47 protein-coding genes and 1 pseudogene (1 of these 48 cut by a window edge) are annotated in these 57,671 nt (G+C 73.0%); 33 read left to right on the top strand and 15 right to left on the bottom strand.

Features of this window, described 5'->3' with window-relative positions:
• From ACFYXS_RS01780 to ACFYXS_RS01755, 6 genes and pseudogenes are all read left to right on the top strand, one after another.
• A protein-coding gene (locus ACFYXS_RS01780) for a protease pro-enzyme activation domain-containing protein (RefSeq protein WP_389242682.1) crosses the window boundary here: on the top strand, positions 1-1,567 show its 3' portion. 398 nt of this gene lie to the left of the window's left edge; 1,567 of the gene's 1,965 nt are visible here — the last part of the coding sequence; its start codon lies beyond the left edge, outside the window; it ends in the stop codon at positions 1,565-1,567.
• Between the two features lie 263 nt (positions 1,568-1,830).
• Positions 1,831-4,686, top strand: a complete 2,856-nt coding sequence (leuS, locus tag ACFYXS_RS01775) for a leucine--tRNA ligase (RefSeq protein WP_389242680.1) — start codon at positions 1,831-1,833, stop codon at positions 4,684-4,686.
• 170 nt (positions 4,687-4,856) lie between these two features.
• Positions 4,857-5,465: a hypothetical protein gene (locus ACFYXS_RS01770; protein ID WP_389242678.1), complete on the top strand. Its 609-nt coding sequence runs from the start codon at positions 4,857-4,859 to the stop codon at positions 5,463-5,465.
• A gap of 105 nt (positions 5,466-5,570) precedes the next feature.
• On the top strand, positions 5,571-6,416 hold the full coding sequence (locus ACFYXS_RS01765; RefSeq protein WP_389242676.1) for a DegV family protein: 846 nt from the start codon (positions 5,571-5,573) through the stop codon (positions 6,414-6,416).
• Positions 6,417-6,526: 110 nt separating this feature from the next.
• Entirely contained in the window at positions 6,527-7,459 is a 933-nt protein-coding gene (locus ACFYXS_RS01760) for a helix-hairpin-helix domain-containing protein (RefSeq protein WP_389242674.1), read from the top strand.
• 101 nt (positions 7,460-7,560) lie between these two features.
• Positions 7,561-9,947: pseudogene (locus ACFYXS_RS01755) on the top strand (ComEC/Rec2 family competence protein).
• A gap of 44 nt (positions 9,948-9,991) precedes the next feature.
• Here the strand turns inward: ACFYXS_RS01755 and ACFYXS_RS01750 are convergent.
• Complete coding sequence (locus ACFYXS_RS01750; RefSeq protein WP_389242672.1) at positions 9,992-11,413, bottom strand: APC family permease; 1,422 nt, start codon at positions 11,411-11,413, stop codon at positions 9,992-9,994.
• Positions 11,414-11,720: 307 nt separating this feature from the next.
• Here ACFYXS_RS01750 and ACFYXS_RS01745 point away from each other — a divergent pair, with 307 nt between their 5' ends.
• Positions 11,721-12,533, top strand: coding sequence for an arylamine N-acetyltransferase (locus ACFYXS_RS01745; protein WP_389242670.1), 813 nt, complete (start codon positions 11,721-11,723; stop codon positions 12,531-12,533).
• Here ACFYXS_RS01745 and ACFYXS_RS01740 read toward each other — a convergent pair.
• Both ACFYXS_RS01740 and ACFYXS_RS01735 read right to left on the bottom strand, forming a co-directional pair.
• On the bottom strand, positions 12,508-12,906 hold the full coding sequence (locus ACFYXS_RS01740; RefSeq protein WP_389242668.1) for a RidA family protein: 399 nt from the start codon (positions 12,904-12,906) through the stop codon (positions 12,508-12,510). The two genes, ACFYXS_RS01745 and ACFYXS_RS01740, sit on opposite strands and share 26 nt — an antisense overlap.
• Before the next feature lie 32 nt (positions 12,907-12,938).
• A complete protein-coding gene (locus ACFYXS_RS01735; RefSeq protein WP_389243489.1) occupies positions 12,939-13,589 on the bottom strand; it encodes a DUF2293 domain-containing protein in 651 nt (216 codons plus the stop codon).
• A 151-nt stretch (positions 13,590-13,740) separates the two neighbouring features.
• Here ACFYXS_RS01735 and ACFYXS_RS01730 point away from each other — a divergent pair, with 151 nt between their 5' ends.
• A complete protein-coding gene (locus ACFYXS_RS01730) occupies positions 13,741-14,004 on the top strand; it encodes a GlsB/YeaQ/YmgE family stress response membrane protein (protein WP_389242666.1) in 264 nt (87 codons plus the stop codon).
• A gap of 28 nt (positions 14,005-14,032) precedes the next feature.
• Here the strand turns inward: ACFYXS_RS01730 and ACFYXS_RS01725 are convergent, their stop codons facing one another.
• A complete protein-coding gene (locus ACFYXS_RS01725; protein WP_389242664.1) occupies positions 14,033-14,281 on the bottom strand; it encodes a hypothetical protein in 249 nt (82 codons plus the stop codon).
• A 40-nt stretch (positions 14,282-14,321) separates the two neighbouring features.
• Here ACFYXS_RS01725 and holA point away from each other — a divergent pair, with 40 nt between their 5' ends.
• Positions 14,322-15,305, top strand: coding sequence for a DNA polymerase III subunit delta (gene holA / locus ACFYXS_RS01720; RefSeq protein ID WP_389242662.1), 984 nt, complete (start codon positions 14,322-14,324; stop codon positions 15,303-15,305).
• Between the two features lie 209 nt (positions 15,306-15,514).
• On the opposite strand, the gene rpsT is transcribed toward holA, so the two are convergent.
• The gene (rpsT, locus tag ACFYXS_RS01715; RefSeq protein WP_389242660.1) at positions 15,515-15,781 is read right to left on the bottom strand and encodes a 30S ribosomal protein S20; all 267 of its coding nucleotides are present in this window, start codon (positions 15,779-15,781) and stop codon (positions 15,515-15,517) included.
• 247 nt (positions 15,782-16,028) lie between these two features.
• On the opposite strand from rpsT, the gene lepA reads away from it, so the two are divergent.
• The 3 genes from lepA (at position 16,029) to ACFYXS_RS01700 (ending at position 20,529) form a co-directional block, all read left to right on the top strand.
• On the top strand, positions 16,029-17,894 hold the full coding sequence (gene lepA / locus ACFYXS_RS01710; RefSeq protein ID WP_389242658.1) for a translation elongation factor 4: 1,866 nt from the start codon (positions 16,029-16,031) through the stop codon (positions 17,892-17,894).
• Positions 17,895-18,106: 212 nt separating this feature from the next.
• Positions 18,107-18,367, top strand: a complete 261-nt coding sequence (locus tag ACFYXS_RS01705; RefSeq protein WP_389242656.1) for a hypothetical protein — start codon at positions 18,107-18,109, stop codon at positions 18,365-18,367.
• Positions 18,368-18,648: 281 nt separating this feature from the next.
• On the top strand, positions 18,649-20,529 hold the full coding sequence (locus ACFYXS_RS01700; RefSeq protein ID WP_389242654.1) for an AMP-dependent synthetase/ligase: 1,881 nt from the start codon (positions 18,649-18,651) through the stop codon (positions 20,527-20,529).
• 22 nt (positions 20,530-20,551) lie between these two features.
• On the opposite strand, the gene ACFYXS_RS01695 is transcribed toward ACFYXS_RS01700, so the two are convergent.
• Both ACFYXS_RS01695 and ACFYXS_RS01690 read right to left on the bottom strand, forming a co-directional pair.
• On the bottom strand, positions 20,552-21,091 hold the full coding sequence (locus ACFYXS_RS01695; RefSeq protein WP_389243487.1) for a two-component system response regulator: 540 nt from the start codon (positions 21,089-21,091) through the stop codon (positions 20,552-20,554).
• A gap of 62 nt (positions 21,092-21,153) precedes the next feature.
• The gene (locus ACFYXS_RS01690; RefSeq protein WP_389242651.1) at positions 21,154-25,290 is read right to left on the bottom strand and encodes a HAMP domain-containing protein; all 4,137 of its coding nucleotides are present in this window, start codon (positions 25,288-25,290) and stop codon (positions 21,154-21,156) included.
• A gap of 239 nt (positions 25,291-25,529) precedes the next feature.
• On the opposite strand from ACFYXS_RS01690, the gene ACFYXS_RS01685 reads away from it, so the two are divergent.
• Together ACFYXS_RS01685 and hemW are read left to right on the top strand one after the other, a co-directional pair.
• A complete protein-coding gene (locus ACFYXS_RS01685) occupies positions 25,530-27,308 on the top strand; it encodes a SpoIIE family protein phosphatase (protein WP_389242649.1) in 1,779 nt (592 codons plus the stop codon).
• A gap of 711 nt (positions 27,309-28,019) precedes the next feature.
• Positions 28,020-29,252 (top strand): radical SAM family heme chaperone HemW, encoded by a 1,233-nt coding sequence (gene hemW / locus ACFYXS_RS01680; RefSeq protein ID WP_389242647.1) that lies wholly within the window; start codon positions 28,020-28,022, stop codon positions 29,250-29,252.
• Here the strand turns inward: hemW and ACFYXS_RS01675 are convergent, their stop codons facing one another.
• Both ACFYXS_RS01675 and ACFYXS_RS01670 read right to left on the bottom strand, forming a co-directional pair.
• Positions 29,253-30,083, bottom strand: coding sequence for a DUF3097 domain-containing protein (locus ACFYXS_RS01675; RefSeq protein ID WP_389242645.1), 831 nt, complete (start codon positions 30,081-30,083; stop codon positions 29,253-29,255). It lies immediately after the preceding gene.
• A 30-nt stretch (positions 30,084-30,113) separates the two neighbouring features.
• Positions 30,114-30,848, bottom strand: coding sequence for an MBL fold metallo-hydrolase (locus ACFYXS_RS01670; protein ID WP_389242643.1), 735 nt, complete (start codon positions 30,846-30,848; stop codon positions 30,114-30,116).
• Positions 30,849-31,051: 203 nt separating this feature from the next.
• On the opposite strand from ACFYXS_RS01670, the gene hrcA reads away from it, so the two are divergent.
• The 9 genes from hrcA to ACFYXS_RS01625 all read left to right on the top strand — a co-directional run bounded on the left by hrcA (position 31,052) and on the right by ACFYXS_RS01625 (position 41,596).
• On the top strand, positions 31,052-32,068 hold the full coding sequence (gene hrcA / locus ACFYXS_RS01665) for a heat-inducible transcriptional repressor HrcA (protein ID WP_389242641.1): 1,017 nt from the start codon (positions 31,052-31,054) through the stop codon (positions 32,066-32,068).
• The gene (dnaJ, locus tag ACFYXS_RS01660; RefSeq protein ID WP_389242639.1) at positions 32,068-33,207 is read left to right on the top strand and encodes a molecular chaperone DnaJ; all 1,140 of its coding nucleotides are present in this window, start codon (positions 32,068-32,070) and stop codon (positions 33,205-33,207) included. The genes hrcA and dnaJ overlap by 1 nt, the downstream gene beginning before the upstream one ends.
• A gap of 84 nt (positions 33,208-33,291) precedes the next feature.
• The gene (locus ACFYXS_RS01655) at positions 33,292-34,365 is read left to right on the top strand and encodes a nitronate monooxygenase (RefSeq protein ID WP_389242637.1); all 1,074 of its coding nucleotides are present in this window, start codon (positions 33,292-33,294) and stop codon (positions 34,363-34,365) included.
• Positions 34,362-35,099 (top strand): 16S rRNA (uracil(1498)-N(3))-methyltransferase, encoded by a 738-nt coding sequence (locus ACFYXS_RS01650; protein ID WP_389242635.1) that lies wholly within the window; start codon positions 34,362-34,364, stop codon positions 35,097-35,099. The genes ACFYXS_RS01655 and ACFYXS_RS01650 overlap by 4 nt, the downstream gene beginning before the upstream one ends.
• A 231-nt stretch (positions 35,100-35,330) precedes the next feature.
• Positions 35,331-38,606, top strand: coding sequence for a S41 family peptidase (locus tag ACFYXS_RS01645; RefSeq protein WP_389242633.1), 3,276 nt, complete (start codon positions 35,331-35,333; stop codon positions 38,604-38,606).
• Between the two features lie 87 nt (positions 38,607-38,693).
• Positions 38,694-39,053, top strand: coding sequence for a histidine triad nucleotide-binding protein (locus tag ACFYXS_RS01640; protein ID WP_389242631.1), 360 nt, complete (start codon positions 38,694-38,696; stop codon positions 39,051-39,053).
• A 6-nt stretch (positions 39,054-39,059) separates the two neighbouring features.
• Entirely contained in the window at positions 39,060-39,965 is a 906-nt protein-coding gene (locus ACFYXS_RS01635; RefSeq protein WP_389242629.1) for a ribonuclease Z, read from the top strand.
• Positions 39,966-40,011: 46 nt separating this feature from the next.
• Positions 40,012-41,001 (top strand): adenosine deaminase, encoded by a 990-nt coding sequence (locus ACFYXS_RS01630; protein ID WP_389242627.1) that lies wholly within the window; start codon positions 40,012-40,014, stop codon positions 40,999-41,001.
• A gap of 79 nt (positions 41,002-41,080) precedes the next feature.
• On the top strand, positions 41,081-41,596 hold the full coding sequence (locus ACFYXS_RS01625) for a hypothetical protein (RefSeq protein ID WP_389242625.1): 516 nt from the start codon (positions 41,081-41,083) through the stop codon (positions 41,594-41,596).
• A 28-nt stretch (positions 41,597-41,624) separates the two neighbouring features.
• On the opposite strand, the gene ACFYXS_RS01620 is transcribed toward ACFYXS_RS01625, so the two are convergent.
• The gene (locus ACFYXS_RS01620) at positions 41,625-42,551 is read right to left on the bottom strand and encodes an FHA domain-containing protein (protein WP_389242623.1); all 927 of its coding nucleotides are present in this window, start codon (positions 42,549-42,551) and stop codon (positions 41,625-41,627) included.
• Positions 42,552-42,679: 128 nt separating this feature from the next.
• On the opposite strand from ACFYXS_RS01620, the gene ACFYXS_RS01615 reads away from it, so the two are divergent.
• Positions 42,680-43,771, top strand: a complete 1,092-nt coding sequence (locus ACFYXS_RS01615) for a carbohydrate kinase family protein (RefSeq protein WP_389242621.1) — start codon at positions 42,680-42,682, stop codon at positions 43,769-43,771.
• A gap of 337 nt (positions 43,772-44,108) precedes the next feature.
• Here ACFYXS_RS01615 and ACFYXS_RS01610 read toward each other — a convergent pair whose 3' ends face one another.
• Both ACFYXS_RS01610 and ACFYXS_RS01605 read right to left on the bottom strand, forming a co-directional pair.
• Positions 44,109-44,336 (bottom strand): hypothetical protein, encoded by a 228-nt coding sequence (locus ACFYXS_RS01610; RefSeq protein ID WP_389242619.1) that lies wholly within the window; start codon positions 44,334-44,336, stop codon positions 44,109-44,111.
• Positions 44,337-44,369: 33 nt separating this feature from the next.
• Positions 44,370-44,885 (bottom strand): GNAT family N-acetyltransferase, encoded by a 516-nt coding sequence (locus tag ACFYXS_RS01605; protein WP_389242617.1) that lies wholly within the window; start codon positions 44,883-44,885, stop codon positions 44,370-44,372.
• A 136-nt stretch (positions 44,886-45,021) separates the two neighbouring features.
• On the opposite strand from ACFYXS_RS01605, the gene ACFYXS_RS01600 reads away from it, so the two are divergent.
• The 5 genes from ACFYXS_RS01600 to era all read left to right on the top strand — a co-directional run bounded on the left by ACFYXS_RS01600 (position 45,022) and on the right by era (position 49,355).
• Positions 45,022-46,047 carry a PhoH family protein gene (locus ACFYXS_RS01600; RefSeq protein ID WP_389242615.1) on the top strand — a complete coding sequence of 342 codons (1,026 nt, stop codon included), beginning with the start codon at positions 45,022-45,024 and terminating at the stop codon, positions 46,045-46,047.
• Between the two features lie 13 nt (positions 46,048-46,060).
• A complete protein-coding gene (gene ybeY / locus ACFYXS_RS01595; protein ID WP_389242613.1) occupies positions 46,061-46,558 on the top strand; it encodes an rRNA maturation RNase YbeY in 498 nt (165 codons plus the stop codon).
• A gap of 5 nt (positions 46,559-46,563) precedes the next feature.
• Positions 46,564-47,895, top strand: coding sequence for a hemolysin family protein (locus ACFYXS_RS01590; RefSeq protein WP_389242611.1), 1,332 nt, complete (start codon positions 46,564-46,566; stop codon positions 47,893-47,895).
• Positions 47,896-47,962: 67 nt separating this feature from the next.
• On the top strand, positions 47,963-48,319 hold the full coding sequence (locus ACFYXS_RS01585) for a cytidine deaminase (protein ID WP_389242609.1): 357 nt from the start codon (positions 47,963-47,965) through the stop codon (positions 48,317-48,319).
• A gap of 85 nt (positions 48,320-48,404) precedes the next feature.
• The gene (gene era, locus ACFYXS_RS01580) at positions 48,405-49,355 is read left to right on the top strand and encodes a GTPase Era (protein WP_389242607.1); all 951 of its coding nucleotides are present in this window, start codon (positions 48,405-48,407) and stop codon (positions 49,353-49,355) included.
• A 25-nt stretch (positions 49,356-49,380) separates the two neighbouring features.
• On the opposite strand, the gene ACFYXS_RS01575 is transcribed toward era, so the two are convergent.
• Both ACFYXS_RS01575 and ACFYXS_RS01570 read right to left on the bottom strand, forming a co-directional pair.
• Positions 49,381-49,647, bottom strand: a complete 267-nt coding sequence (locus ACFYXS_RS01575) for a protealysin inhibitor emfourin (RefSeq protein ID WP_389242605.1) — start codon at positions 49,645-49,647, stop codon at positions 49,381-49,383.
• Positions 49,648-49,656: 9 nt separating this feature from the next.
• Positions 49,657-50,778, bottom strand: a complete 1,122-nt coding sequence (locus tag ACFYXS_RS01570) for a M4 family metallopeptidase (RefSeq protein ID WP_389242603.1) — start codon at positions 50,776-50,778, stop codon at positions 49,657-49,659.
• 326 nt (positions 50,779-51,104) lie between these two features.
• Between ACFYXS_RS01570 and leuA the strand changes: the two genes are divergently transcribed.
• The 4 genes from leuA to ACFYXS_RS01550 all read left to right on the top strand — a co-directional run bounded on the left by leuA (position 51,105) and on the right by ACFYXS_RS01550 (position 57,371).
• A complete protein-coding gene (gene leuA, locus ACFYXS_RS01565; RefSeq protein WP_389242601.1) occupies positions 51,105-52,874 on the top strand; it encodes a 2-isopropylmalate synthase in 1,770 nt (589 codons plus the stop codon).
• A gap of 204 nt (positions 52,875-53,078) precedes the next feature.
• Positions 53,079-53,795 carry a TerB family tellurite resistance protein gene (locus ACFYXS_RS01560; RefSeq protein WP_389242599.1) on the top strand — a complete coding sequence of 239 codons (717 nt, stop codon included), beginning with the start codon at positions 53,079-53,081 and terminating at the stop codon, positions 53,793-53,795.
• Between the two features lie 140 nt (positions 53,796-53,935).
• Entirely contained in the window at positions 53,936-56,035 is a 2,100-nt protein-coding gene (locus tag ACFYXS_RS01555; protein ID WP_389243485.1) for an MMPL family transporter, read from the top strand.
• A gap of 55 nt (positions 56,036-56,090) precedes the next feature.
• Positions 56,091-57,371, top strand: a complete 1,281-nt coding sequence (locus ACFYXS_RS01550) for a sensor histidine kinase (RefSeq protein WP_389242597.1) — start codon at positions 56,091-56,093, stop codon at positions 57,369-57,371.
• Between the two features lie 80 nt (positions 57,372-57,451).
• On the opposite strand, the gene ACFYXS_RS01545 is transcribed toward ACFYXS_RS01550, so the two are convergent.
• On the bottom strand, positions 57,452-57,671 hold a 220-nt coding region (locus ACFYXS_RS01545), incomplete at its 5' end, for a hypothetical protein (RefSeq protein ID WP_389242595.1).

Raw genomic sequence — 57,671 nt, 5'->3', positions numbered from 1 at the left:
TGAGCACTATCTGACGGTCACCGGCGACGTCTCCGCCGCCGAGAAGGCCTTCGGCACCCAGCTGCACAACTACACCAAGGGCTCGAAGACCTACCGCGCCCCGGTCGGCACCGCCTCGGTCCCCGCCGCCCTCAGCGGCGCGGTCCTCACGGTCACCGGTCTCGACAACTCCCCGCGGCGCGCCCAGCACCAGGACACGCTCCCGCCGCCCGGAGCCGTCTTCAAGAACGCTGGCCCCTTCTCCACGTACTACGGGTCGAACACCGACAAGCACCTGCCGGTCGCCTACGGCACGCACGCCCCCTACGCCATCAAGGGCTACACGGGCAAGCAGCTGCGCGCCGCCTACGGAGCGGGCTCGTACAACGGCAAGGGCGTCACCGTCGCCATCACCGACGCGTTCGCCTCGCCGACGATCGCCGCCGACGCCAAGAAGTACGCGGCGCGCAACGGCGACGCGTCCTACAAGGGCGGCCAGTTCTCCCAGGTCCTGCCGGCCGACTACCGCTTCACCGGCCCGGACGAGTGCGACGCGTCCGGCTGGTACGGCGAGGAGACCCTGGACGTCGAGGCGGTGCACGCGGTCGCCCCGGCGGCCGACATCACCTACGTCGGTGCCTCCTCCTGCACGGACGACGACCTGCTCGACGCGCTCGGCAAGATCGTCGACCACCGGCTCGCCGACATCGTCTCCAACTCGTGGGGCGACATCGAGACCAACGAGACCCCGGACATCGCCGCCGCGTACGACCAGATCTTCCAGATCGGCGCGGTCGAGGGCATCGGCTTCTACTTCTCCTCCGGCGACGCGGGCGACAACGTCGCGGCGCACGGCGCGAAGCAGGTCGACACCCCGTCCAACTCCCCCTGGGTCACCTCCGTCGGCGGCACCGCGCTCGCCGTCGGCAAGGGCGACAAGTACCAGTGGGAGACCGGCTGGGGCACGCTGAAGGCGACGCTGGCCGCCGACGGCTCCAGCTGGAACGCCTTCCCCGGCGCCTACACCTCCGGTGCGGGCGGCGGCACGAGCAAGCTCTACGCGCAGCCCTTCTACCAGCGCGGCGTCGTTCCCAACTCGCTCGCCCTGGCCAACGGCGGCACGGTCAAGCAGCGCGTCGAGCCGGACATCTCGGCCGTCGCCGACCCGAACACCGGCTTCCTGGTCGGCCAGACCCAGGCGTTCCCCGACGGGTCCCTCCAGTACAGCGAGTACCGGATCGGCGGCACCTCGCTCGCCGCGCCGGTGATCGCGGGCGTCCAGGCGCTGGCGCAGCAGGCCCGGCACGGTGTGCCGATCGGCTTCGCCAACCCGCTGATCTACGACCGCTACGGCACCGGGGCGTACCACGACGTCACCGACCACCCGCTGGGCCGCGGCCAGGACCTCGCGGTGGTCCGCGTGGACTTCGCCAACGGCGTCGACGCGGCGGACGGCCTGCTCACCTCGCTCCGCAGCCTCGGCAAGGACAGCTCGCTGTCCGCGGTCGTCGGCTACGACGACGTGACCGGCGTCGGCACCCCGGCGCGCGGCTACGTCGACTCGTACAAGCCGGGCCACCGCCGCTGAGCGGTCCCGCACCGCACGGCCGGGCACAGCACGGCGCAGCACGGCAGGGCCCGCACCGGGGGGAACCTCGGTGCGGGCCCTTCCGCCTCTGCGGTAACCTGACCTCATGCATGCCGTACGCCTTCTGCTTAGCAAGCCGCGCTGACCAGGAACGATGTCAGTGCGGCGCCCCTCCTGTGCGAGGGGCTTTTTCGTTTCCGCAGGCAGAGACCCCGTACGGCCGGGCCGCAGGCCGTCATGACAGCGATGGAGTACGAAGGACGATGAGCGAGACCACCCCTGCCGCAGAGGCCGCCGCGCCCCACCGCTACACGGCCGCGCTGGCCGCCGACATCGAGAGCCGCTGGCAGGACTTCTGGGACGAGAACCAGACCTTCGCCGCGCCCAACCCCACCGGTGACCTGGCCGGGAACGGCGAGCTGGCCAAGCCCAAGAAGTTCATCATGGACATGTTCCCGTACCCCTCGGGCGCGGGACTGCACGTGGGCCACCCGCTGGGCTACATCGCCACCGACGTCTTCGCCCGCTTCCAGCGCATGACCGGCCACAACGTCCTGCACACCCTGGGCTTCGACGCCTTCGGCCTGCCCGCCGAGCAGCACGCCGTGGCGACCGGCGAGCACCCCCGGGTGACCACCGAGGCCGCGATGAACAACATGCGGTCGCAGCTGCGCCGGCTGGGTCTGGGCCACGACAAGCGCCGGTCGTTCGCGACGATCGACCCGGACTACTACCGCTGGACCCAGTGGATCTTCCTGCAGATCTTCAACTCCTGGTACGACGAGGAGGCCGACCGCGCCCGCCCGATCGCCGAGCTGATCGAGCAGTTCGAGAAGGGCGACCGTGCCACGCCCGATCGGCGCGACTGGGCCGAGCTGAGCCCCGCCGAGCGCGACGCCGTCCTGGGCGAGTACCGCCTGGCCTACGCGTCGGAGTCGCCGGTCAACTGGTGCCCCGGCCTGGGCACCGTGCTGGCCAACGAGGAGGTCACCTCCGACGGCCGCTCCGAGCGCGGCAACTTCCCCGTCTTCAAGGCCAAGCTGCGCCAGTGGATGATGCGCATCACCGCGTACGCGGACCGCCTGCTGGCCGACCTAGACGCGCTGGACTGGCCCGAGGCGATCAAGCTGCAGCAGCGCAACTGGATCGGCCGCTCCGAGGGCGCCAAGGTCGACTTCGCCGTCGAGGGCCACGCGACCACCCCGATCACCGTCTTCACCACCCGGCCCGACACCCTGTTCGGCGCCACCTACATGGTGCTGGCCCCCGAGCACCCGCTGGTCGACACCCTGGTGCCGGCCGCGTGGCCGGAGGGCACCAAGGACGCCTGGACCGGCGGCGCGGACACCCCGGCGAAGGCCGTCGCGGAGTACCGCAGGCAGGCCCAGTCCAAGTCGGACGTGGAGCGGCAGACCGAGGGCAAGAACAAGACGGGCGTCTTCAGCGGCGCCTACGCGGTGAACCCGCTGACCGGCGCCCGCATCCCGGTCTTCGTCGCCGACTACGTCCTGATGGGCTACGGCACCGGCGCGATCATGGCCGTCCCCGGCCAGGACGAGCGCGACTGGGAGTTCGCCACCGTCTTCGACCTGCCCATCGTCCGCACCGTCCGGCCCCCGGAGGGCTGGGAGGGCGAGGCGTTCACCGGCCAGGGCCCGGCGATCAACTCCGCCAACGCGGAGATCGACCTGAACGGCCTGGAGGTCACCGAGGCCAAGCGCACGGTCATCGACCACCTGGAGCAGCGCGGCATCGGCCAGGGCACCGTCAACTACCGCCTGCGCGACTGGCTGTTCAGCCGTCAGCGCTACTGGGGCGAGCCCTTCCCGATCGTCTACGACGAGGACGGCGTCGCCCACGCCCTGCCCGACTCGATGCTGCCGCTGGAACTGCCCGAGGTCGAGGACTACTCCCCGCGCACCTTCGAGCCGGACGACGCCGACACCGTGCCGGAGACCCCGCTGTCCCGCAACCAGGAATGGGTCGACGTCGACCTGGACCTGGGCGACGGCCGGGGCGTGCGCCGCTACCGCCGCGAGACCAACACCATGCCCAACTGGGCGGGTTCCTGCTGGTACGAGCTGCGCTACCTGGACCCGCACAACGACCGGCAACTGGTCGATCCCGAGATCGAGCAGTACTGGATGGGTCCGCGGGAGGGGCAGCCGCACGGCGGCGTCGACCTGTACGTCGGCGGCGCCGAGCACGCGGTGCTGCACCTGCTGTACGCGCGCTTCTGGTCCAAGGTGCTGTTCGACCTGGGCCACGTCTCGTCCGTGGAGCCGTTCCACAAGCTGTTCAACCAGGGCATGATCCAGGCGTACGTCTACCGTGACAGCCGCGGCTTCCCGGTCCCGGCCGCCGAGGTCGAGGAGAGGGCCGGCGACTACTGGTTCGGCGACGAGCAGGTCACGCGCGAGCTGGGCAAGATGGGCAAGTCCCTGAAGAACGCCGTCACCCCGGACGAGATCGCCGCCGAGTACGGCGCCGACACCCTGCGCCTGTACGAGATGGCGATGGGCCCGCTGGACGTCTCCCGCCCGTGGGACACCCGCGCCGTCGTCGGTCAGTACCGGCTGCTGCAGCGGCTGTGGCGCAACGTCGTGGACGAGGCGACGGGCGAGGTCACGGTGACCGACGCCGAGCCCGACGAGGACACCCTGCGGGCCCTGCACAAGGCGATCGACGGCGTCCGCCAGGACCTGGAGGGCCTGCGCTTCAACACCGCCATCGCCAAGATCACCGAGCTGAACAACCACCTGACCAAGGCGGGCGGCGCCCTGCCGCGCCCGGTCGCCGAGCCCCTGGTGCTGCTGATCGCGCCGCTGGCCCCGCACATCGCCGAGGAGCTGTGGCGGCGGCTGGGGCACGAGCAGTCCCTGGCGCACGAGGACCTGCCGGTCGCCGACCCGGCCTACGTGGTGGACGAGACCGTCACCTGCGTCGTCCAGGTCAAGGGCAAGATCAAGGCCCGCCTGGAGGTCCCGCCGGCGATCTCCGACGCCGACCTGGAGGCCCAGGCCCTGGCCGACCCGGCGGTCGTCGCGGCCCTGGACGGGGCGGCCGTGCGCAAGGTGATCGTCCGGGCGCCGAAGCTGGTCAACATCGTCACTGGCTGAGGTACCGGTCCGGATCCCGGGCATCCCCGGATCCCAAGATCTCGGATCCCGGGTTCCCCGGATCTCAGGGGCGGATGAGGGTTTCCCCGGAACCCTCGTCCGCCCCCGGCCGTTTACGGTGGGCATACCGCCGATCGAGCAGATCGGGCCGACCGGGCAGAGGAGCCGCCGTGGATGTCGCCGTCGCCCTGATCCTGCTGATCTTCGCGTCCTTCGTCGCGCTCGGCATCGTGGCCACGGTCAGGACGGCCCGGGCGGTACGGCGCGGTGTGGAGCGCACGAGCGTCGAGGCCCGGCGCGTCGTGGAGGAGACCGGTCTCAAGGCGCGCCGCTACACCCAGCCCGGCCCCGCCGGGAAGCTCGCCGAACTGCGCCTCGCGCTGCGCACCTCGGTGGGCAGCACTCGGGAGGCCCTGGAGTCCCGGGCCGCGGACGACTCCGGGCTCAGCGAGGCCGTGGCGCTGTTCCGGCGGCTGAGCGGACACGCCACGGAGCTCGACGCCGAGCTGAAACTGCTGGAGCGCGAGCCCGACCGCGCCCGGATCGCCGCGCGCCTGGGCGAACTGGAGGAGCGCACCCGCCGCATCACCCACTCCGCCGACTCGCTGCGCTGGGCCGCCCAGGACCGCGCCCGGCGCTTCGCCGACGACGACCTCGCGACGCTGGGCCGCGACATCGACCTGGAGGCCGGCGCCCTGCGGCACTGGGCCCCCGCGAGCCTGCCCGAGCCGGGCCCCGGGGCGTCCTCGTCCGCGGAGCGTCCGCCGAAGGCGCTGTGAGCGCGGGCCGGGCGGGCGGGGCGCCGTCCACCGGGGTCCGCACCCGCGTTCACCTCAGCGGGGCCGTACTGTTGCCGGGCCTTCGGCGCGGGTAACCTCCCGCACATGTCGTCCCATGTCGCTATCGTCACCGATTCCACGGCCTACCTGCCGCAGGAGGCCCTGACCCGGCACCGGATCACCGTGGTCCCACTGGCGGTGGTCATCGGCGACGAAGCGCTGGAAGAGGGTACCGAGGTGTCGGCCCCCGCCGTGGCCCGCGCCCTGCTGCGCCGCAAGCCCGTCACCACGTCGCGGCCCAGCCCCGAGGAGTTCGCCGCCGCCTATCGCGCGGCGGCCGAGGCCGGCGCCACCGAGATCGTCTCCCTGCATCTGTCCGCCGAGTTCTCCGGGACGTACGACGCCGCCCGGCTGGCGGCGGGGAGCGCGCCGGTGCCGGTGCGGGTGGTGGACACCGCGATGGTCGCCATGGCCCTGGGCTTCCCCGTCCTCAGCGCCGCCGAGGCCGCGGAGTCGGGCGGCAGCTCGGACGAGATCGTCGCCGCGGCGGAGAAGCGGGCGTCGGACACCTCCGCGTACTTCTACGTCGACACCCTGGACTACCTGCGGCGGGGCGGGCGTATCGGCGCCGCCCAGGCACTGCTGGGTTCGGCGCTCGCGGTCAAGCCGCTGCTGCAGCTGGACGAGGGCCGGATCCAGCTCATGGAGAAGGTGCGGACGGCGTCCAAGGCGCTCACCCGCCTGGAGGAGATCGTCGTCGAGCGGGCGGGTTCGCGGCCCGTCGACATCGCCGTGCACCATCTCGCCGCCGCCGACCGGGCCTCCGGTCTCGCGGAGCGCCTGCGCACCCGGGTCCCCGCCCTGCGCACCCTCGTCCTCAGCGAGGTCGGCGCGGTGATCGGGGCCCACACGGGTCCGGGGCTGCTGGGGGCCGTGGTCTCGCCGTTGTGAAGGGGCGCGAGCCACACCTCCGGGTGACGGAGTTATCCACAACGGTCTGGTTGTCCACAGGAATTGAGCAAGATCATCTCTGAGTCGGCGCGGCGCCTACCGTCGCGGACATGGGACCGATCACCGCAACCAGCCGCCGCCACCGGCACGTTCACGCCGACTCCGTCCGCGACCGTGCCCGCTCACTCTTCGACCCGCCGCCCGGGCACCCGCCGGCCGTACTGAACGGGCCCGCGTCGCGGCGCGGTTCCGCGGACGCGGACACCGACACGGACGTTGACGTGGCGGTGCGCGGGGGCGTGGCCGACGGGCCGCGCGGGGCGGCTGCCCGGCACGGGCCGCCGGGAGTGGCGGCTCGGCGCGGCGCGATCTGGCGGCTCGCCGTGACCGAGCGACTGCCCACGTGGTTCTCCCTGCGCTGCGGAATGGAGCCGAAGGCGGCGGTCGCGCTCGCCATGGTGCTGGTCGTCGCGATCGGGTTCGCGGTGCACCACTTCTGGACGGGCAGACCGCGGACCGTCGCGGTGCCCCCGGCCGTCTCCACGCTCCCCGCGGCCGTACCCGCCCCCGTGTCCACCGGCCCGCGCACGCCGCATCCCGAGCCGGGCCCCCAGGCGGCCCTGGTCGTGGACGTCGCGGGCAAGGTGCGGCGCCCGGGCCTGCGGCGGCTGCCGACCGGTGCACGGGTCGCGGACGCGCTGGAGGCGGCCGGGGGAGCGCTGCCCGGCGCGGACACCAGCGCCCTGAACCTCGCCCGCAGGCTGGCCGACGGTGAGCAGATCGTCGTCGGCCGTGCCGCCGCGCCCGGCCTGCCCGCCCCCGCGGCACCGGGCGCCGCGCCCGTTCCGCCCGCCGCCGTGAGCCTGAACGCCGCCACCGCCGAGCAGTTGGACGCCCTCCCCGGTGTGGGCCCGGTGCTGGCGCGGCACATCATCGAGTACCGCGCGAAGCACGGCGGCTTCACCACCGTCGACCAGCTCCGCGACGTGAACGGCATCGGGGACCGCCGGTTCGCCGACCTCAAGCCCCTGGTCACGCCGTGAGCACCCGCCGTCCCGCGGTGCACGCGGACGCGGCCTCGCCCCGGGGCGCGTCCCATCCGCGGCAAGAGGGTCCGGCGGACCTGCGGTTGCTGGTGCCGGCCCTGGCCGCGTGGCTCGCCGCGGGCGTCGCGCTCACCGCGCCCGGGCAGGTGGTGACCGGGCTCTGCGCCGCCGGCGCCCTGATGGGCACGGGCATGCTCGTGGCACCCCGCCTCCTGGCGCGGAGCCTGCCGGTGGCGACGGTCACGGTCACGGCGGTCGCCACCGCGCTGCTCTGCGCCACGGCCTCCGCCGCAGTGGCGGCCCTGCACGCCGCCGACCTCCACCGGGGTCCCCTGCCCGGCCTGGCCGCCCAGCACGCCCACGCCCGCGTCGAGATCACCGTGACCGCCGACGCCCGCACGATCCGCCCCCATGTGCGCGGCGCGGCCCGGGCCCCCGCCGCCGTGCTGCTCGAAGCCGAGGCGGTACGCGTCACCGCGCGCGGCACGACGACGGCCGTGCGCACGCCGGTCCTGCTCATCGCCCGGCAACCGGTCGCGCCCTGGCTGTCGTTGCTCCCCTCGACACGGCTCGCCGTGGAAGCCCGGCTGGCCCCGCCGGGCGACCCGGGCGACCGCGTCGCCGCCGTGCTGTCCGTGCGCGGCCCACCGCGTGCCGTCGGGCCGCCGTCGGCCGTCCAGCGCTTCGCCGGCGGGTTGCGCGCCGGACTGCGCACCGCCTCCGAGAACCTCGCGCCGGACGCCCGCGCCCTGCTGCCCGGGCTCGTGGTGGGCGACACCACGCGGATCGGCCCGGAACTCCACGACGCCTTCGAGGCCACCGACCTGACCCACCTCACCGCCGTGAGCGGGTCGAATCTCTCCGTGGTCCTGTTCCTCCTCATCGGGCCGCCCGGCATCGCGCTGCGCGCCGAACGCCGGGGTCTGGCCCCGCGACTGGCGCTCCCGCTGCATGCCACAGCGGTGCTCGGCGGCCTGCTCACCATCGCCTTCGTCGTGGTCTGCCGTCCGGACCCCAGCGTGCTGCGCGCGGCGGTCTGCGGTCTGATCACCCTGCTGGCCATCGGCACCGGGCGTCGCCGCTCACTGCTGCCGGCCCTGTGCGCGGCCGTCCTGCTGCTGCTCCTCCACGATCCCTGGCTCGCCCGCTCGGGTACGGCTTCGCCCTCTCCGTGCTGGCCACCGGAGCCCTGCTGACCCTCGCCCCGCGGTGGAGCGAGGCCCTGTGCCGGCGACGGGTCCCGCCCCGGCTCGCCGAGATCCTGGCGGCATCCGCCGCCGCCCAGGCCGTCTGCGCGCCGCTGATCGCCGTGCTCGCCGCCCACGTCAGCCTCGTCGCCGTGCCGTGCAACCTGCTGGCCGAACTCGCGGTCGGTCCCGCCACTGTCCTCGGATTCGCCGCGCTCGCCGCCGCGCTGCCTGCCATGACCGTGGCCAAGGCGCTCGCCTGGCTGGCCGGTCTGCCCGCCGGCTGGATCGCCGCCGTCGCCCGGCATGGCGCCGCCGTGCCCGGTGCCACGGTGGACTGGCCCGGCACATGGGCGGGCGCCTTCCTGCTCGCGATGGTCGTGGCGGCCGTCGTCGCCGCGGGCCGCCGTCTGCTGCGCCGGCCCTGGCTGTGCGCGGCGGCCGTGCTGCTGATCGTGCTGACCGTCGTCCGGCCCGTCCCGTTGCCCCGGGCCGTGACGGGATGGCCGCCACCCGACTGGCGCCTGGTCGTCTGCGACGTCGGTCAGGGCGACGCCTTGGTGCTCTCCGCCGGCGGGCGGGGCACCGCGGTGGTCGTCGACACCGGCCCCGAACCCCGGCTGGTCGACCGGTGCCTGCGGTCGCTGGGCATCCGGGCCGTACCCCTCCTCGTCCTGACCCACTTCCACGCCGACCACGTCGACGGCCTTCCCGGCGTGCTGCGCGAACGGGCCGTCGGCGCCATCGAGACGACCACCCTCGACGAGCCCGCGGACCAGGCGGCCTTCGTCCGTGCCCAGGCGGCCGCGGCCCGCGTCCCCGTGATCCGCGCCGTCGCGGGCGAGCACCGCCGCCTCGGACCGCTGGACTGGCGCGTCCTGTGGCCCCCTTCCGGCCCCTCGGGCCTCCCCGTCACCGACGACGCCAATCCCAACGACGCCAGCGTCACCCTCCTCGTGCGCACCGCCGGGCTCACCGTGCTCCTGCTCGGCGACCTCGAACCCGACGCCCAGCGCGCGCTGCTCACCGCCGTGCCCGGCCTGGGCCGCATCGACGTGCTGAAGGTCGCCCACCACGGCTCGGCCTACCAGGCCCCCGCCCTTCTGGCCCGCCTCCGCCCCCGGCTCGCTCTCATCAGCTGCGGCAGCGACAACCCGTACGGCCACCCCTCACCCCGGACGATCAGCGCCCTCCGCGCCCAGGGCACCACCGTCCTGCGCACCGACACCGACGGCCCCATCGCTGTCCTCGGCGACACCGGCCACCTCCGCGCCGCCCCCATGGGGCATTCACCGTGACCGACGCGTCCGGACCGCGGGCCGGACGGCGACGAGCAGTGGACTCAGCTGTTCCCGAGGCCCAGTTCCTCCTCCGGAACGGAGATCACCCAGCGGGTGCTCTGCCGCGGCCGCAGGTAGAACCACCAGTACGCGAGGGAGCCCGCCACGATCGCACCCGTGATCACCAGATCCTGAGCGGTCTGCTGGACCAGCACGTACGCCAGCACCGCCACCAGCAGCACCGGCACGGCCGGCCACAGCGGCATGCGCCACGCCGACCGCTGCTTGTGGGCGCCCGTGCGCGACCCGAGCGCGGCCAGCGCGACCACGATGTACATCGCGGCCACCGCGACACCCGTCACCCCGCTCAGCGTCTCCACCGGAACGAAGCACAGCACCGCGCCCGGCACACCCACCGCCAGCGTGGCGATCCACGGCGCCCCGAAGCGCTTGCTGAGCGTCCCGAACGCCTTGTTGACCGGCGTCGGCCAGGCGCGGTCGCGCGCCGACGCGTACAGCACACGGGAGTTCTGGATCACCATCACGATGCCCGCGTTGACGATCGCCAGCGCGATGCAGAGGCTGATGAAGGTGCCGACCGCGGAATTGCTCCAGCCCTGCACGAGGGCCGAAAGATCGCCCGCCGTCAGGGAGTTCATGTCGGGTGCGCCCAGGGTGATGGCGATCGTCGGGACGATCACCACGAGCGCGCCGATGCCCAGCGTCCACAGCACGGTGCGCGAGACGGTGCGGCGCGGGTTCTCCATCTCCTCCGACAGGTAGACGGCCGTGCTGAAGCCCTGCAGCACGAACAGCGCGATGGCCAGGCCCGCCACGATCGTCCCGGCCGTGACCGCCGTGCTCAGCCCGTGCCCGTCCTGGGTCACGGGGTGGATCAGCACCGAGGCCGGCCGGGCGCTGTGCGAGAAGCCCAGGAAGGCCACCATGCCGGCCGCCACCACCTCCAGCACGAGGAAGATGCCGGTGATCCAGGCATTGGCCCGCAGGTCCAGCAGGCCCATCACGGTCGCCAGCAGCATGACCGCCGCGCCCGCGACCTTGGGGTCGATCTGCGCGAGCGGCGCCAGGTACTCACCCGTTCCCAGCGCGATGATCGGCGGCACGATCATGACCACGATCAGGGACAGCACGAACACGATCCATCCGGCCAGCCGGCCGATCAGCGTGCCGACCATCGCGTACTCGCCGCCCGCGCTGGGGATCAGCGTGCCGAGCTCGGAGTAGCAGAAGGCCACCGCGATGCACAGCACGGCCGCGATCACGATGGTCAGCGCGGTTCCCGTACCCAGGTCCGCGAAGAGCGGCGGCACGATGACGAACAACGACGACGCGGGCGTCAGGCACGAGAGCGTCAGCAGTGTCCCGCCCACGACGCCGATCGACCGCTTCAGTGCCTTCGGCGCCTCGATGGGCGGGGCCAGGGGCGAGTGCGGGGCCGCCGGCGGGTGAAGCATGTCGGTCATGCGCGCATCCGATCAGGTCGGGCTGAAGGGGGCTGCCGCCTCCGGTCCAGGAAACACGGAACGGAATGTTCATCTCCGTTCCGAGGATGAAACCCCGGCCGTCAAGGCCCCGTCAAGAGTCTCCGGACAACGAAATCCGTAGCTCCGGGGCCTTCGGATCAACGTAAAACCACTGCGCCTTGGGGGATTGAGTGCGCTAATCCGCACCGAGCGCGTGAAATCGCCATGCCGTGACTCTCGTTGGATCCCGGTCCTTCCCGGGTCGCGGAGTCTGGTGTTCGTGACGGTGTCTCGCCAAGCTGACGCCATGGACGCATCCCAGGCGGACGCCTACCTCCGCCGTATCGGCGCCCCGCGCCCCGCCCGCCCCGACGCCGGCGCGCTGCGCGAACTCCAGCTGCGTCACCTGGTCGCCGTCCCCTTCGAGAACCTCTCCCTCCACCTCGGGGAGCCCGTCACCCTCGACCCCGACGCCCTCCAGGACAAGATCGTCGGGGCCCGGCGCGGCGGCTACTGCTACGAGCTCAACGGTGCCTTCGCCGCGCTGCTGACCGCCCTCGGCTACGACGTCGACCTCCTGGCCTGCCGCGTCATCGGCCCCGACGGGCTCGGCATCCCCTACGACCACCTCGCCCTGCGCGTCCGCACCGCCGACGGGGCCACCCTGCTCGCCGACGTCGGCTTCGGCCGCCACGCCCACCACCCCCTCCTGCTCACCCCGGACATCGACCAGTCCGACCCCGGCGGCGTCTTCCGCTTCATCCCCGCCCCCCTCGGCGACCTCGACCTCCTCCACGACGGAACCCCCGCCTACCGTCTCGACCCGCGCCCCCGTGACCTCGCGGACTTCGAGGTCGGCTCCTGGTACCAGCAGACCTCCCCCCGCTCCCACTTCACCAAGTCCGTGGTCTGCTCCCGCCTCACCGACGACGGCGGCCGCCTCACGCTGACCGGCCGCACCCTCGTCACGACCGCCGCCGACGGTACCCGCCACGAAGTGGCCCTCGACACGGACACCGAGGTCCTGGAGGCCTACCGCGACGGCTTCGGCCTCGCGCTCGACCGCGTCCCGCGGCTGCGCGCCCCGCTCGGACTCACGGCACCACTGCCGTCGCCGTGATCTCCACCAACTGCCCCGTGTAGCCGAGGCATGCCACGCCGACCAGGGTGGAGGTGTGGGGTCCTTCGGTGAGGCCGGAGGCGTGGACGACGTCCCAGACGCGGGAGAGGTCGGCGGGTTCGTCGGCGACCACGTACACGGTGGTGGCGACGACGTGGGGGAGACCGCTGCCGATCGCGTGCAGGGCCTCGTCGAGGTTGGCGAGGACCTGGTGGGCCTGGGCGACGGGGTCGCCGGGGCCGATGAGTTCGCCGTCGGCGTCGAGGGGTACGGAGCCGGCCATGAAGGCGACGCGGGTGCCGGTCCCGACGACGGCGGCGTGCGCGTAGCCGGGCGGCGGGAAGAGGGACGGGACGATCGTGTGATGGCTCATTCCGGCAGCCTGTGGTGGGCGCCGGGGGCGTGTCACCCGATTTTCGGCGTGCGCCAGACCGCGAGGACGACGTCCACCTCCGCCGCGATCCGCTGCCGGGCCTCCCAGCGCGGGACGCCGGCGGCCAGCAGGGCCTCGTAGGCGGTGTCGCCGTGGCGTACGGACGCGCGGACGGCGGCCGTGACGGCGCCCTCGTCCAGGGCGCGGCCGGCGGCGGTGCGGCCCACGCGGCCACTGCCCCGCAGCGCGGCGTGCGCGGCGAGGGCGGCCGCGCGCGCGGGCGGGCAGGACGGGAACAGGCGCAGGACCTCGGTGGTGAGGGTGGCGGTGACGCGGGCGTCCTCGGCCTCGCGGCGCACGGCGTCGCGGGCCCGGCGGACGGCCCGTGCGGCGGCGTCGGCCAGGCACTGCCGTTCGGCCGCCGCGAGCGCGGCGGCGTCGACGAACAGCCCTTGGCGCTCCCACCGGTTGCGGCGCCGGTTGAGCCGGATGACGACGCCGAGGACCGGCGCGACCGCCCGTGCCCGCCGGGTCAGTGCCGTGTCACCGCGGGGGAGGAAGACCAGGTGGCCGAGATCGGCGCAGGGCAGGCACAGCGGCCGGCCCGCCTCCAGGACGTGGTAGGCGAGCGGTCCCTGCCGGCATGCCGAACACCGGCGCCGCTTCAGGGGTTTGACGACCATGATCTCGGCGGTGCCGCCACGTCGTGCCGTGTCCACCGCACCAGTGTGCAAACCGGGGGGCGGTCCGAGAAGTGCAACCGCCGTGTCACGGGATGCCCATGGGTGCGTATCAGCAGGCATGAGGGGCCCGGAGCCGTGGCAGGTTGACCTCATGACCATCATCGGCTGGATCGTGCTCGGCCTGCTGGCAGGCGCCATCGCCAAGATACTGCTGCCCGGCAGGGACCCGGGCGGCCTGGTCGGAACGACGCTCATCGGTATCGCGGGCGCCGTCGTCGGCGGCTGGATCTCGGCGAAGTTCCTGCACCACCCCATCACCAAGGACTTCTACGACCTGCCCACCTGGGGGGCGGCGATCGGTGGCGCCCTGGTGCTGCTGATCCTCTACCGCGTCCTGTTCGGCGACTCCCGCTGAGCGGGAGCCGCCGCGCACCGCACCAGGACTAGTCCTCTTCCTCCAGCCAGCCTTCGAACTCCTCCGCCAGCGCGTTCAGCGCGGCGGGATCCAGTTCACCGTCGTCGTCATTGACGACGACGAGCCACTGGGCGTCTTCGGCGTCGTCCTCTCCCGCGAGGGCGTCGCGGACGATCTGGGGGCGGGCAGGGAGGTCGAAGCGCTCGGAGGCTTCGTCGGCGGCGTCCTCCGCGGAGTCGCGGTCGGGCAGCACGAGGACATGTCTGACGTCATTCACCGGGACATTGTGTCGGACCCGCGTGGGATGCTGGACGGCGATGCCCAGGAACAGTACGACAGACAGTCCGCTCGCCCCCGTCACGATCGTGGTGGGGCAGGAGGACCTGCTCCTCGACCGCGCCGTGCGGGAGGTCGTGGTCGCCGCGCGGGCGGCCGACGCCGACACCGATGTGCGCGATCTCACCCCCGAAGCAGTGCAGCCCGGCACCCTCGCGGAGTTGACCAGTCCGTCGCTGTTCGCAGAGCGCAAGGTCGTGGTCGTCCGCAATGCGCAGGACCTGTCCGCGGACACGATCAAGGACGTGAAGGCCTACCTCGCGGCCCCCGTCGAGGAGATCACCCTCGTCCTGCTGCACGCCGGCGGTGCCAAGGGCAAGGGCCTGCTGGACGCGGCCCGCAAGGCCGGGGCGCGCGAGGTGGCGTGCCCGAAGATGACCAAGCCGGCCGACCGGCTGGCCTTCGTTCGCGGGGAGTTCCGCACCTTGGGCCGGTCGGCGACCCCCGAGGCCTGCCAGGCGCTCGTGGACGCGCTGGGAAGCGATCTGCGCGAGCTGGCGAGCGCCTGCGCGCAGCTCGCCGCCGACGTGGAGGGCGCGATCGACGTGGCCGTCGTCGCCCGTTACTACACCGGCCGCGCCGAGGCGACCGGCTTCGAGGTCGCGGACCTGGCGGTCACCGGCCGTACGGCCGAGGCCCTGGAACGGCTGCGCTGGGCCATCGCGGTCGGCCAGCCGCTGCCCGGCATCACCTTCGCGCTGGCCTCCGGCGTTCGGGCCATCGGCAAGCTCGCCTCCGCCCCGCGCGGTGCCCGGCCGGCGGACCTCGCCCGCGATCTCGGCATGCCGCCGTGGAAGATCGACCGGGTGCGCCAGCAGATGCGCGGCTGGTCCGGGGACGGGGTCTCCACGGCGCTGCGCGCGGTCGCCGAGGCCGACGCGGCGGTCAAGGGCGGCGGTGCCGACCCGGCGTACGCCCTCGAGAAGGCCGTCGTGTCGATCGCGCGCGCCTCACGCGCCCGCTGACCGGCGGGGCGGTCGTTCCGGGGGCACGCCGAAGGGCCCCGTACCGGGGAGGTACGAGGCCCTTCGAGGACCGCACCCGCGTGGCGAACGCAGGCCGCGTGCGGCCGGAGAATCATGTCTGCCGGTGGTGGAGCGGGTGAGAGGGACCGCTGTGCCCGTCACCGGCGAAGTGCTGCCGGGTACCGCTGGGTACTGCTGACGAGAAAGGCTCAGGCCTGGAGCGCGGCGACCTTGATGGCGATCGCGGACTTCTTGTTGGCGGCCTGGTTCTTGTGGATGACGCCCTTGCTCACGGCCTTGTCGAGCTTCTTGCCGGCGAGGCGCGCGGCCTCGGTGGCCTTCTCGACATCGCCGGTGGCCACGGCCTCACGGGTGCGGCGGATGGCGGTCTTGAGCTCGGACTTGACGGCCTTGTTGCGCAGGCGCGCCTTCTCGTTGGTCTTGTTGCGCTTGATCTGGGACTTGATGTTCGCCACGAAAGAGCCTTCTCAGGTGTGATCTGATGGGGTTCGCGCCTCGGGTAGAGGGCACGAAGCGCGACTGCCCAGGTTAGCAGTCGGCCGCTGTGCCGCCCAAACCGGCGCTCCCGGGCCCGGTCCCGGCGCCGCGCGCGGCCGCTTCCGGGCTGCCCGGCACGGTCCCCGGCCCCGGTCATGGGACTATGGGAGCCATACGTATCGATCCGACCAGAGGCGACAGGCGCCTCAAGAGACAGGACCCTGCGTGCCCGCGACCCCTTCGAACGTGCCGGAGCCGAGCCGTACCGACCCGGCGCTGATCCGCAATTTCTGCATCATCGCGCACATCGACCACGGCAAGTCGACGCTTGCCGACCGGATGCTCCAGCTCACCGGTGTGGTGGATCAGCGGCAGATGCGCGCCCAATACCTCGACCGGATGGACATCGAGCGCGAGCGCGGCATCACGATCAAGTCCCAGGCGGTCCGTCTGCCCTGGGCGCCCACCACGGGCGCCGATGAGGGCAGGACGCACATCCTGAACATGATCGACACCCCGGGGCACGTGGACTTCACCTACGAGGTCTCCCGGTCGCTCGCGGCGTGCGAGGGCACGGTCCTGCTGGTCGACGCCGCCCAGGGCATCGAGGCGCAGACGCTGGCCAACCTCTACCTGGCGATGGAGAACGACCTCACCATCGTCCCGGTGCTGAACAAGATCGACCTGCCGGCCGCGCAGCCCGAGAAGTTCTCCGAGGAACTGGCCAACCTCATCGGCTGCGACCCCTCCGACGTGCTGAGGGTCTCGGCGAAGACCGGTCTCGGCGTCGAGGCGCTGCTCGACCGGGTCGTGGAGACCGTCCCGGCCCCGGTCGGCGTCGCGGACGCCCCCGCCCGCGCGATGATCTTCGACTCGGTCTACGACTCCTACCGCGGCGTCGTCACCTACGTCCGGGTCGTCGACGGGCAGCTCAGCAAGCGCGAGCGCATCAAGATGATGTCCACCGGCGCCACCCACGAGTTGCTGGAGATCGGTACCAACTCCCCGGAGATGCTGCCGGCCGACGGCCTCGGCGTCGGCGAGGTGGGCTATCTGATCACCGGCGTGAAGGACGTCCGCCAGTCCAAGGTCGGTGACACGATCACCCAGCAGTCCAAGGGCGCCACCGAGGCCCTGGGCGGCTACAAGGACCCCAAGCCCATGGTGTTCTCGGGCCTGTACCCGCTGGACGGCTCGGACTACCCGGAACTGCGCGACGCGCTGGACAAGCTCCAGCTCAACGACGCCGCCCTGGTCTACGAGCCGGAGACCTCCGCCGCCCTCGGCTTCGGTTTCCGCGTCGGCTTCCTCGGCCTGCTCCACCTGGACGTGATCCGCGAGCGCCTGGAGCGCGAGTTCGGCCTCGACCTGATCGCCACCGCCCCCAACGTGGTCTACCGCGTGGTCATGGAGGACGGTGCCGAGCACATCGTCACCAACCCCAGCGAGTTCCCCGAGGGCAAGATCAGCGAGGTGTACGAGCCGGTGGTGCGCGCCACGATCCTGGCGCCCACCGAGTTCATCGGCGCGATCATGGAGCTGTGCCAGACCCGGCGCGGCACGCTGCTGGGCATGGACTACCTCTCCGAGGACCGGGTGGAGATCCGCTACACCCTGCCGCTCGCCGAGATCGTCTTCGACTTCTTCGACCAGCTGAAGTCCAAGACCCGCGGTTACGCCTCCCTCGACTACGAGCCCACCGGCGAGCAGACCTCCAGCCTGGTCAAGGTCGACATCCTGCTGCACGGCGACAAGGTGGACGCCTTCTCTGCGATCACGCACAAGGACGCGGCGTACGCGTACGGCGTGCGGCTCGTCGCCAAGCTGCGCGAGCTCATCCCGCGGCAGGCCTTCGAGGTGCCGATCCAGGCCGCCATCGGTTCCCGGGTCATCGCCCGCGAGACCATCCGCGCCATCCGCAAGGACGTCCTCGCCAAGTGCTACGGCGGTGACATCTCCCGCAAGCGGAAGCTGCTGGAGAAGCAGAAGGAGGGCAAGAAGCGGATGAAGATGGTCGGTTCCGTGGAGGTGCCGCAGGAGGCCTTCATCGCGGTCCTGTCCAGCGACGAGAGCGCGGCCAAGAAGAAGTAACCGCCGGCGGGGGCGGGACGGGCGGTCCGCCGCCCGACTGACCGCACACGAGGGGCGTTTGTCCGATGACCGGGCAGGCGCCCTTTCGTATGAGCGGTGCGGCATTCGGGTGATTGGGGAAAAAGCCGCCCACGTGCGGTTTCCGGGGCTGGTCGCGGGCGTTACCCATGGTGACGGCGGCGAAAGTCGTCGCCGTGGAAGGGGAATGTGTCGTGAAGTACTCGAAGGCCGCGGCCGTCGTCGCAGGTTCCGTGATCGCGCTGGGCGCCGCCGGTGCCGCCGCGTCCCCCGCCTTCGCCGGTGACGGCTCGCTCCCGCTCGGGAAGGGTCCGATGAAGCTCCTGGACGCCAAGGACGAGGTCACCAGGACCGGCCTGAAGGCGGTCACCGGGAAGACGGGCGAACTGCTGGGCGGGGTCGGCAAGTCGGGCGGCACCACCGGCATGATCGGCGGCCTGCCCATCGGCGGCTGATCGCCCCTGAGCTCCGCGGTGTCGCCGGAGGGTGGCCGGCGTGACGGCGGGAGGCGGGCTCCCCGGATTCCGGGAGAGCCCGCCGTTTGCGTCTGTGGCACGCGCGATCCAGGGGACGTACCCGCGGGCAAACTAGATGTATCTGTCACCCATATCACTCCGCGTGGTTGCAACGCGGTGACCGCGGCCCCTTACAAACCGGGCGCGGATTGCCTACCCTGATCACCAATCGCGGGTTACTCGCGAGTCACCCAGCAATGTGGCGGGCCCCGGAGGTTGTCGTGACCGACACGCAGACTTTGATCGAGAACCGGCCGCCCTCGGTGGCGAACCTGTTCCTGGAGCGCGTCGAGGCCACGCCCGACGCCGAGGCGTACCGCTACCCGGTGCCCTCGGCGGGCGGCGGACCGGACTCCTGGCGTTCGCTCAGCTGGCAGGAGGCCGCGACCAGGGTCTTCGCCATCGCGGCCGGTCTGATGGACCTCGGCGTACGCCCCGAGGAGCGGGTGGCCATCGCCTCCGCCACCCGGGTGGAATGGATCCTGGCCGACCTGGGCGTGCTGTGCGCGGGCGCCGCGACCACCACGGTCTACCCCAGCACCAACGCCGACGAGACGGCCTTCATCCTCGCCGACTCCGGCAGCCGCCTGCTGATCGCCGAGGACGCCGCCCAGCTGGCCAAGGTGCTCGGGCGACGCGCCGAGCTGCCCGAACTGAGCCACGTCGTGGTCATGGACGCGGAGGGCGTCGAAACCGGCACCGACGACGGGTGGGTGCTCTCCCTGGCCGACCTGGAGAAGCGCGGCGCCCTCTACCTGGAGAAGAACCCCGAGGCGGTCCGCGAGGCCGTGGGCGCGCTCACCAAGGACCAGCTGGCCACCCTCATCTACACCTCCGGTACGACCGGCCGTCCCAAGGGCGTCCGCCTGCCGCACGACTGCTGGGCGTACATGGCCCGCGCCATCGAGGCCAACGGCCTGCTGGAAGCGGCGGACGTGCAGTACCTCTGGCTGCCGCTGGCGCACGTCTTCGGCAAGGTGCTCACCGCCGGGCACATCACCATCGGCCACGTGACCGCTGTGGACGGCCGGGTCGACAAGATCATCGAGAACCTGCCGGTGGTCCAGCCCACCTACATGGCCGCCGTCCCCCGGATCTTCGAGAAGGTCTACAACGGCGTGGCCGTCAAGGCCCGCGCCGGCGGCGGCGCGAAGTACAAGATCTTCAAGTGGGCCGCCGAGGTCGCCCGCGAGTACGCCAAGGTCACCCAGGACAACCGCCGCCGCACCGGTACGCCCAGCGCGCCCTTCGCGCTGTCCGCGCAGCACGCCGTCGCCGACCGCCTGGTGTACGGCAAGCTCCGCGAGGCCTTCGGCGGCAAGCTGCGTGCCTGCGTCTCCGGCTCCGCGGCCCTGGCCCCGGAGATCGGCTACTTCTTCTCCGGCGCCGGCATCCACATCCTGGAGGGCTACGGCCTGACCGAGTCCAGCGCGGCCAGCTTCGTCAACCCGGGCGAGGCGTACCGCACCGGCACCGTCGGCAAGCCGCTGCCCGGTACCGAGGTGCGCATCGCCGAGGACGGCGAGATCCTGCTCCGCGGCCCCGGCATCATGCAGGGCTACCACGGGCTGCCGGAGAAGACCGCCGAGGTGCTGGAGCCCGACGGCTGGTTCCACACCGGCGACATCGGCGAACTGTCCGCGGACGGCTTCCTCACCATCACCGACCGCAAAAAGGACATCATCAAGAACTCGAACGGCAAGTACATCGCGCCGGCCGCCGTCGAGGGCCAGTTCAAGGCCGTGTGCCCGTTCGTCAGCAACGTCCTGGTGATCGGCGCTTCACGCAACTTCTGCAGCGCACTGATCGCCCTCGACGAGCCCACCATCCTCGGCTGGGCCGCGGAGAACGGCATGGCGGGCCGGCCGTACGCGGAGGTCGTCGCCTCGGACCAGGTACGCGAGCTGATCGGCGGTTACGTACGGCGCCTCAACGACGACCTGCAGCGCTGGCAGCAGATCAAGACCTTCCGGGTGCTGCCCCGCGACCTCGACGTCGAGCACGGCGACCTGACGCCGAGCCTGAAGCTCAAGCGGCCGGTCGTGGAGCGGGAGTTCAAGGACCTGATCGACGACATGTACTCCGGCACCCGCGAGGTCTGAGCCCCGCGCCCGCCCCGCCGGGTCAGTCGCCCCGGCGCGGGCCCGGCAGGTCGACCCCGCGGACGGCGCTTTCCAGCGCCGCCACGCGGAGCGCCAGTTCGGCCACGTCGGCACGGCCGTCGGCGGCGAGATGCCGCTCGACGGCCGTGAGGCGTTCCGCGACGGCGTCCAGCCGCTCCCGGTCGCGGGCCAGCAGGTCGCGCAGTTCCCGGGTCGTGCGGTGGAGTTCGAGGAAGACGGAGACCTTGGCGCGCAGCACCCAGGGGTCGAAGGGCTTGGTCAGGTAGTCCGCCGCGCCCGTGGCGTAGCCGCGGAAGGCGAAGGCGGTGTCGAGGTCGTTCCCGGTCAGGAAGATGATCGGGATGTCCTTGGTCTGGTCGAGGCGCTTGATGTTCGCGGCGGTCTCGAAACCGTCCATGCCCGGCATGAGGACGTCCAGCAGGACCACGGCGAACTCCTGGCGCAGCAGCGCCTTCATCGCCTCCTCCCCGGAACGGGCGCGGACCATCGGCCGGTTGAGCGAGCCGAGGATGGCCTCCAGGGCGATCAGGTTGTCCTCCATGTCGTCGACCAGGAGGATGCCCGCCCTGTCGGTGCCGGTGACCGTGCCGGCGGTGCCGCCCGTCACCGGCCGGGCCGCCCGGCGTCGCCGGGGACCCCGTGATCGTCCGGGTCGTCGGGATGGTCCGGGTCCTCGCACGGGCCGGTGTCCTCCGGGCGGTGGCCGCCGCGCGCCGCGTCCTCGGCGGCCTCCGGATCCAGCAGCAGGTGCGCGGTGTTGAGCAGCCGGTCGACGTCCACCGGCTTGGGCACGTAGTCGTTGGCACCGCAGGCGATGGAACGCTCGCGGTCGCCGGGCATCACCTTGGCGGTCAGGGCGATGATCGGCAGGTCCGCGAAGCGCGGGGTGCGGCGGATGGCCTCGATCGTCTCGTAGCCGTCCATCTCCGGCATCATGATGTCCATCAGGACCAGCGCGACGTCGGGGTTCTTCTCCAGCGTCTCGATGCCCTCGCGGCCGTTCTCGGCGTAGAGCACCGGCATGCCGACCCGGCCCAGCACATGGGTGAGGGCGAAGACGTTGCGGATGTCGTCGTCCACGATGAGCACGCGGTTGCCGCTCAGCACACGGCCCGCGCGGCCGTCGCGCCACTCCTCCAGCCGGGTCGAGGTGGGCCAGGCGGGGGCCTGCTCCGCGGGCAGGTAGGTGGCCAGGGCGGCGAGGGGACGGCGGCCGCCGTCGCGCCAGGCGGGCGCCGCCAGAGGTCCCTTGCCGCCGCCCTCCCCACCGCCGGCGTGCTCCGGCTCGGGTTCGCCGGAGCCGGGGGCGTGGCCCGCGTACACGGCCGGGACGTAGAGGGTGAAGGTGCTGCCGCGGCCGGGCTCGCTCTCGGCGACGATGCGGCCGCCGAGCAGGCCCGCGATCTCCCGGCTGATGGACAGGCCGAGGCCGGTGCCGCCGTACTTGCGGTTGGTGGTGCCGTCGGCCTGCTGGAAGGCCTCGAAGATCACCGGGAGCTTCTCCCCGGCGATGCCGATGCCGGTGTCCCGCACGGCGAACGCGATCAGGTCGTCGGAGCCCTCGCACCGCGCCACGCGCAGCTCGACCCGGCCCTGCGAGGTGAACTTGATCGCGTTGGAGAGCAGATTGCGCAGGATCTGCTGGAGCCGCTGCTCGTCGGAGAACATCTCGCGCGGTACGTCCTCGCCGACGGTGACGTCGAAGGCGAGCCCGCGGTCCAGGGTGATCGGGCGGAAGGTGGCGTGCACGTAGTCCAGCAGCTTGATCAGCGGCAGCTTCTTGGGGCGGACGTCCATCCGGCCGGCCTCGATCTTCGACAGGTCGAGGATGTCGTTGATCAGCTGCAGCAGGTCCGAGCCGGAACGGTGGATGGTGCCGGCGAACTGCACCTCCTGCTCGTTCAGATGGCCGTCGGGGTTGTCGGCGAGCAGCCGGGCCAGGATGAGCAGTGAGTTGAGCGGGGTGCGCAGCTCGTGCGACATGTTGGCCAGGAACTCCGACTTGTACTGCGAGGAGGTGGCCAGCAGGGCCGCCTTCTCCTCCAGCTCGGCGTTGGAGCGCTGCAGCTCCGCCTGCTGGCGCTGGAGTTCGTCCGAGCGCTCCTGGAGCTGCTGCGCCAGCCGCTGCGACTGCGACAGCAGCGACTCCGTGCGGGAGTTGGCGATGATCGTGTTGATCGCGACACCGATGGTGTTCACGAACTGGTCGAAGAAGGCCAGGTGGACGTCGGAGAAGCGGGAGAACGACGCCAGCTCGATGACCCCCAGCAGCTCGTCCTCGAAGAGGATCGGAATGATCACGACACTGGCAGGGGCGGCCTCGCCCAGCCCCGAATTGATCTTGATGTAGTCGGGCGGGGCCTCCTCCACCAGGATGCGCTTCTTCTCCAGCGCCGCCTGCCGCACCAGCCCGTGCGCGGGCATCCCCGGGGTGTCGACGGTGGCGCCCTGCGCCGACCCGTAGCCCGCGATGAACGCGAGGCCGCGCGGGGCGCGCAAGCGGGTGGACCCGGAGCCGTCGGCCTCGGTCTCGGCCAGGAAGAAGGCCCCGTACTGGGCGTTCACCAGCGGGGTCAGCTCGCGCAGAATCAGGTCGGCGACCTCCATGAGGTCGCGGTGCCCCTGCATCAGGCCGGCGAGGCGGGCGAGGTTGGACTCCAGCCAGTCCTTGGCGCGGGTGGTCTCGCGCAGGTTGGACACCATCAGGTTGATGTTGTCCTTGAGCTCGGCGACCTCGCCCTGCGCCTCGACCGTGATGCTGCGGGACATGTCGCCCTGCGCCACGGCGGAGGCCACCTCCGCGATGGCGCGGACCTGCGTGGTGAGGTTGGAGGCCAGCTCGTTGACATTGGTCGTCAGGCGCTTCCACGTGCCGTACACGCCCTCGACGCGGGCCTGACCGCCCAGCTGGCCCTGGCTGCCGACCTCGCGGGCCACCCGGGTCACCTCGGAGGAGAAGGAGGAGAGGGTGTCCACCATCGTGTTGATGGTGGTCTTGAGCTCCAGGATCTCGCCGCGCGCGTCGACGTCGATCTTCTTCGACAGGTCGCCCTGGGCGACGGCGGTGGCGACCTGGGCGATGTTGCGGACCTGGCTGGTGAGGTTGTCGGCCATGAAGTTGACGTTGTCGGTGAGGTCCTTCCACACCCCCGACACGCCGCGGACCTGGGCGCGGCCGGCCAGCCGGCCTTCGGTGCCGACCTCGCGCGCGACGCGCGTCACCTCGTCGGCGAAGCCGCGCAGCTGGTCGACCATCGTGTTGATGGTGTCCTTCAGTTCCAGGATCTCGCCGCGGGCGTCGACCGTGATCTTCTTCGACAGGTCGCCGTTGGCCACCGAGGTGGTCACCTGGGCGATGTTGCGGACCTGGCTGGTCAGGTTGGACGCCATGAAGTTGACGTTGTCGGTGAGGTCCTTCCACACCCCCGACACACCCCGGACCTGCGCCTGACCGCCGAGGTTCCCCTCGGTGCCGACCTCGCGGGCCACCCGGGTGACCTCGTCGGCGAAGGCCGAGAGCTGGTCGACCATCGTGTTGATGGTCGACTTGAGTTCGAGGATCTCGCCCTTGGCCTCGACGGTGATGGTCTTGCCGAGGTCGCCCTGGGCGACGGCGGTGGCGACCTGGGCGATGTTGCGGACCTGGCTGGTGAGGTTGTCGGCCATGAAGTTGACGTTGTCGGTGAGGTCCTTCCACACTCCCGACACACCCCGGACCTGGGCGCGGCCGCCCAACTGGCCCTCGGTGCCGACCTCGCGCGCGACGCGCGTCACCTCGCCGGCGAAGCCGCGCAGCTGGTCGACCATCGTGTTGATGGTGTCCTTCAGTTCCAGGATCTCGCCGCGGGCGTCGACCGTGATCTTCTTCGACAGGTCCCCGTCGGCGACCGCCGTCGTCACCTGGGCGATGTTGCGCACCTGCGAGGTCAGGTTGGACGCCATGAAGTTGACGTTGTCCGTCAGGTCCTTCCACACTCCCGACACACCCCGGACCTGGGCGCGGCCGCCCAACTGGCCCTCGGTGCCGACCTCGCGGGCCACCCGGGTGACCTCGTCGGCGAAGGCCGACAGCTGGTCCACCATCGTGTTGACGGTCAGCTTGAGCTCCAGCAGCTCGCCGGTGGCCTCGACGGTCACCTGACGGGTCAGGTCGCCACGCGCCACCGCCGTCGTCACCAGCGCGATGTCACGGACCTGGGCGGTCAGCCGGGCGGCCATCGCGTTGACCGCCTCGGTCACGTCCCGCCAACTGCCCGACAGTCCCTGCACCTTGGCCCGTCCGCCGAGCCGCCCCTCGGTGCCGACCTCGCGCGCGACGCGCGTCACCTCGCCGGTGAACAGCGACAGTTGGTCCACCATGCGGTTGACCGCCCGGCCCAGCCGCCGCAGATCGCCGCGCAGCGGCCGGCTGCCGTCGTGCAGGTCCACCCGCTGGGTCAGGTCGCCGCCCGCCACCGCGTCCAGCACCCGGGTCGCGTTCTCCGCCGGAATCACCAGGGCGTCGACGAGGGTGTTCGCCGCCTGTACGTTCATCGCCCACGACCCCTGGCCGGGACTGTCGGCGAGCCGCTCGTCCAGCCGGCCCTGGCGGACCACCTCCCGCCGGACGCGGGCCAGTTCGGAGGAGAAGTGCCGCTCCCGGGAGACGATCTGGTTGAACGTTCCGGCGAGCTCGGCCTGCAGTCCTTCCCGCTGTTCGTCCAGCCGTACCCGGAAGTCCCCCTCGCACAGCGACCTCATCGCCGTCAGCAGCGGCCGGAGTTCCGCCGCCCGTATCCACTCCTCTCCCGGTGGCGGATCAGCGACACGCTGACGCGCAGGAGTAGCGGTTTTCGGGGCGGGAACAGCCGATTTAAGAGCCATGACGGCCTTCTTCGGTGACTCGGCGCTTATGAGCGCGCTCAGTCTGTCACGCTGACCCTGCCCTCAAGGGCGCAATGCCGGATCTGCTCGGGAGCCGCACAGTGGGGCCAGATTCCATGCCACGGGATTTCGTTTCCCGCACCAGCCTGCCCGGCAACCAGCTCGCCGCCTCCTCCGCCCGCAAGTTCGTCCGCGCCGCGCTCGGCGCCTGGACGACGGACGGACCCGGCCCCGACGAGCGCCTGGCCGCCGACGCGGTCCTGGTGGTCAGCGAACTCGTCACCAACGCGGTCATCCATGCGGGGACCACGGTCGAACTGCTCTGCCGGCTCGAGCAGGACGGCCTCGTGGTGGAGGTGTCCGACCACCACCCCGCCCGCGTGGTGCGCGACCGGGCCGAACTGGAACGGGAGGGCCGCGACGGCGGCCGCGGTCTCCAGCTCGTCGCGGCGCTCTCCGAGGCATGGGGCATCACCTACCGGCGCGACCTCAAGACCATCTGGTGCCGGCTCGCCGCCGCCCACGACCCCGAGGAGCACCACGCCCCGCCCGCCGACAGCGACCGCACGCTGCTGGGCGGGCTGCGCGCCGCCGAGATCCTGGCGCCGTTGCCGCGCCAGGCCGCCCGCCGGTCCGACGGCGACTGGATCAGCCGCGGCTCGCTGTCCTTCCTCGCCGAGGCGTCCGACCTGCTCGCCGGGCAGCTCGATGAGGACATGGTGGCCGCACTGGCCGGACAGCTCCTGGTGCCCCGGCTCGCCGACTGGTGCGCGGTCTGGCTCGGCGCCGACGGCCCCGGGACGACCGAACCGCGGCTCGCCCGCGTCTGGCACGCCGCCGAGAGCCGCATCGACGGGCTGCGCATGGTCCTGGAGAAGGACCCGCCCCCGCCGCCGCCCCACGGCCGCTCCGGCGCCGTCCCCTGGCCCTGGCCCGCCACCGCCGACGGGACCGACGCCATGGGCGCCGCCCTCGCCTGCCCGCTCGTCGCCGGCGGCCGCTGCCACGGCACGCTGCTGCTCGGCAGGACCGGGCTCATGCGCATGCCCGACGAGGTCATCGGGCTCATCGAGGACTTCGCCCGCCGCGTCGCCCTCGCGGTCGGCACGGCCCGGCAGTACGCCCGGCAGGCCATGATCAGCCGCGTCCTCCAGCGCGGGCTGCTGCCCGCGGGGCTCGGCACCGTACCCGGCGTCGAAACGGCCGTCGTCTACGAGCCCACGCGCGCCGACGTCGTCGGCGGTGACTTCTACGACATCTTCCCGGCCGGCGGCGGCCGCTGGTGCTTCGCCCTCGGCGACGTCCAGGGCAACGGACCCGAGGCCGCCGCGGTCACCGGGCTGGCCCGTCCCGTGATGCGGCTCCTGGCCCGGGAGGGCCACGGCGTCGCCGAGGTCCTCGACCGCCTCAACCGCGCCCTCGCGGACGAGGCCGCCGCGGCCACCCTCGGCGACGGCCTCGGCCCGGGCTGGGAGACCGGCCCGCGCTTCCTGTCCCTGCTCTACGGCGAGATCGTGCCCGGCGACGGCGGCGGCGTCCTGTGCACCCTCGCCAGCGCGGGCCACCCGCTGCCGCTCGTCCTGAACGGGGAGGGCACGGTCCGTGCCGCGGCCGTCCCGCAGATACTCCTGGGCATCACGGACGACGCGCACTACCGAAGCGAATCGTTCCACCTCGCCCGCGGGGACACGCTCCTGTGCGTCACCGACGGCGTCACGGAGCGGCGCAGCGGCAACCGGCAGTTCGACGACGACGACGGGCTCGCGGCGGTGCTCGCGGGGTGCGTGGGGTTGGGGGCGGCGGGGGTCGCGGAGCGGATTCGCAGGGCGGTGCACGCGTACGATCCGGCTCCGCCGGACGACGATCTGGCGCTGCTCGTCCTGCGGGCCCAGTAGTCGTCCGCGCCGCCGTCGTTGCCGCGGTGGTTTGTTCCCCGCCCGCCCTCCCTCCCCCAACCTTCGGCCGGGGGTGCCCCCAGCCCTGTGAAGTCAGTGGCCCCGGCGCGCGTGGTGGGTGGGCCGGGTGCGGTGCCTCCGGGGCTGCACGTCCTGGACTGGGATATTTACGCGCGTTTCCAGCACCTGCTCATCCCGTCCCTGCCCGGATAGTGCGCACAAATATCCCGCAGCGTCCAGAACATCCACCCTCCCCCAGCCTCCGGCCGGGGGTGCCCCCAACTCCCCCGCCCCCTCGGTCTCGTCATGCGCCTGATCCCCGGAGAGGGGTAGAGACGGCACCGTGCTCGGGCCACCCGTTGGCGCAACGCCGTCCAAGTGCGCAGCCGTCACCGCCCCCACACACCGGTGGGGGGATCCAAGCAACCGCGGTCACCCGGACCGCCCCCAGACCCCCCACCGGGGATCAGGCGCGACAGCTCTCGGAGGGGGCGGGGGTGTAGGGGTGGGTGTTCTGGACTGTGGAGCATATTTGGGTGCACGACCCGGGGTGACCAGCGGAGAGTGCCTGAGGCACCTAAATGTGCTGTCCAGAATGGCCGGCCCCGGAGGCCCCGGACCCGGCCCCCACGAAACGCGCGTCGGGGCGCCCAGACCGCGCCGGGCACACGGGCGGGCGGGCGGGGAAGAACAACCCGGCACAATGGGCGTATGCCATCCGTACTGCCCGACGGCGAACCCATGCCCCCCAACGGCACGCTGCCCGCCGCAGCCCTCGCCGGGGCGGAGAACCGCCCGCTCGGGTTCTACCTGCACGTCCCGTACTGCGCCACCCGCTGCGGCTACTGCGACTTCAACACCTACACCGCCGCCGAGCTGCGCGGCACCGGCGGCGTGCTCGCCTCCCGCGAGAACTACGCGGACACGCTCATCGACGAGATCCGGCTCGCCCGCAAGGTGCTGGGCGACGACGCCCGCCGCGTCGAGACGGTGTTCGTCGGAGGCGGCACGCCGACCCTGCTGCCGGCCGCGGACCTGACCCGCATGCTGGGCGCGATCCGGGACGAGTTCGGCCTGGCGGAGGGGGCCGAGGTCACGACGGAGGCGAATCCGGAGTCGGTGGACCCCGCGTACCTGGCGGAGCTGCGGGCCGGGGGCTACAACCGGATGTCGTTCGGGATGCAGAGCGCCCGGCAGCACGTGCTGCGGGTGCTGGACCGCAAGCACACGCCGGGCCGGCCGGAGGCCTGCGTGGCGGAGGCGCGGGCGGCCGGCTTCGAGCACGTGAACCTGGACCTGATCTACGGCACGCCGGGGGAGTCGGACGACGACTGGCGGGCGTCCCTGGACGCGGCGATCGACGCGGCCCCGGACCACGTGTCGGCGTACGCGCTGATCGTGGAGGAGGGCACGCAGCTGGCCCGCCGGATCCGGCGGGGCGAGGTGCCGATGACCGACGACGACGTCCACGCGGACCGCTACCTGATCGCGGAGGAGCGTCTGTCGGAGGCCGGGTTCGACTGGTACGAGGTGTCCAACTGGGCGACCTCGACGTCGGCCCGGTGCCGTCACAACGAGCTGTACTGGACGGGCGCCGACTGGTGGGGGGCCGGACCGGGCGCGCACTCCCATGTGGGCGGCGTGCGCTGGTGGAACGTGAAGCACCCCGCGGCGTACGCGGCGGCGCTCGCGGAGGGGCGCAGTCCCGGCGCGGGCCGCGAGGTGCTGGCCGCGGAGGACCGCCGGGTGGAGCGCATTCTGCTGGAGCTGCGGCTCGCGGACGGCTGCCCGCTGGACATCCTGGCCCCGGCCGGGGCGGAGGCCGCCGGGCGCGCGGTGGCCGACGGCCTGCTGGAGCCGGGCGACTACGAGGCCGGGCGGGCGGTGCTCACACTGCGCGGGCGGCTGCTCGCGGACGCGGTGGTCAGGGACCTGGTCGACTGATCAGGCGCCCGGGGCCGTGACGAAGTCGATCAGCTCCTCCACACGGCCCAGCAGTTCCGGCTGGAGGTCCTTGTAGGAACGGACGGAGCCGAGGATGTGCTGCCAGGCGGCTCCGGTGTTCTCCGGCCAGCCGAGCGCGCGGCACACCCCGGTCTTCCAGTCCTGGCCGCGCGGCACGGCCGGCCAGGCGGGGATGCCGACGGAGGAGGGCTTCACGGCCTCCCAGACGTCGATGTAGGGGTGGCCGGCGACGAGGACGTGGTCGCCGGTGACCGAGGCGGCGATCCGGGACTCCTTGGAGCCCGGGACGAGGTGGTCGACGAGCACGCCGAGCCGTGCGCCGGGTCCCGGGGCGAAGGCCGAGACGATGGCGGGCAGGTCGTCGACGCCCTCCAGGTACTCCACGACGACGCCCTCGACCCGCAGGTCGTCGCCCCAGACCCGCTCGACGAGCTCCGCGTCATGGCGTCCCTCGACGTAGATGCGCCCGGCGCGGGCGACCCGGGCGCGTGCGCCGGGGACGGCGAGGGAGCCGGAGGCGGTCAGCCGCGGGCCGGAGGGCGCGGCGGAGGTGGGGCGCACCAGGGTGACGACCTTGCCCTCCAGGAGGAAGCCGCGCGGCACGAGGGGGAAGACGCGGTGCTTGCCGAAGCGGTCCTCCAGCGTGACGGTGGGCCCCTCGGCGGTCTTCTCGCAGCGGATCACCGCTCCGCAGAAGCCGGTGGAGACCTCCTCCACCACCAGGTCCCGCTCGGCCGCGACCTCGGGCGCGGGCACGGACGGCCGCTTCCAGGGCGGGGTGAGATCGGCGTCGTAGTTCCGGCTGCGCATGCCAGGGATCGTATCCGGGCGGACCGCCGCTCAACCGGATCCGAACCGGGCCGCCAGCGCGTCCCGTTGGGCTCGGACGAAGCCCGCGTCGACCACGGCTCCGTGTCCGGGGACGTAGAGCGCGCTCTCGCCGCCCAGCTCCAGCAGCCGGTCCAGGGTGCCCGGCCACCCGCCCGGGGCGGCGTCCTGGCCGGCCTGGGGCTCGCCGGACTCCTCGACGAGGTCGCCGCAGAAGACCACGACGGGCGTGCCGGGCACGACCACCACCAGGTCGTGGGTGGTGTGTCCCTCACCGGGGTGGACCAGCAGGACCTCGCGGTCGCCGCCGAGGTCCACCGCGCAGCGGCCGTCGACGAGGTGGCCGGGGGGCACCAGGACGTCCGCGGCCCGCGTCGCGGCCTCCTCGGCGACGCCGTACTCGATCGCGTCCAGGCGCAGCGCGGACCGCTCGCGGCCGAGGTGGGCGCCGAGCGTCATCTCGCCGAAGACCTGGGCGCCGGGGAAGGCGGCCGTCCCGAAGACATGGTCGAAGTGACCGTGGGTCAGTGCGATGTGCGTCACGTCGCGCCCGGTCAGCTCCCGCACCCGGCGGCCCAGCTCGGCCCCCTCGGCGACCGAGGAGCCGGTGTCCACCAGCAGGACCCCCTCGTCGCCGGCCACGACCCCGATGGTGACGTCCAGGAACGGCATCCGGCAGCGTGCGACCCCGGGCGCCAGGTGCTCCCAGCCGCCGAAGGCCCCCGGCGCCGTCGGTGTCGTCTCCACACCGCGACGGTATCCCCGCCCGGGTGGGCCGCGCGCGCTACGGTGGCCGGTCGAAGGGGTCCGGGTGCGGACCGCCCTTGCCGAGGTCTTGCCTCCCCGCCGTACACTGACTTGGGGAAAGCTGGCACTCACTTGTCGGGAGTGCCAGGGCACGGAGAACGACCGACGCACCGGTGAACGGACGACTGGAGGTGGACGCCGCAATGCTGAGCGAACGACGGCTCGAAGTGCTGCGCGCCATCGTCCAGGACTACGTGGGCACCGAGGAACCGGTCGGCTCCAAGGCGCTCACCGAACGCCACCGGCTGGGGGTGTCCCCGGCCACGGTGCGCAACGACATGGCCGTGCTGGAGGAGGAGGGCTACATCCAGCAGCCCCACACCAGCGCCGGCCGGGTGCCGACCGACAAGGGCTACCGGCTGTTCGTCGACCGGCTCACGAACGTCAAGCCGCTGTCGGGCGCGGAGCGCCGGGCCATCGGGAACTTCCTGGACGGCGCCGTGGACCTCGACGACGTGGTGGCCCGCACCGTGCGGCTGCTGGCGCAGCTGACCCGGCAGGTCGCCGTCGTCCAGTACCCGTCGCTGACCCGCTCGACCGTGCGGCACGTCGAACTGCTGGCCCTGGCACCGGCCCGGCTGATGCTGGTGCTGATCACGGACACCGGCCGGGTCGAGCAGCGGCTGGTCGACGCCCCCGCGCCGGTGGGCGAGACCGTGCTGGCCGATCTGCGGGCCCGGCTCAACAGCCGGGTGGTGGGACGCCGCTTCGCCGACGTCCCGCAGCTGGTGCAGGACCTCGCGGACGGCTTCGAGCCGGACGACCGGCCCTCCGTCCAGGTCGTGCTGGCGACGCTGCTGGAGACCCTGGTCGAGGAGACCGAGGAGCGGATCATGCTGGGCGGCACCGCCAACCTGACCCGTTTCGGCCATGACTTCCCCCTCACGATCCGCCCGGTGCTGGAGGCGCTGGAGGAGCAGGTCGTGCTCCTCAAGCTGCTGGGCGAGGCCGGGGATTCGGGCGTGACCGTGCGAATCGGTCACGAGAATTTCCACGAGGGCCTGAACTCCACATCGGTCGTCTCCGTCGGCTACGGTTCGGGCGACGAGGCGGTCGCGAAACTTGGCGTGGTCGGCCCGACCCGCATGGACTACCCCGGAACGATGGGAGCGGTACGCGCAGTGGCACGTTACGTCGGACAGATCCTGGCGGAGTCGTAGTGGCCACCGACTACTACGCCGTGCTCGGCGTGCGCCGCGACGCGAGTCCGGACGAGATCAAGAAGGCCTTCCGCCGTCTCGCGCGCGAGCTGCACCCGGACGTCAACCCGGACCCGAAGACCCAGGAGCGGTTCAAGGAGATCAACGCCGCTTACGAGGTGCTGTCGGACCCGCAGAAGAAGCAGGTCTACGACCTCGGCGGCGACCCGCTGTCCGCCAACGGCGGCGGTGCCGGCGCGGGCGCGGGCTTCGGCCAGGGCTTCGGCAACTTCAGCGACATCATGGACGCCTTCTTCGGCACGGCGTCCCAGCGCGGTCCGCGCTCGCGCACCCGGCGCGGCCAGGACGCGATGATCCGGCTGGAGATCGAGCTCGACGAGGCCGCCTTCGGCACGACCAAGGACATCCAGGTCGACACGGCGATCGTCTGCAACACCTGCCACGGCGAGGGCGCCGCCCCCGGCACCTCCGCGCAGACCTGCGACATGTGCCGCGGCCGCGGTGAGGTCTCCCAGGTCACCCGGTCCTTCCTGGGCCAGGTCATGACCTCCCGGCCCTGCCCGCAGTGCCAGGGCTTCGGCACCGTCGTGCCGAACCCGTGCCCGGAGTGCGCGGGCGACGGCCGGGTCCGATCGCGTCGCACGCTGACGGTGAAGATCCCCGCCGGTGTCGACAACGGCACCCGCATCCAGCTCGCGGGCGAGGGCGAGGTCGGCCCCGGTGGCGGCCCCGCCGGCGACCTGTACGTGGAGATCCGCGAGTTGCCGCATTCGCAGTTCCAGCGGCGCGGCGACGACCTGCACTGCACCGTCACCATCCCGATGACGGCGGCGGCGCTGGGCACGAAGGTGCCGCTGGAGACCCTGGACGGCCTGGAGGAGATCGACATCCGGCCGGGCACGCAGTCCGGCCAGTCGATCCCGCTGCACCAGCGCGGCATCACGCATCTGCGCGGCGGCGGCCGGGGCGACCTGGTCGTGCACGTCGAGGTGCAGACCCCGGGCAAGCTCGACCCGGACCAGGAGGAGCTCCTGCGGCGGCTGGCGAAGCTGCGCGGCGAGGAGCGGCCGCTCGGCCAGTTCCAGCCGGGCCAGCAGGGTCTGTTCTCGCGGCTGAAGGACGCCTTCAACGGCCGCTGAGCGCATGGCGTGACACCTACGGGGCGCGGGCACCCGCCCGCGCCCCGCGCGGCCGTGTGTCCGGGCTCGTGAAACGATGGACGCATGGCCGCGCTGACCGATCTGTCCACCCTCGCCGCGCATCCGGTCGTGCAGGCGCCGATGGCCGGCGGGACGTCCACCCCCGCCCTGGCGGCGGCCGTGTCCGAGGGCGGCGGTGTGGGTTTCCTGGCGGCCGGTTTCCGGACCGCGCAGGCCATGCGCGAGCAGATCGCGCAGGTCCGGGGGCTCACCTCGCGGCCCTTCGGTGTGAACGTGTTCATGCCGCAGCGCGAGACCGCAGACCCCGCACACCTCGAGGCCTTCGCCGCGCGGCTGGCCGGTGAGGCCACCCGCTACGGCACGTCCCTGGGCGACCCCGGCACGGGCGGCGACGCCGTGCTGGAGGACGCGTACGGGGCGAAGATCGCGGCCCTGCTGGAGGACCCCGTCCCCCTGGTGAGCTTCACCTTCGGCTGCCCGGAGCCCGCGGTGCTGCGGGCCCTCGGCGACGCCGGCACGGTCACCGTCGTCACCGTGACCTCGGTCGCCGAGGCGCGGGCGGCCGAGGAGGCGGGCGCGGCGGCGGTGTGCGTGCAGGGCGCCGAGGCCGGCGGCCACCAGTCCACGCACCGCGACGACCCGGAGCGGGACGGTACCGAGACCGGGCTGCTCGTCCTGCTGCCGCAGGTGCGGGCGGCCGTGTCGCTGCCCCTGGTCGCGGCGGGCGGCATCATGCGCGGCGCGCAGATCGCCGCGGTGCTGGCGGCGGGCGCCGACGCCGCACAGATGGGCACGGCCTTCCTGGCCTGCCCCGAGTCGGGGGCGCACCCGGTGCACAAGCGGGCCCTGACCGATCCCGACTTCACGGGGACCGAGCTCACCCGGGCGTTCACCGGCCGTCCCGCGCGGGGGCTGGTCAACCGGTACCTGCGCGAGCACGGCCGGTACGCCCCGCCCGGCTATCCGCGCGTCCACTTCCTGACCGCCCCGGTGCGCGCGGCGGCCGCCGCGGCCGGTGACCCCGGGGCGATGGCCCTGTGGGCCGGCCAGGGGCACGCCATGGCCAGGGACCTGCCCGCCATCGACCTCGTCCGGCTGCTCGCGGCCGAACTCGACTCCGCCCGGAGTGCTTTGTGACCGCCCCAGTCTTCGTTGTCGAGCCCGGCGCCCTGGGCCCGGACCGCATCACCCTCTCCGGCCCCGAGGGGCGGCACGCCGTCTCCGTGCGGCGGCTGCAGGTCGGTGAGGAGATCGTACTGACGGACGGTCAGGGGCGGGGCGCGCAGGGCGTCGTGGCCGCCGTGGACGGCAAGGACACCCTCGAGGTCGCGGTCACCGGGGTCCGGGAGGAGCCCGTCCCCCGTCCGCGGATCACGGTCGTGCAGGCCCTGCCCAAGGGCGACCGCGGCGAACTGGCCGTGGAGACCATGACGGAGGTCGGCGTCGACGCGATCGTGCCGTGGTCCGCGGCCCGCTGCATCACGCAGTGGAAGGGCGACCGCGGGGCCAAGTCCCTCGCCAAGTGGCGTTCCACCGCTCGCGAGGCCGCCAAGCAGGCCCGCCGTCTGCGCTTCCCCGATGTCAGCGAGATGTTGACGACCCGTCAACTCGGGCCGCTGCTCGCCGGTGCCGCCTTCGCCGCCGTCCTCCACGAGGAGGGGTCCGAGCCGCTGGCCGCCGCGGCCCTTCCGGCGGACGGCGACATCGTCCTGGTCGTCGGGCCCGAGGGCGGTGTCTCCCCCGAGGAGCTGGACGCCCTGGCCGCCGCGGGCGCCAAGCCTTACCGGCTCGGTGCCAGTGTCCTGCGCACCTCGACGGCCGGTGTCGCGGCGACCGCGCTGCTCCTGGGACGCACGGGCCGCTGGGGCTGATTATTTTGGGGTTCGCTCGCCTCCGGGCGCTTTGCCCCGGTGTCTCGGTCGCTTGGTCTCGTCGCTTTCGGCACCGGCGCGCCCTTTGGCTCGCTCACAGGGTGTGGGCGTGGGCGCTCGGATGCTTGGAGCCTCCGCCGTGCCGGCCGCCGAGGTCGCGACGTGCCCGCGAGCGGCAAATGAGATCCAAAACCCCTGACCCACGGGCCACCGGGTGGTTAATGTGACGGCGTGACGCAGCCTTCGCACCCCTCGTACCTCCGCTTTCCCCATCTGCACGGCGACCTGATCACCTTCACCGCCGAGGACGACGTCTGGGCGGCCCCGCTCGACGGCGCCGGCCGGGCGTGGCGCGTGAGCGCGGACAACATGCCGGTGGCCCACCCGCGGTTCTCGCCGGACGGGGAACACGTGGCGTGGAGCTCGACCCGCGACGGGGCGCCGGAGGTCCATGTGGCGCCGGTCGACGGCGGCCCCTCGAAGCGCCTGACGTTCTGGGGCGCCGGGCGCGCCCTGGTGCGCGGCTGGACCGCCGACGGCGAGGTGCTGGCCATCAGCCCGCACGGGCAGGCGTCCTCGCGCCGCAGCTGGGCGCGGGCGATCCCGCTCGACGGCGGTCCGGCCCGCACCCTGCCGTACGGGCCGGTCGGGGACGTCGCGTACGGGCCGGACGGCGCGGTGCTGCTGCTGTCCGCGACGATGGGCCGCGAGGCGGCGGCGTGGAAGCGCTACCGCGGCGGCACGGCGGGCAAGCTGTGGATCGACCGCTCGGGGGACGGGGAGTTCGAGCGGGTCCACGCGGACCTGGACGGCAACCTGGAGTGCGCGATGTGGGTGGGGGAGCGGCTGGCGTTCCTCTCCGACCACGAGGGCGTCGGCGCGCTCTACTCCAGCCTTCCCGACGGGAGCGACCTGCGGCGGCACACCGCCGTGGAGGACGGCGGCTTCTACGCCCGGCACGCCGCGACCGACGGCACCCGCGTCGTGTGGACCAGCGCCGGCCGGCTGTTCCTGCTGGACGACCTCGACGGCGCCGAGGCCCGCCCGCTGGAGGTGCGCCTCGGCGGCCAGCGCACCGACCTGCAGCCGCACCCCGTCCACGCCGCCCACCACCTGGGCGACGCCCGCCCGGACCACACCGGCCGCGGCAGCGCCGTCGAGGTCCGCGGCACCACGCACTGGGTCACCCACCGCGGCGGTCCCGCACGGGCGCTGGCCGCGGAGCCGGGGGTGCGCACACGGTTGCCGCGGGTGTTCGGCGGCGAGGGCGACCAGCAGGTCGTCTGGGTCACCGACGCGGAGGGGGAGGACGCGCTGGAGATCGCCCCCGCCGCGGGCGGTGTCCCGGCGCCGCGCCGGCTGGCCGCGGGCCGGCTCGGCAGGGTCCTGGCGATGACCGTCTCCCCGGACGGCCACCGGATCGCGGTCGCCTCGCACGACGGCCGGGTGCTGCTGGTCGAGGCGCAGACCGGCGAGGTGCGCACGGTCGTGGAGAGCGAGTACGGCCACGCCGGCGGCCTGGCCTTCTCGCCGGACTCCGCGTGGCTGGCGTGGTCCCAGCCGGGCCGGGAGCCGCTGAGCCAGCTCAAGCTGGCGTCCACCGCCGACCTGACCGTCGTGGACGCCACGCCCCTGCGCTTCAACGACTTCTCGCCCGCCTTCACCGCCGACGGCAAGCACCTGGCCTTCCTGTCGGAGCGGTCCTTCGACCCGGTCTACGACGAGCACGCCTTCGACATGGCCTTCCTCGCCTCCTGCCGCCCGCACCTGATCACGCTCGCCGCCACCACCCCCTCGCCCTTCGGCCCGCAGCTCCACGGCCGGCCCGTCGACCCCTCTTCCGAGGAGAAGGACGGCGACGAACGCGGCCAGGACGACGCCAAGAGCGGCAAGGGCGAGTCCCGCAAGGAGGACGGCGAGGAGCGCCCCCGCGTCCCCGTCACCCGCGTCGACGTCGAGGGCCTGGCCGACCGCATCGTGCCCTTCCCGGTCGAGGCCGCCCGGTACTCCACGCTGCGCGCCGCCAAGGACGGCGTCCTGTGGCTGCGCCACCCCGTGCGCGGCGTGCTCGGCGCCAGCCTTGCCTCCCCGGAGTCGGAGCCGCCGTCCAGCGTGCTGGAGCGGTACGACCTCAAGCAGCTGCGCGTCGAGGAGATCGCCGACGACGCGGACGACTACGCGGTCAGCGGTGACGGCAACAAGGTGCTGGTGACCTCCGGCCACCGGCTGCGGGTCGCGGCCGCCGACCACAAGTCCACGCCCTCCGAGGACGATTCGGACAGCAATGTGACGGTGGACCTGTCCCGGGTCCGTGTCACCGTCGACCCGCACGCCGAGTGGCGGCAGATGTACGACGAGGCGCACCGCCTCATGCGCGACAACTTCTGGCGGGCCGACATGGGCGGCGTCGACTGGGACGGCGTGCGCGACCGCTACCGGCCGGTGCTGGACCGCGTCGCCACCCACGACGACCTGGTCGACCTGCTGTGGGAGGTGGCCGGCGAGCTCGGCACCTCGCACGCCTACGTCAGTCCGTCCGGCGGGCGCGTCGACTCCCTCTACCGGCAGGGCCTGCTCGGCGCCGACCTCGTGCGCGACGAGGACGGCGTCTGGCGGATCGGGCGCGTCCTGCCCTCCGAGACCTCCGACCCGCGCGCCCGCGCCCCGCTGGCCGCGCCCGGGGTCGCCGTACGCGCCGGGGACGCGATCCTCGCGGTCGACGGCCGTCCCGTCGACCCGGTCGCCGGACCCGGTCCGCTGCTGATCGGCACCGTGCGCAAGCCCGTCGAGCTGACCGTCGCCCCGGCCGACGGGAGCGCCCCGCGCCATGTGGTCGTGGTGCCCATCCCGGACGAGGAGCCGCTGCGGTACCACGACTGGGTCGCCGGGCGGCGCGCCCACGTCCGCGAGGCCTCGCAGGGCCGGCTGGGGTACGTGCACGTGCCCGACATGGTGGGCTCGGGCTGGGCGCAGCTCCACCGCGACCTGCGGGTCGAGGTGGCCCGCGAGGGGCTGATCGTGGACGTCCGGGAGAACCGCGGCGGCCACACCTCGCAGCTCGTCGTGGAGAAGCTCGCCCGGCGGGTCGTCGGCTGGGACCTGCCCCGGGGGCTGCCCGCCTTCACCTACCCGCTGGACGCTCCGCGCGGCCCGGTCGTCGCGGTCGCCAACGAGTTCTCCGGCTCCGACGGCGACATCGTGAACGCGGCCATCAAGGCGCTCGGGATCGGGCCCGTCGTCGGCACCAGGACCTGGGGCGGGGTCATCGGCATCGACTCCCGCTACCACCTGGTGGACGGCACGCTGGTGACCCAGCCGAAGTACGCGACCTGGATGGAGGGCGTCGGCTGGGACCTGGAGAACCACGGTGTCGACCCGGACGTCGAGGTGCCGCAGACCCCGCAGGACTGGGCGGCCGGCCGCGATCCCCAGCTCGACACCGCGATCCGTCTCGCCCTCGACGCGCTGGCGGAGAACCCGGCGCGGACGGCGCCACCGCTGCCGTGACGCGGGCTCCGCTGCGGGCCGTCACGGCACCGGTAGCATGCCCGTACCGATCAACGACGTGATCAACGACGAGCCGGAGGCGCCACGGTGGCGGGAGAACCGCAGGCGGACTGTCTGTTCTGCAAGATCGTCGCGGGGAGCGTGCCCGCGACCGTCGTCCGCGAGACGGGGACGACGGTCGCGTTCCGCGACATAAACCCCCAGGCGCCGACGCATGTGCTGGTGATCCCCAAGGCGCACTACCCGGACGCGGCCTCCCTCGCCGCCGCGGAGCCGCAGCTCGCCGCCGACCTGCTGCGCGAGGCGGGCGAGGTGGCGGCCGGGGACAAGGTGGACGGCACCGGCTACCGGATCGTCTTCAACACCGGGGCGGGCGCCGGCCAGACCGTCTTCCACGCCCACGCGCACGTGCTCGGCGGGCGCGGCCTGGACTGGCCGCCGGGATAACGGCCGGTGTCAGCACGCGAACTCGTGGTCCTGGGCACGGCCAGCCAGGTCCCGACCCGGCACCGCAACCACAACGGCTACTTCCTGCGCTGGGACGGCGAGGGCATCCTCTTCGACCCCGGTGAGGGCACCCAGCGCCAGATGCTGCGCGCCGGGGTGGCCGCGCACGACCTGACCCGGCTGTGCGTCACGCATTTCCACGGCGACCACAGCCTGGGCCTGGCGGGGGTGATCCAGCGGATCAACCTCGACCGGGTGCCGCACCCCGTGACCGCCCACTACCCCGCGTCCGGGCGGCACTTCTTCGACCGGCTGCGCTACGCGACGGCCTACCGCGAGACGGTGAAGCTGCGCGAGGAGCCGGTCTCCGGCGACACCGTCGTCCTGGCCGACGGCGCCTTCCGGCTGGAGGCCCGGCGGCTCTCCCACCCCGTGGAGGCGTACGGCTACCGCCTCGTCGAGCCGGACGGCCGCCGCATGCTGCCGGAGCGGCTCGCGGCCCACGGCATCACCGGACCCGCGGTCGGCCGTCTGCAGCGCGACGGCGAGGCCGACGGCGTCACCCTCGCCGAGGTCAGTGAGGTGCGGCCCGGTCAGCGCTTCGGCTTCGTCATGGACACCCGGCTGTGCGACGCGGTGTACGCGCTCGCCGACGGCTGCGACCTGCTCGTCATCGAGTCCACCTTCCTGGACGAGGACACCTCCCTCGCCGAGGAGCACGGACACCTGACGGCCGGTCAGGCCGCCCGGGTCGCCGCCGAGTCCGGGGTGCGCCACCTGGTCCTCACCCACTTCTCCCAGCGCTACACGGACCCCGAGGCCTTCGAGCGGCAGGCCCGCGCCGCCGGTTTCACGGCGGAGCTGACCGTCGCCCAGGACCTCGGCCGGGTGCCCGTGCCACGTCGTCGCTGACCCGCCGCGAACCGGTCCGCACCGCTGTGACCTGTACCGTTGTCGGGTGACGATCCCGAAGGCCGAACTCCATCTGCACATCGAAGGCACCCTCGAACCGGAGCTGGCCTTCGCCCTCGCCGAGCGCAACGGGGTCACCCTTCCGTTCGCCTCGGCGGACGAACTGCGCCGGGCCTACGCGTTCGACGACCTGCAGTCGTTCCTCGACCTGTACTACGCGCTGATGGCCGTGCTCCGCACCGAGCAGGACTTCGCCGACCTCGCCGACGCCTACCTGGCGCGGGCCGCCGCCCAGGGGGTGCGGCACGCGGAGATCTTCTTCGACCCGCAGGCGCACACCGCGCGCGGCGTGCCGATCGGGACCGTCGTGGAGGGCCTGGCACGGGCGCTGGACGGCAGCCGGGAGCGGCACGGCGTCAGCACCCGGCTGATCATGTGCTTCCTGCGCGACGAGTCCGCCGCGTCCGCGATGGAGACCTTCGGGGCCGCCCGGCCCCACCTGCACCGCATCGCGGCGGTCGGGCTCGACTCGGCCGAGGTGGGCCATCCGCCGGTGAAGTTCCGCGAGGTCTACGACGCTGCCGCCGCGGCCGGACTCCGCCGCGTGGCGCACGCGGGGGAGGAGGGCCCGCCCGCGTACGTGTGGGAGGCCCTGGACGTGCTCGGCGTGGACCGGATCGACCACGGCATCCGCAGCATGGAGGACCCGGACCTGGTCGCCCGGCTCGCCCGCGACCAGGTCCCGCTGACCGTCTGCCCGCTGTCCAACGTCCGTCTGCGCTGCGTGGCCGCCCTGGCGGAGCACCCGCTGCCCGCGATGCTCGACGCCGGGCTGCTGGTCACCGTCAACTCCGACGACCCCGCCTACTTCGGCGGTTACGCCGGCGACAACTTCGACGCCCTGCGCGACGCGCTCGCCCTCGACGAGGACACCCTGCGGCGCCTGGCCCGCAACTCCTTCCGGGCCGCGTTCCTGGACGACGAGGAGGACCTGCGCGCCCGCTACCTGGCCGAAGTGGACGCCTACGTGTTCTGAGTCGGTTCGCCGTCCCGGGGCAGGCGATCTGAGTACGCGCACTCATGCGGACCGCATCCCGTGGACGGAGCATGGACTCATGCGAAAGCACCCGATACGGCCCCTCGCGGCCGTCACCCTGATCGCTTCGGTACCGGTCGCCGTCTGGGGCCTGCTGGGCCGGCAGGAGGCCGCCGGCTTCCGCCCCTCGGAACTCGACTACCTGGTGCGGCCCTTGGACGTCCCGGCCGGTGTGGAGACCGGGCTGGGCGTGGTGGCGGCGGTGCTCGCCGTGGCCGCCGCGACCGTACTGGGCATGGCCTCGCGGCCCGGGCCGGAGCGGTTCGACGGGCGGTGGTGGCAGGTGCTCGGCCCGCTGGTCGCCGCCGGTGCGCTGGCCGGAGCGGGCTGGCGGGTCGTGACCGCGGGCGTCATCGGCGCCAACATCGGCGCCGGGCTGGTCATCCTCCTCGGCGGCCCGCTCGTCGCCGCGCTGCTGGCGTGGTCGGCGGGACGTGGCCTGTGGCTGGCCCGCGCCCGTCACCGCGGTCCCCGTCCCCCGCGCGGGGGCACGGGCACCGCGGGCTGGCGGCCGGTGCCCCGCGAGGGCATGTAGCAAGTCCTGCCGTCGAGGTGACGGTATGTCAGGGGCCGTGCCCACCGCGGTGGACGCGGTGGTGCCTCCCGTGCCGCCCGGCCTCGTGCGCGCGCCGGCGCGCCGCCTTCGACAGGGCCGCGCCGGCGCCGAAGAGCACCGCCCCGCCGCCGAACGCGGCGAATCCCAGCGGGGCCTTCGGGGCTCCCCACAACTGCTCGGTGAAGGGGTCCGGCGGCACCGCGGCGCTGCCCGTGCCGCCCAGGAGCCCGAGGATCAGCGACACCCAGATCACGAACCCGGCGAGCGCGACGAGCACGCCCAGCACCATCAGGGCCCGGCCCGGCCCCTGCCCCGGGAGGACGGCGCCGTCCGGGTCGGCGTAGGGGTCGTCGTACGGATCCGGGCCCGGGTCGGGAGGTGCGTACGCCTCGTTCCGGCCGTCCGCCGCGGGCGCCGCCGGATCGTCCCGGTAGAGGTCGCGGCCCACCAGGAACTGCTCGTGCGCCGAGGCGTACCGCCGCGTGCGGCCGCGCGGGGCGGGGCCGCGGACGTCGCCGAGGTCGGTGATCACCGGCGGCGCGGCGTGCGGCGGGGGATCGCCGGGGCCCGGCGGGTCCTGTGCGGCAGGCTCCCGTCCCGGCTCCGCGTCCCGGTCGCCGCCCGAGGCCACCGACAGCCGCAGTTCGACGTGCCCGATCCGCACCCGGTCCCCGTCCCGCAGCGGCCGGGGCGCCATGAGGCGGTCCCCGTTGAGGAAGGTGCCGTTGGTCGAGCCCAGGTCGGCGAGGACGACATGGCTCCCGGCACGGTTCATCGCGGCGTGCCGCCTGCTGATCCCCTCGCCGTCGAGCCGGATGCCGCTGCCGGGCAGTCTGCCGATCTCGCAGTACCCGGCGGGGACGTCGAAGACGGCGCCCTCGTCCGGCCCGGAGGTCACGATCAGCCGCGGTGGTGAAGCCGAAGGTCCGGCCATGTCCAGCCCCCGCGATTCATCGGGTTTCCTTCATGATCCGCCCGAGTGTCCGAACGGACAAACGCATGCGGGTGGGGGCGCCGCGCGTACGATCGGTCCGAACGACACCAGGTCGGGAGGAACCCCGGGTGGATGACCAGCCCGTCCTCGATCCGCTGGCCGCCGTGCGCGCCGCGGACGACCCGGAGACCGATGTGTACCTGACCGGCACGGTCTTCCTGGACATCATCTTCACCGGTCTGGACAGCGCGCCCGTGCGCGGCACCGAGTCCTGGGCCCGCGGCATGGGCTCCAGCCCCGGCGGCGTCGCCAACATGGCCACCGCGCTGGCCCGGCTCGGCCTGCGCACCTGCCTGGCCGCCGCCTTCGGCGACGACGTGTACGGCGACTACTGCTGGGACTCCCTCGCCGAGGGCGAGGACATCGACCTCGCGCCCTCCCGGAGGATCCCCGGCTGGCACTCGCCGGTCACCGTCTCGATGGCGTACGAGGGCGAGCGGACCATGGTCAGCCACGGCCACGAGGCCCCGCCGCCGGAGGAGACCGCCCCGGTGTGCCCGCCGCCGAGCCGGGCCTGCCTGGCCTCGCTGGTGCCGGGTCGGCCGCGCCAGGAGTGGATCGGGCACGCCGCCCGGCGCGGCAGCCGGGTCTTCGCCGACGTGGGCTGGGACGAGTCCGGCCGCTGGGACCCCGCCGACCTCAGCGACCTGGAGCACTGCGACGCGTTCCTGCCCAACGCCGCCGAGGCGATGGCCTACACCCGCACCGACTGCCCCCGGGCCGCCGCCCGCAAGCTGGCCGAACTGGTGCCGCTGGCCGTGGTGACGCTCGGTCCGGAGGGCGCCTACGCGGTGGACTCCGGCTCCGGTCAGTGCGCGGAGGTGCCCGCGCTCGACGTGGAGGCGCTCGACCCGACGGGGGCCGGCGACGTCTTCGTCGCCGGCTTCGTGACCGGCTCGCTCGCCGGGTGGCCGCTGGCCGACCGGCTGGCCTTCGCCTGCCTGACCGCCGCCCTGTCGGTGCAGGAGTTCGGCGGCTCGCTGTCGGCGCCCGGCTGGATCGAGATCGCCGCCTGGTGGCAGCACGCCAAGGCCTACGACGACCAGGACCGCACCGCGCTGCGCCGCTACGCCTTCCTGGACGACCTGCTGCCCACCGGCACCCGCCGCTGGCCGCTGCGCCGCGCCGTCCCGACGATCGGCTTCCGCCCCTACCGCTGAGGCGGTCGCGTCACGTCACGCGACCAGGTCGACGGGGCAGCGCGCGGCCCCGGGTCGCGCGATCCGGGCGTCACTGGTGACCAGGGTGCATTCCAGGTGCTCCGCGAGCGCGACGTACGACGCGTCGTACGCCGACAGGGTGGCGCGCAGCTCCCAGTCGCCGCTGCCGGCTGCTCCAGTTCTCCTCCCAGCGACAGACCGCGGATCGCATGCGCCGCTTCGAACTCGACGACGGCCGGGGCGTGCAGGGTCTCGCCGGAGAGGGGTTTGCGCGCCAGGTCGCCCAGCGGGCCGCCATGGGTGAGGGCGAGGGCGATCGCCGACGCGTCGACGACGATCATTGGTGCCCACCATCGTCGATGTGGCCGAGCAGGTCATCGAGGGTGTAGTCGGCCGTCGCCGATTTCCGGGCGCTGGCGAGTATGTCGTCGACCGTCGGCGTTCTGGCCTGTTCGATCAGCCGCCGGCGCAGGTACTCGTTCAAGGACTGGTGCGCCTCGACCGCGCGGTGTTTGAGCGTGCGGTGCACGTCATCAGGGACGTCCTTGATCTGGATGTTCGCCACGACGGCACGCATGCATGCGTTTCGCATGCACTGTCACACCCGGCGCTGGAGCACCTGCCCCGGCCACGGCTCGCCCACGTCGCGGGGCACCGCGAACCGCTCCGCGCGCGTGAAGCCGAGGGCCTCGTACCGGCGCACCAGCCGCCCGTCGCTCCCGGCGTAGCAGTCGACCCGCAGCAGGCTCACGCCCCGGCGGCGGGCCTCGGCGACCGCGTCGTCCACCAGCGCGGCCCCGATGCCGCTCCCGGACCGCGCCCGGTCGGTGACCAGCAGGCGGATGTACAGCTCGGGCTCGCCGGCCGGCGGGACGCTCTCGGGTGGCTCCCCGGCGAGCACGCACACCCCGGCGAGCTCGCCGTCCACCTCGGCGGCGCGCAGCAGGTAATCGTCGGCGTACCGGCGGGTCCGGTCGACGGCGGCCGGGCGGGAGGACCAGGGCTCGGTGCCCCACTGCCCGGTGTGGCCGCGGGCGGTGAGCCAGGCGACGGCGCTGTCGAGCAGGGCGAGCGTGGCGGGGAGGTCGCCGGGACCCCCGGTGCGGATCTGCATGGCGCAGTTCTACCCGTCGCGTGACGCAACGTAAAACCCCTCGGCACCTCCGTCGCACCGACGTACCCTTGAACCCCAAGCCCAGTGGCATGTCGAAGATCAGAAGGCGGGAAGAGCAGGCCGAAGTGCCTGGCCCATGACACAGACACCGACAACGCAGCAACCGCAGGCGAGTGCCCACTTCGTCGTACCGGCCAAGCACCCCATGGTGACTGTCCTGGGGTCCGGCGACTCGCTCCTGCGCGTGATCGAGAAGGCGTTCCCGGCCGTCGACATCCATGTACGAGGCAATGAGATCAGCGCGACAGGCGAAGCGGCCGATGTCGCCCTGGTCCAGCGCCTCTTCGACGAAATGATGCTGGTGCTGCGCACCGGACAGCCGATGACGGAGGACGCCGTGGAGCGGTCGATCGCCATGCTCCGCCAGGACAGCGGAACCGACGGCCTGGAGGAGACCCCTTCCCAGGTCCTGACCCAGAACATCCTCTCCAGCCGGGGCCGCACGATCCGGCCCAAGACGCTGAACCAGAAGCGCTATGTCGACGCCATCGACAAGCACACCATCGTCTTCGGCATCGGCCCGGCGGGCACCGGCAAGACCTACCTGGCGATGGCCAAGGCCGTGCAGGCGCTGCAGTCCAAGCAGGTCAACCGGATCATCCTGACCCGTCCCGCCGTCGAGGCGGGCGAGCGGCTCGGCTTCCTGCCGGGCACGCTGTACGAGAAGATCGATCCGTACCTGCGCCCGCTGTACGACGCGCTGCACGACATGGTCGACCCCGACTCCATCCCGCGCCTCATGGCGAGCGGGACGATCGAGGTCGCCCCGCTGGCGTACATGCGCGGCCGCACGCTCAACGACGCGTTCATCATCCTCGACGAGGCGCAGAACACCAGTGCCGAGCAGATGAAGATGTTCCTCACCCGGCTCGGCTTCGACTCCAAGATCGTCATCACCGGCGACGTCACGCAGGTCGACCTGCCGGGTGGCACGAAGAGCGGGCTGCGCCAGGTCGTGGACATCCTGGACGGCGTCGAGGACGTGCACTTCTCGCGCCTGACGAGCACCGATGTCGTACGCCATAAGCTGGTCGGGCGCATCGTGGACGCCTACGAGCGCTACGACGACCTCAACGGCAACCGAAACGGCAACGGAAAGTAGCCTCCGAAGCACTATGGCGATCGACGTCAACAACGAATCCGGCTGGGACTTCGACGAGGCGGCTGTGCTCGACATCAGCCGTTACGCCCTGCAGCACATGCGTATCCACCCGCTGTCCGAGCTCTCGGTGATCGCCATCGACGCCGACGCCATGGAGGCGCTGCACCTCCAGTGGATGGACGAACCCGGCCCCACCGACGTCATGTCCTTCCCGATGGACGAACTCCGTCCCGGGAAGGACGACGAGGAGCCCCCGCAGGGCCTGCTCGGGGACATCGTGCTCTGCCCCGAAGTGGCCAAGAAGCAGGGCGAGGCGGCCACGACCAAGCACTCCATGGACGAGGAGCTCCAGCTGCTCACCGTCCACGGGGTGCTGCACCTGCTCGGTTACGACCACGACGAGGCCGACGAGAAGGCCGAGATGTTCGGCCTGCAGAAGGCCATCCTCGACGGCTGGCGCGCCGAGCGCGGCATCCAGGGCCCCTCCCCGGCCCCGACCACCACCCACTGATCCCGATGGTGGTCTACGCCGTCCTGCTGGTCGTCGTCGCATGGCTCGCCGCCTGCGCCGAGGCCGGCATCGCCCGCATGTCCCGGTTCCGCGCCGAGGCGGCGATGCGGGCCGGCCGTCGGGGCGCGGACAAGCTTCTCGCCGTCGCCTCCGACCCCACGCGCTACCTCAACGTGGCCCTGCTGGTGCGTGTGGCCTGCGAGATGGCGGCGGCGGTGCTCGTCACGGTGCTGTGCGTGCGGCACTTCGAGGCGACCTGGCAGGCGCTGCTCGTCGCCATCGGCGTCATGATCGTGGTCTCGTACGTCGCCGTGGGCGTCTCGCCGCGCACCATCGGCCGCCAGCACCCGCTCAACACGGCCACAGCGGCGGCGTACGTGCTGCTGCCGCTGGCCCGGGTGATGGGCCCGATCCCCGCGCTGCTGATCCTGCTCGGCAACGCGTTCACCCCCGGCAAGGGCTTCCGGCAGGGCCCGTTCGCCTCCGAGGCCGAACTTCGGGCCCTGGTCGACCTCGCCGAGAGCGAGTCCCTGATCGAGGACGAGGAGCGCCGCATGGTGCACTCCGTCTTCGAGCTCGGCGACACCCTGGTGCGCGAGGTGATGGTGCCGCGCACCGAACTGGTGGCCATCGAGCGCTTCAAGACGATCCGGCAGGCCATGACCCTCGCCCTGCGCAGCGGTTTCTCCCGCATCCCCGTCACGGGCGAGAGCGAGGACGACATCGTGGGCATCGTCTACCTCAAGGACCTCGCCCGGCGCGTGCACATCAACCGCGACGCCGAGACCGACCCGGTCTCCTCGGTGATGCGCCCGGCCGCCTTCGTGCCCGACACCAAGAACGCCGGCGACCTGCTGCGCGAGATGCAGCGCGAGCGCAACCACGTCGCCGTCGTCATCGACGAGTACGGCGGCACGGCCGGCATCGTCACGATCGAGGACATCCTGGAGGAGATCGTCGGCGAGATCACCGACGAGTACGACCGCGAGCTGCCGCCCGTCGAGGAGCTGGGCGACGGCCGCTACCGCGTCACCGCCCGCCTCGACCTCGGCGACCTCGGCGAGCTGTACGGGGTCGACCTGGACGACGAGGACGTGGAGACCGTGGGCGGCCTGCTCGCCAAGATCCTCGGCCGGGTGCCCATCCCGGGCGCCTCCGCGGTCGTCGAACTGCCCGAGACCGCCTCGGCGCCCGACGCCCCGGCCGCGCTGCGGCTCACCGCCGAGGCCCCGTCCGGGCGCCGCAACCGCATCGGCGCGGTGCTGGTCGACCCGCTTCCCTCCCCGGCCCCGGCCACCGGCCCGGACTCCGCCCCGGACGGCGCCGTACGCGGCTAGGGCCCGCGGGGCACCTGCCGCGGAAACCCGTCCCCGGCGGGCGGTTCACGGCGGATACGCTGGCCGCATGAGCGACGAGCAGCCCCCGCTGGACCCCGAGGACCGCAAGATCATCACGCTGGCCCGCTCGGCGCGGGCGCGCAACGGTGTGCCCGAGGGCGCGGCCGTACGGGACGGCACGGGACGCACCTACGTCGCGGGCACGGTCGCGCTGCGGTCGCTGTCGCTCAGCGCCCTGCGCACCGCCGTCGCCATGGCCGTCGCGAGCGGCGCCACGTCCCTGGAGGCCGCGGCGGTCGTCTCGGCCGCCGGCACCGTGTCCCCGGAGGACCTGGCGGCCGTGCGCGACCTCGGCGGTCCGGACACCCCGGTGCTCCTCGCGGGCCCGGACGGCGCGCTGCGCGCCACCGTCCCCGCGCAGTGATTCCCGGGGCGTCCACGGCGTCCACGGCGGCCGCCGGCGCGGGCGGAGGGCGCGTGCGTCAGGCGGGCCCGGAGGATCAGGGACAATGGTCGCCATGAGCGTTCGTACCGAGACCACTGCCCCCGCCCACCGGTCCGGCTTCGCCTGCTTCGTGGGCCGCCCCAACGCGGGCAAGTCCACCCTGACCAACGCTCTCGTCGGCACGAAGGTGGCGATCACCTCCAACCGGCCGCAGACCACCCGGCACACCGTGCGCGGCATCGTGCACCGCCCGGACGCGCAGCTCGTGCTGGTCGACACCCCGGGGCTGCACAAGCCCCGCACCCTGCTCGGCGAGCGGCTGAACGACGTGGTCCGCGGCACCTGGGCCGAGGTCGACGTGATCGGCTTCTGCCTGCCCGCGAACGAGAAGCTCGGTCCCGGCGACCGCTACATCGCCAAGGAGCTGGGGGAGGTCCGCAAGACCCCCAAGGTCGCGATCGTCACCAAGACCGACCTGGTGGACTCCAAGCGCCTCGCCGAGCAACTCCTCGCCATCCACCAGCTCGGCGCCGAACTCGGCATCGAGTGGGCCGAGATCATCCCCGTCTCCGCCGTCGGTGACAGCCAGGTCGGCCTCCTCGCCGACCTGCTGGTCCCGCTCCTCCCCGAGGGCCCGGCCCTGTACCCGGAGGGCGACCTCACCGACGAGCCCGAGCAGGTCATGGTCGCCGAGCTGATCCGCGAGGCCGCGCTGGAGGGCGTGCGCGACGAGCTGCCGCACTCCATCGCCGTCGTGGTCGAGGAGATGCTGCCCCGCGAGGACCGCCCGGCGGACAAGCCGCTGCTCGACATCCACGCCAACATCTACATCGAGCGCACCAGCCAGAAGGGCATCATCATCGGCCCCAAGGGCGCCCGGCTGAAGGAGGTCGGGACCAAGTCCCGCCGCCACATCGAGGCGCTGCTGGGCACGCCGGTCTTCCTCGACCTGCACGTGAAGGTGGCCAAGGACTGGCAGCGCGACCCCAAGCAGCTGCGCAAGCTGGGCTTCTAGTCCCCGGCCGGCCCGCGAGCGGGGGTCACGTGCCCTCCTTCAGGATGATCCGGATCAGTTGGTGCTGCGCCTGCGTGAGGTCCGGGTCGGCGCAGTGCACGGTGCGTGTGTCGACCGTGATCTCGTAGTGGAAGCCGTCCGGCACCCCGGGCGGCGGCTCCGCCCCGCCCGCGGCGAGCACGTCGCGGGCCAGGGCGTGCAGTTGGAAGGCGTCGGGCCGGCCGTTGGTGTCCAGCGCGGCCCGGCGCTCGATCCCCGCGAAGCCGCCGGAGCGGATCACCTGTATGCGCATGGGGTGCGCCTACCCCTGGACGGGGGGCTGCGCACCTTCCGGTGCCGGTGCCTGGCGCGGGAGTTCGGAGCCGCCCGCCACCGGTGTCGCGATGCCGACGTCGCTCCAGGCCCGGGCGACGGCCGCGTGCTCCTCGGCCTCGCCGTAGCGGGCGGCGGCCGCGGCCACGGTGGCCCGGGCGAACTCCGCGAAGTCGGCGCGCGGTGAGAGCCCGCCGCCGGTCAGCACGTCGTACCAGATCCGCCCGGCGCGATCCCAGGCGTGGCCGCCCAGCGCGGTGGCGGCCAGGTAGAACGCCCGGTTGGGAATGCCGGAGTTGATGTGGACGCCGCCGTTGTCCCGGGAGGTGCGCACATAGCCGTCCATGTGACCGGGCTGCGGGTCCTTGCCGAGCACGTCGTCGTCGTACGCCGTGCCGGGGGCCTTCATGGACCGCAGGGCGGCGCCGGTGACGCGCGGGGCGAGCAGCCCGGCACCGATCAGCCAGTCGGCCCGGTCCGCCGTCTGCCCCAGCGCGTACTGCTTGATCAGCGAGCCGAAGACGTCGGACACCGACTCGTTGAGCGCGCCGGACTGGCCGAAGTAGTCCAGGTTGGCGGTGTACTGCGTGACGCCGTGGGTGAGTTCGTGGCCGATGACGTCGACGGGCAGCGTGAAGTCGAGGAAGAGCTCCCCGTCCCCGTCGCCGAAGACCATCCGCTCGCCGTTCCAGAAGGCGTTGTTGTAGTCGCGGCCGTAGTGGACGGTGGCGTCCAGCGGCAGGCCGGAGTCGTCGATGGAGTGCCGGCCGTACGCGGTCAGGTACAGCTCGAAGGTCGCGCCGAGCCCGTCGTAGGCCCGGTTGACCGTCGCGTCGGCGAGCGGTGCGCCACCCTCGCCGCGGACCTTCGCGCCCGGCAGGTCCTCCCCGTGCCCGGCGTCGCTGATGGTGCGCAGCGGCTGCTCCGAAGGCTCCGCCCCGGCCACCGGGAACGCCCCGATGACGGTGGTCAGACGGCGGCGGGTGCGCTGCGCGGCGTCCTGCTCCAAGGTGCGGCGGGAGGGGCCGGCCAGCGCGCTGTCCTGGTTGCGGGCGATCCGGTCCAGGACGTGCGGCGGCACGATCGTGCAGAAAACGGGTGTGTGCTCCATGGTCGGCAATGTGGCACGGCGCGACTCCGGTGTCACCAGCCGTGACGGCGATTGCCGTAACGATTGCCGTAAAGAGAGGAAAATTACGATTTTCCTGTCATCGCGGGCGGTCTTGCATACTGAGAAGAACGCCGCAGCGGCTGCGGGGAGACCCGGGGCTCGGTTAGGGTCGGTCGCATCATGCGTTTCGGGATGCTTCTTCTCCTTAGCTGCCGCGGCGAGGGCCTGTAGTCCAGGTCGACTCCCTCCCCGCGGAGTGTGGCGTTGTCGGAGAACCAGCGCCGGTCGGCCGCTTCTGAAGCCGCAACCGAGGAGCACCCCCGCACATGTCCACTCCGAACGCCGTCGGCCGTCCCACGCCGATCACCGCCGCCACTGTGCGCCAGCGCCCCACGTCGATGCCGGTGCACAAGTACCGGCCGTACGAGGCGGTGGAGATCCCGGACCGCACCTGGCCGGGCAACCGGATCACCAAGGCGCCCCGCTGGCTGTCCACCGACCTGCGCGACGGCAACCAGGCCCTGATCGACCCGATGTCGCCGGCCCGCAAGCGCGCGATGTTCGACCTGCTGGTGTCGATGGGCTACAAGGAGATCGAGGTCGGCTTCCCCGCCTCCGGCGAGACCGACTTCGCCTTCGTGCGCTCCATCATCGAAGAGGGCGCGATCCCCGAGGACGTCACGATCTCGGTGCTGACGCAGGCCCGCGAGGAGCTCATCGAGCGCACCGTGGAGTCCCTGCGCGGCGCGGCCCGCGCCTCGGTCCACCTGTACAACGCCACCGCCCCGACCTTCCGCCGGGTGGTCTTCCGCGGCTCCAAGGAGCAGATCCGGCAGATCGCCGTGGACGGCACGCGGCTGGTCATGGAGTACGCGGACAAGATCCTCGGGGACGAGACCGTCTTCGGCTACCAGTACAGCCCGGAGATCTTCACCGACACCGAACTGGACTTCGCCCTGGAGGTCTGCGAGTCGGTCATGGACGTCTGGCAGCCCGAGGAGGGCCGCGAGATCATCCTGAACCTGCCGGCGACCGTGGAGCGCTCCACGCCCTCCACCCACGCCGACCGCTTCGAGTGGATGTCGCGGAACCTGTCGCGCCGCGAGTACGTCTGCCTGTCGGTCCACCCGCACAACGACCGCGGCACCGCCGTGGCCGCCGCCGAACTGGCGCTGATGGCGGGCGCGGACCGTATCGAGGGCTGCCTGTTCGGCCAGGGCGAGCGCACCGGCAACGTGGACCTGGTCACCCTGGGGATGAACCTGTTCAGCCAGGGCGTGGACCCGCAGATCGACTTCTCGCAGATCGACGAGATCCGCCGCACCGCCGAGTACTGCAACCAGATGGAGGTCCACCCGCGCCACCCGTACGTGGGCGACCTGGTCTACACGTCCTTCTCCGGCTCCCACCAGGACGCCATCAAGAAGGGGTTCGACGCCATGGAGGCCGACGCGGCCGCCCAGGGCCCCGGTGTGACCGTCGACGATCTGGAGTGGGCGGTCCCGTACCTGCCGATCGACCCCAAGGACGTCGGCCGCTCGTACGAGGCCGTCATCCGCGTGAACTCGCAGTCCGGCAAGGGCGGCGTCGCGTACGTCCTGAAGAACGACCACAAGCTGGACCTGCCGCGCCGGATGCAGATCGAGTTCTCGAAGATCATCCAGGCCAAGACCGACGCCGAGGGCGGCGAGGTCACCCCCAGGGAGATCTGGGGGATCTTCGAGGACGAGTACCTGCCCACCCCCGACAACGCCTGGGGCCGCATCACCCTGCGCTCCGCCCAGACCTCGACCAGCAGCGACGGCACCGACACCCTCACCGTCGAGGCGGCCGTGGACGGCGCGGAGACCGTGCTGACCGGCACCGGGAACGGCCCGATCTCGGCGTTCTTCGACGCGCTGGCCGCCGTGGGCGTCGACGCCCGCCTGCTGGACTACACCGAGCACACCATGAGCGAGGGGGCCAGCGCCCAGGCCGCCTCGTACATCGAGTGCGCGATCGACGGCAAGGTCCTGTGGGGCATCGGCATCGACGCCAACACCACCCGCGCCTCGCTGAAGGCGGTCGTCTCGGCCGTCAACCGCGCGACCCGCTGATCACCGCGGACGGTGAACCGGCCACGGCACCCGCCCGGTGCCGTGGCCGATTCTTGTATTCGGCCCTCTCGTGGTACTGACTCCACGTTGCTCATGTGGCTAACATCACGTCATTACGGCGCCGTTGCCGGAGCGTTACCCACGCCTACGGCCCGTAACGGGACGAACCGGTATTTATCCGGATGAGCGGCCGGAGGGTGCGAAGTGCTCCAGATCAAGGGCTTGTGCATCTTGGGCGTGCGGACGGCCTGGCACACCGAGGGCGACGGGGAGTTCTTCTGCGCCGGCTGCGGCGGCGACCGCGGGTACCGGCGCCGGACCGGCACCCGGCGGCTGACGGTGCTCGGCCTGCCGCTGCTGCCGCGCGGCTCGGCCGGCACCGTCGTGGAGTGCGTCGTGTGCCGTGCCCGCTGCGGCCCCGAGGCCCTGGAGCAGCCGACGACCACCGTCTTCTCCGCCATGCTCCGCGACGCCGTCCACACCGTCGCCCTCGCCGTCCTCACCGCGGGCGGGGCCACCGGGCGGGCCGCCCGCGAGACGGCCGTGGAGGCGGTCCGCACCGCCGGCTTCACCGACTGCACCGAGGACCAACTGCTCGGCCTGCTCGCGGCCATCGTCGCCGACGAGGGCCGCTTCCCGGGCGCCGCCGGACCCCTCTCGCCGGAAGGCCTCGCCGACTCCCTCGACGGCTGCGGCAGCTGGCTCTCCATCGAGCTGCACGAGGCCCTGGAACCGCTCTCCCGGCACCTCGCCCCGCACGGCCGCGAACGGGTCCTGCTGCAGGGCGCGCGCATCGCCCTCGCCGACGGCCCGTACCTGCCCGCGGAGCGCGAGGTGCTGGGCGCCGTCGGCCGCTGCCTCGGCCTGGTCGGCGAGGACACGGCCCGGGTGCTGGAGGCCGCGGCCCGCACGCCCTCCTGAGGCGTACTCCCCGGGGAGTAACCGGACCGGCCCCGCACCCCGGGCAGTAACGCCGGGCTCGGTCCCGGGCCCGACGAAAAGCCGCCCCCGCGCCGGAAGTCTGGAAAGGACCAGACCACCGGCCCGGAGGGAGGCCCATGATGGGGGCCCCGACCACTGAGACCACACCGGCCGCCGCGCCGCCGCCGACGCGAGGACGGGGGAGGAGCCGGGGCGCCCGCGCGCTCCCCTGGGCGGTGCTCGCGCTGTGGATCGCCGTGCTGGCGCTGGCCGGCCCGCTGGCCGGCAAGCTCGCCGACGCCCAGCAGAACCGGGCGGTGGACTACCTCCCGGTGAGCGCCGACTCCACGCAGGTCGCCCGGCTCCAGGACGCGCTGCCCGGCGGCGAGGCCACCGAACTCGTGGTCGTCTACCACCGCGACGGCGGGCTGACCGCGGCCGACCGCGAGAAGGCCGACGCCCAGATCTCCGGCATCGCGCGGGCGCACCGGCTCACCGGCGGCACGCCGCACGCCGTCCTGTCGCACGGCGACACGCTCATGTACCCCGTGGCGAGCACCGGGCCGGGCCAGGACGACACGGCCAGGAACGCCTTCGTCACCGACGTCCGCGCCCGCGCCGAGGGCGGCGACGGGCTGACCGCCCAAGTGGGCGGCCCCGGCGCGCTCAACACCGACATGAAGGAGGTGTACTCCTCCCTCGACGGGCCGTTGCTGTGGACCACGGTGGCCGTCGTCGCCGTCCTGCTGATCCTCATCTACCGCAGCCCGCTGCTGTGGCTGCTGCCGCTGCTCGTCGCGGGCGTGGCCGACGCCGCCGCGATGGCCGGGGTCTACGGACTCCACCAGGCCTTCGACATCACCGTCACCGGCCAGAGCCAGGGCGTGATGACCATCCTCGTTTTCGGCGCCGGCACCGACTACGCCCTGCTGCTGGTCTCCCGCTACCGCGAGGAACTGCGGCGGATCCAGCGCCCGTACGAGGCCATGCGCGCCGCGCTGCGCGGGTGCGGCCCCGCGATCCTGGCCTCCTCCGGGACCGTCGCGGTGGGGCTGCTGTGCCTGCTCGCCGCCGACCTCAACAGCAGCCGGGGCATGGGTCCGATCGCCGCGGTCGGGGTGCTGTGCGCGCTCCTGGCGATGACGACCCTGCTGCCCGCGCTGCTGGTACTGCTGGGACGGCGGGTGTTCTGGCCGCTGGTGCCCGCGTACGGCAGCGAAGTGCCGCGCCCGCGTGGCCTGTTCGCGGCGATGGGCGGCTCGGCGGCACGCCGTCCGCTGGCGGTGCTCGCGGGCGGCGCGGTGCTGCTCGGGGCGCTCGCGCTCGGGACCCTGGCCCTGCCCGGCAGCCTGCGGAACGACGACGCCTTCACCAGCGCCCCGGAGTCGGTCGCCGCCATGCGCACCCTCGCCGCGGCCGACCCCGGCCGCTCCGCCCAGCCGATCACCGTCATGGCGCCCACCGGCCGGACCGGCGAGGTGCTGGCCGCGGTCCGGGGCACCGAAGGCGTCGCGTCCGCCGAACGCGGGCGCAGCGGCGGCGGCTGGACGGAGGTGTCGGTGACCGCGCAGGCGCCGCCCGAGTCGGCCGGCGAGACAGCGACCATCCACGCCCTGCGCGCGGAGCTGGACGGCCCCTACGGCGCCCACGTCGGCGGCCCCGGCGCCCAGCAGGCCGACCTGGCCGCCACCAGCACCCGCGACCGCTGGGTCGTCGTCCCGCTCGTCCTGGCCGCCGTGCTGCTGATCCTGGTCGCGCTGCTGCGCAGCCTGGTCGCGCCACTGCTGCTCGTGGTGGCCGTGATCGCGGTGTGGGGCGCGGCGCTCGGCATCGGCGGGCTGGTCTTCGGGCCGCTGTTCGGCTTCTCGGGCACGGATCCGGGGCTGCCGCTGCTGTCGTTCGTCTTCCTCGTCGCGCTGGGGGTCGACTACGGCATCTTCCTCATGCACCGGATGCGCGAGGAGTCGCTGGCGGGGGCCGCGCCGGCCGCCGCGGCCGTCACCGCGCTGCGCACCACGGGCGGGGTGATCGCCTCGGCCGGGCTGGTGCTGGCGGCCACGTTCTCGGTCCTGGTCAACATGCCGCTGGTGTCGCTGGTCGAGATGGGCTTCGTCATCGCGGTGGGCGTCCTGCTGGACACCTTCCTCGTCCGCACCTACCTGGTCACCTCCGCGAGCGTGGCGCTGCGCGAGCGGGTCTGGTGGCCGGGCCGGCTCAGCAGGCCGCGTACGGGCCCGTGAGCCGTCCCGTGAACCGGTCTGTCCCCCAGCCGACCCCGTAACGGAAGATGGAGCCGTGCCGAAGCCGCCGCCCCTCCCGCCCGCCGTCCGCGCGCACAAGGACGCCGCCCTCGCCCTGGGCGTGCTCGTGCTCCAGTGCGCCATGGGCGCCCTCCTGCCGTCCGGGCAGGGGCACCGCCCGGACGCGGTCGGCTGGGCGCTGCTGGTGGTCACGGCGCTGGTGCTGGCGGCCCGGCGGCGGTGGCCGATGACCGTGATGCTCGTCATGGTCGCGGCCGTCGCCCCGTACCACGCCATGGACAACCTGCACCTGGCCGTGGTCCCGGCGAGCATGGTGGCGATCTACTCGCTCGCGGTCGCCGGGCCGCCGCCGCGGACGTACCTCACCGTGGCGGCGGTCGTCGCGATCATGGTCGGGGTGATGACGGCGACACCCGACCGGCACGCGGCGACCGACATGCTGCGCAGCGGCGGCTGGGTGGTGGCGGTGGCGCTGACCGGCGAGGCGGTCCGCATCCACCGCAAGTACGTGGCCGCCATCGTCGGGCGCGCCGAACGCGCCGAACGCACCCGCGAGGAGGAGGCGGCCCGGCGGGTCGCCGAGGAGCGGCTGCGGATCGCCCGCGACCTGCACGACCTGCTCGCCCACAGCATCACCCTCATCGGCGTGCAGACCTCGGTCGCCGCGCACGTCCTGGTCGCCGACCCCGACCGGCTGGACCGCACGGCCGTGGCCGGCGCCCTCGACAGCATCGCCGGCACCTGCCGCGACGCCCGCGCCGAACTGCGCGCCACCCTCCAGGTGCTGCGCGGCGACGACGAACGCGGCCCGCTGCCGGGCCTGGCGGCCGTGGCCGACCTGGCCCGCTCCGCCGAGGCCGCCGGCGCCCGGGTGGAACTGGCCGTGGCGGCCGGCGCGGACGGGGTGCCCCCGGCGATCGGGGCCGCCGCCTACCGCATCGTGCAGGAGGCCCTGACCAACGCCGTGCGGCACGCCGGGGGCACCTCGGTCCGGGTCGGGGTGGAACTCGGCACCGACCCGGACCGGGGCACCGCCCTGCGGATCGCCGTCACCGACGACGGCCCCTGCCCGGGTACGCGGGCCGAACCCGAACCGGACCGCCCCGACGCCCGCTGGCGGCCCTGGCGCGCCGTGGCACCCCCCAGGCCGCCCGAGGACGCCGCCCCGGTGGTGCCCGGCCCCGCCGCCGGCTACGGCCTCATCGGCATGCGCGAGCGCGCCCGCAGCGTCGGCGGCACCCTCACCGCCGGCCCCCGCCCCGAGGGCGGCTTCCAGGTCGCCGCCGTCCTGCCGCTCACCGGAGGTGCCGCGTGATCCGGGTGCTGCCCGCCGGCGGCCGGAGGCCGGTCCGTGGTCGCGCTGCGGCCGGCTGCGGCCTTCGCGGCGTCGCCGGATCACCGAGTGCCGGGCCGCGTTTCGGGGACCACTTCCGGGTGGTCTCTGCGTTCGCCGATGACCGGATGCCCATCCGTGAGGTCTTCGCGATGCCGGTCGGGTCCGACCCGGACATGGCGGTCACTCACCGGAGGTGCCGCGTGATCCGGGTGCTGCCCGCCGGCGGCCGGAGGCCGGTCCGTGGTCGCGCTGCGGCCGGCTGCGGCCTTCGCGGCGTCG

Origin of the sequence: Streptomyces sp. NPDC002574 (assembly GCF_042889545.1) — a bacterium.
GTDB lineage: Bacteria > Actinomycetota > Actinomycetes > Streptomycetales > Streptomycetaceae > Actinacidiphila.
This window is presented reverse-complemented; position numbering and strand designations above follow the sequence as displayed.

Bases quoted from the DNA above. Each gene is read 5' to 3' on its own strand.
- leuS (WP_389242680.1), top strand. From the start codon at position 1,831: ATGAGCGAGACCACCCCTGCCGCAGAGGCCGCCGCGCCCCACCGCTAC.
- ACFYXS_RS01765 (WP_389242676.1), top strand. From the start codon at position 5,571: ATGTCGTCCCATGTCGCTATCGTCACCGATTCCACGGCCTACCTGCCG.
- ACFYXS_RS01760 (WP_389242674.1), top strand. From the start codon at position 6,527: ATGGGACCGATCACCGCAACCAGCCGCCGCCACCGGCACGTTCACGCC.
- ACFYXS_RS01750 (WP_389242672.1), bottom strand. From the start codon at position 11,413: ATGACCGACATGCTTCACCCGCCGGCGGCCCCGCACTCGCCCCTGGCC.
- ACFYXS_RS01745 (WP_389242670.1), top strand. From the start codon at position 11,721: ATGGACGCATCCCAGGCGGACGCCTACCTCCGCCGTATCGGCGCCCCG.
- ACFYXS_RS01740 (WP_389242668.1), bottom strand. From the start codon at position 12,906: ATGAGCCATCACACGATCGTCCCGTCCCTCTTCCCGCCGCCCGGCTAC.
- ACFYXS_RS01735 (WP_389243489.1), bottom strand. From the start codon at position 13,589: ATGGTCGTCAAACCCCTGAAGCGGCGCCGGTGTTCGGCATGCCGGCAG.
- ACFYXS_RS01730 (WP_389242666.1), top strand. From the start codon at position 13,741: ATGACCATCATCGGCTGGATCGTGCTCGGCCTGCTGGCAGGCGCCATC.
- holA (WP_389242662.1), top strand. From the start codon at position 14,322: ATGCCCAGGAACAGTACGACAGACAGTCCGCTCGCCCCCGTCACGATC.
- ACFYXS_RS01695 (WP_389243487.1), bottom strand. From the start codon at position 21,091: ATGGAGGACAACCTGATCGCCCTGGAGGCCATCCTCGGCTCGCTCAAC.
- ACFYXS_RS01690 (WP_389242651.1), bottom strand. From the start codon at position 25,290: ATGAGGTCGCTGTGCGAGGGGGACTTCCGGGTACGGCTGGACGAACAG.
- ACFYXS_RS01685 (WP_389242649.1), top strand. From the start codon at position 25,530: ATGCCACGGGATTTCGTTTCCCGCACCAGCCTGCCCGGCAACCAGCTC.
- hemW (WP_389242647.1), top strand. From the start codon at position 28,020: ATGCCATCCGTACTGCCCGACGGCGAACCCATGCCCCCCAACGGCACG.
- ACFYXS_RS01675 (WP_389242645.1), bottom strand. From the start codon at position 30,083: ATGCGCAGCCGGAACTACGACGCCGATCTCACCCCGCCCTGGAAGCGG.
- hrcA (WP_389242641.1), top strand. From the start codon at position 31,052: ATGCTGAGCGAACGACGGCTCGAAGTGCTGCGCGCCATCGTCCAGGAC.
- ACFYXS_RS01655 (WP_389242637.1), top strand. From the start codon at position 33,292: ATGGCCGCGCTGACCGATCTGTCCACCCTCGCCGCGCATCCGGTCGTG.
- ACFYXS_RS01625 (WP_389242625.1), top strand. From the start codon at position 41,081: ATGCGAAAGCACCCGATACGGCCCCTCGCGGCCGTCACCCTGATCGCT.
- ACFYXS_RS01620 (WP_389242623.1), bottom strand. From the start codon at position 42,551: ATGGCCGGACCTTCGGCTTCACCACCGCGGCTGATCGTGACCTCCGGG.
- ACFYXS_RS01605 (WP_389242617.1), bottom strand. From the start codon at position 44,885: ATGCAGATCCGCACCGGGGGTCCCGGCGACCTCCCCGCCACGCTCGCC.
- ACFYXS_RS01600 (WP_389242615.1), top strand. From the start codon at position 45,022: ATGACACAGACACCGACAACGCAGCAACCGCAGGCGAGTGCCCACTTC.
- ybeY (WP_389242613.1), top strand. From the start codon at position 46,061: ATGGCGATCGACGTCAACAACGAATCCGGCTGGGACTTCGACGAGGCG.
- ACFYXS_RS01590 (WP_389242611.1), top strand. From the start codon at position 46,564: ATGGTGGTCTACGCCGTCCTGCTGGTCGTCGTCGCATGGCTCGCCGCC.
- ACFYXS_RS01585 (WP_389242609.1), top strand. From the start codon at position 47,963: ATGAGCGACGAGCAGCCCCCGCTGGACCCCGAGGACCGCAAGATCATC.
- era (WP_389242607.1), top strand. From the start codon at position 48,405: ATGGTCGCCATGAGCGTTCGTACCGAGACCACTGCCCCCGCCCACCGG.
- ACFYXS_RS01575 (WP_389242605.1), bottom strand. From the start codon at position 49,647: ATGCGCATACAGGTGATCCGCTCCGGCGGCTTCGCGGGGATCGAGCGC.
- ACFYXS_RS01570 (WP_389242603.1), bottom strand. From the start codon at position 50,778: ATGGAGCACACACCCGTTTTCTGCACGATCGTGCCGCCGCACGTCCTG.
- leuA (WP_389242601.1), top strand. From the start codon at position 51,105: ATGTCCACTCCGAACGCCGTCGGCCGTCCCACGCCGATCACCGCCGCC.
- ACFYXS_RS01555 (WP_389243485.1), top strand. From the start codon at position 53,936: ATGGGGGCCCCGACCACTGAGACCACACCGGCCGCCGCGCCGCCGCCG.